The organism is Bacillus sp. CCB-MMP212, assembly GCF_022748145.1.
In the GTDB taxonomy this organism is placed as follows: domain Bacteria; phylum Bacillota; class Bacilli; order Bacillales; family Bacillaceae_G; genus Bacillus_A; species Bacillus_A cereus.
The window spans coordinates 461,130-518,800 of sequence record NZ_JALDQE010000001.1 but is presented as its reverse complement, the minus strand read 5'-3'; the positions used below and the strand labels follow the sequence as shown (position 1 = coordinate 518,800).

Sequence of the window (57,671 nt, the reverse complement as noted above, 5' to 3'; positions counted from 1 at the left end):
AGATTTATTAGAGTTAAATCGATTTAAAACAGTATTAGACAAAGATAGTAACAACTTATCAATTAAAGCCGATGAAGCAATAAAAACACTGCAAGGATCAAGTGGAGATATTGTGAAATTAAGAGAAGATATTAAAAGAATTCAAGGGGAAATTCAAGCTGAACTAACTACTATTTTGAATAGACCTCAAGAAATCATTAAAGGTTCTATTAATATCGGTAAACAAGTATTTACAATCACAAATCAAACTGCACAAACGAAAACAATCGATTTTGTTTCTATCGGTACTTTAAGTAATGAAATTGTAAATGCTGCAGATAGTCAAACGAGAGAAGCAGCTCTTCGCATTCAACAAAAGCAAAAAGAGTTATTACCACTTATTCAAAAGTTATCACAAACTGAAGCAGAGGCGACTCAAATTACATTCGTTGAAGATCAAGTAAATAGCTTTACAGAATTAATTGATCGTCAAATTACAACTTTAGAAACGTTATTAACGGATTGGAAAGTTTTAAATAATAATATGATTCAAATTCAAAAGAATGTTGAAGAAGGCACGTATACAGACAGTAGTTTACTTCAAAAACATTTCAATCAAATTAAAAAAGTAAGTGATGAAATGAATAAGCAAACAAATCAATTTGAAGATTACGTTACAAACGTTGAAGTACATTAAACAGAAAAATAATTAGCGATATAGGGAGAGAAGAAAAATGACAAAAAAACCTTATAAAGTAATGGCTCTATCAGCACTTATGGCAGTATTTGCAGCAGGAAACATTATGCCAGCCCATACGTATGCAGCTGAAAGCACAGTGAAACAAGCTCCAGTTCATGCGGTAGCAAAAGCTTATAATGACTATGAAGAATACTCATTAGGACCAGAAGGCTTAAAAGATGCAATGGAAAGAACAGGTTCAAATGCTTTAGTAATGGATCTGTACGCTTTAACAATTATTAAACAAGGTAATGTTAACTTTGGTAATGTATCATCTGTTGATGCGGCTTTAAAAGGAAAAGTCATTCAGCATCAAGATACAGCGAGAGGAAATGCGAAGCAATGGTTAGATGTATTAAAACCACAGCTTATTTCAACGAATCAAAATATCATTAACTACAATACGAAATTCCAAAACTATTATGATACTTTAGTTGCTGCAGTTGATGCAAAGGATAAAGCAACTCTTACGAAAGGCTTAACTAGATTATCAAGTAGTATTAATGAAAATAAAGCACAAGTGGATCAGTTAGTAGAAGACTTGAAGAAATTCCGAAATAAAATGACTTCGGATACGCAAAACTTCAAGGGTGATGCAAATCAAATTACATCTATATTAGCTAGTCAAGATGCAGGAATTCCGCTTCTGCAAAATCAAATTACAACGTACAATGAAGCAATTAGTAAATATAATGCAATTATTATCGGTTCATCTGTTGCGACAGCTCTAGGACCAATTGCAATTATCGGTGGTGCAGTAGTTATTGCTACGGGCGCAGGAACACCGCTAGGAGTAGCATTAATTGCAGGTGGCGCAGCAGCTGTAGGCGGTGGTACAGCTGGAATCGTATTAGCGAAGAAAGAGCTTGATAATGCACAAGCAGAAATTCAAAAGATAACAGGACAAGTTACAACTGCGCAATTAGAAGTAGCAGGATTAACGAACATTAAAACACAAACAGAGTATTTAACAAATACAATTGATACTGCAATTACAGCGTTACAAAATATTTCAAACCAATGGTACACAATGGGATCAAAATACAATTCTTTACTTCAAAATGTAGATTCTATTAGTCCAAACGACCTAGTTTTCATTAAAGAAGATTTAAACATTGCGAAAGATAGCTGGAAAAACATTAAAGACTATGCAGAAAAGATTTATGCTGAAGATATTAAAGTAGTAGATACGAAAAAAGCATAATTGAATACGAATCGTTAGAGCGTTAAGTGTTGATGAATGATTTGAAGCTCCTGTTCAGTTGTGAGCAGGAGCTTTTGATATCCTTATAAGGAGAATAGGTGAAAAATATGCAGAAAAGTTTTTATAAAAAATGTCTTTTAGCGGTAATGATTGCTGGGGTGGCAACGAGTAACGCATTTCCTTTACATCCTTTTGCAGCAGAACAAAATGTAAAGGTGCTACAAGAAAATGTGAAAAACTATTCTCTTGGACCAGCTGGATTCCAAGATGTAATGGCACAAACAACATCAAGTATATTTGCAATGGATTCATATGCAAAATTAATTCAAAATCAGCAAGAGACAGATTTAAGTAAAATAAGTTCGATTAATAGTGAATTTAAAGGGAATATGATTCAGCATCAAAGAGATGCAAAAGTTAATGCAGCATATTGGTTAAATAATATGAAGCCTCAAATTATGAAAACGGATCAAAATATTATAAATTACAATAATACTTTTCAATCGTATTATAACGACATGTTAATAGCGATTGATCAAAAGGATAGCGGAAAATTAAAAGCGGATTTAGAAAAGTTGTATGCGGATATTGTAAAGAATCAAAATGAGGTAGATGGATTATTAGGGAATTTGAAAGCTTTTCGCGATAGAATGGCGAAAGATACAAATAGTTTCAAAGAGGATACAAATCAGTTAACAGCGATATTGGCAAGTACGAATGCTGGTATTCCAGCTCTAGAGCAACAAATAAATACATATAACGATTCGATTAAAAAGAGTAATGATATGGTCATTGCTGGTGGCGTACTTTGCGTAGCTCTAATAACATGTCTTGCTGGTGGGCCGATGATTGCGGTTGCGAAAAAAGATATCGCAAATGCAGAAAGAGAAATCGCCAATTTAAAAGATAGAATTTCAGGAGCACAAGCAGAAGTCTTAATTTTGACTGATGTAAAAAATAAAACAACAAACATGACAGAAACAATTGATGCAGCAATTACAGCACTACAAAACATATCAAATCAATGGTATACAGTAGGTGCAAAATATAATAATTTACTACAAAACGTAAAAGGAATTTCTCCAGAAGAGTTTACGTTTATAAAAGAAGATTTACATACAGCGAAAGATAGCTGGAAAGATGTAAAGGATTATACAGAAAAATTACATGAAGGTGTGGCAAAGTAAACAGTGGACTAGTTCTGCTGTTTATTTTTTTATCCTGTTTTTTGTGAGAGTTGAACTTGCAATTATATATAAGTTTGTCATGTGTTTTATCCATGTGTGTATAAAAATCTTTCCGTTATCGCTCCCTTTGATAGAATCCATTTTCATATGAGTTTTTTACTGAATTTTTTAAAAATTAAATTTTACGGCTTGATAATTCATTCAAAATGATTTAATCTTATATCAAATGATATGTTTATCTATCAAAAATGCTTTTGTAAAGATAAAGGAGTGATTGAGAATGTTAAACGCCCCATTGATGGTAAGTCTTTAGGTATAGCAGCATTGAAAAGATTGGGAAGAACTGAGTGAGCTTTCACAATAAAGAACTCTATAACTTTATGTAGTGTTTGATATCCTTCGATTAGATTTTTTGAAAAACAAATCAATATTAATTGAATCAAAGTTTAGAAATTAAATATATGAGTAGTAGAAAAAATCCATTAGTTGTTATCATGTTCTAATAAAAAATGGGAAATGGAAATTCTGAGAAAACCTGTTCAGAAAGTAAGTTAGTGAGGGGAATTCAAAACCAATTTAATAAAAGCGAGGTAAATAATATGACTTTTGAAGAAAAATTACAAGCATATGCAGAACTTACGGTGAAAATCGGTGTCAATATTCAACCAGGGCAATACTTATTAGTCAATACATCAGTGGATGCATTGGATTTCGCCCGTATAATTGTGAAAGAGGCTTATAAGGCTGGGGCAGGGCGTGTTCATGTTAATTTTTCGGATGACGAAATGGAACGTGCTTACTTTGATTATGCCTCAGATGAAGAATTTAATCGCTTCCCAGAGTGGATAGTCAAAATGAATGATGAGCTGATCGAACGTAAAGGAGCACTATTAATGATAGATGCTACAGATCCTGATAAATTTACAGGTATTTCATCTGATCGTCTAGCTACCTATCAAAAGGTAGCAGGAGCTGCTCTGAGAAACAATCGCAACGCCGTAATGAAGGATTCAATAGCTTGGTCGATGGTAGCAGTTCCTTCACCAAAGTGGGCATCGAAGGTATTCCCAGATTTAGCAACTGAGGATCAAGTACCAGCATTATGGGAGGCTATTTTTAAAGCTGTTCGTATTGGTGACGGCAGTGCTATTGAAAAATGGCGTGAACATGTAACAAATTTAGAATCTCGTGCGGTCCTACTGAACGATAAAAAATATATGAAGCTTCACTATACAGCGCCAGGTACTGATTTAACAATTGCATTAGCACCACAGCATAAATGGGTTACTGGAGGTGGTAAAACTCCTGATGATACTATCTTTATGGCTAATATGCCGACAGAAGAGGTTTATACGTTACCGATGAAACAAGGTGTAAATGGCTATGTAAGCAATACAAAACCATTAGTTTATCAAGGGAATATTATCGATGGCTTTAAACTGACATTTGAAGAAGGAAAAATTGTTAAAGCTGAAGCACAGGTAGGACATGATTTATTACAGGAGCTTATTAATGTGGATGAAGGCTCTTGCTATTTAGGTGAAGTAGCACTTGTACCACATGAATCACCAATTTCAGCATCGGGAATTTTATATTTTAATACATTGTTTGATGAAAATGCATCGAACCATTTAGCGATTGGTAAAGCTTATCCAACTTGCTTAGAGGATGGAAGAGATTTAGAAAACGATCAGCTTGAAACGTTAGGGGCAAATATTTCAGTAACACATGAGGACTTTATGATTGGCAGCAGTGAGATGGACATTGACGGTATTCTACCAGATGGAACTGTAGAACCAATTTTTCGTAAAGGTAGCTGGGCATTTTAAGTTTTTAATTTGAATAAAGGAGTAGAGTGGATGAAACGGTTACTAAGCATAATTGGTGCAACTATATAGGTGTTTCATCTGCTTTTGCTTAGGCTGAAAACTACCTCTTTAATTAGAAGTAAAATGCATGCAAAGGAGATAGGCCAATGAATTTCTGGGAAGTTGTTTTGATAGTAGTGAATTTTAGTCTATTGAGTTGGATACTGTTAATAGGCAGAGAAACGAAAAAGTGGTCTAAATTAGCTACTTTGATTGCCGTTGTAATGGTTACAGTTCAGTTATTGGCAGAAGGTTTTAGGTGGCAGATGATTCCGGCATATGTATCCCCAGTTATCTTAATTTTATGCTATTTATTAACTGGGCAGAAAAAGGGCTTTAGAAGTTCGGGTATATTCATAGTTAAGACTTCGTTACTATGTATCTATTTGTTTGTAGCAGTTGCGCTACCCTTACTTATGCCAGTATTTTCATTTGAAGAACCAACTGGTCCACATAAGATCGGTACGAAGCTATATCATTGGGTTGATCATCAGAGAAATGAACCATATTCGAAAAATCCAAATAATCGGCGCGAACTGATGGTGCAAATTTGGTATCCTGCAGCTGAAAAAAGTAAGGGGGATCCAGAACCTTATATTCGTAACATAAATGAGCTCTCCAAGGGATTGGAAAAAACATTGTCTATTCCTGCATTTGCATTCAGCCACATGGAATTGGTAAAGTCTCATTCGTTTATGGATTTACAACTCTCAGACTCAGAGAATCACTATCCCATATTACTCTTCTCTCATGGTTTTAGTGGTTTTCGTAATCAAAACACGTTTCAAGTTGAGGAGTTGGCTAGTCAAGGATATATTGTTCTAAGTATCGATCATACCTTTGATGCTGCAGCTACCGTCTTTCCAGGTGGTCGAACTGCTTACGTACAGCCCATCAATTTAACTGATGAAGGAGATAGTCACATAAAATTATGGGAGGAAGATGTCAGCTTTGTCCTTAATCAGATAGAGAAACTTAACGAAAACGATGAGACCGGTTTCTTTACAGGAAGACTGGATACCTCGCGAATTGGAATGTTTGGCCACTCTTACGGTGGAGCTACCGCAGCACAAATACTTGCAAAAGATTCTCGTGTCAAAGCAGCTATCAATATGGATGGTACATTGTATGGTGAAATCTTGCCTGAAAGTGGCATTGGAAAACCATTTCTGCTCATGAATGCAGAAGAGCCTGATGAAGCAGATCCCTTTGAAGTGAGGGAGCGATACGGACGCGGGTTAGCTGGCGGTGGTATGTCAATGGTCATTCCTCATACGGATCATACAAGCTTTACCGATTTACATTTGTTCTCACCTCTGTTGCAGAGCCCAGGTGAAAATCCAAAGGAAGTTCATCGTATTATTAACGAATTCAGTCTGGCATTTTTTGACCAGTATGTAAAACAGAAGGATGACGGCTCAACCCTTAAAAGGCTGATAACCCAATACCCGGAAGTGAATTTTAAAATAAACCGATAACTTTATGTAGAAAGTAACTCGTACCATTTCCTTTGGCTCTTGTATTTATTACATTAAAGAATTTAATTTCTTCATCGTTATCTAAATAATGAAATACTAAAAATGAAATATTCAAAGTACTATCAGTTTCAGGAATATAATTCTTTTTGAAAAGCTACATTCAGCAGCTGGACACTTTATTTGAGATTGTTTATTATAATATCAAATGATATATTTATCTATCAAAAATGACGACTTTATACAGAAAAAGGGAGAGATTGACGATGAAGAAAGACTTGTCAGCATTGAAGGAAGCGAGATTTAATGCAATTCTTGATTCAGCTACTATATTGCTTGTTGAAAATCCTACTGCTTCGATGAATGAAATTGCGGAATATGCGGGAATTGGAATTGCTACACTCCATCGCTACGTCGAAAGCAGGGAGAAATTGATGCTGTTCTTGGGCCATCGGGCTATACAACTGGTAAGTGATACTGTAAACCAGATTCCACTGGATGAGGAAAGAAGCGAAAACTATATCCCGGAACTCATTGAAGCGTTAATCCCTTTAGGTGACAAAATCTATTTTCTAGGTCATGATGCATCTGTATTTAACAACAAAGAATTAGGTGAAGCAGAAGAGAAGCTGAGGGAACCCTTAAGACGCGTTATTGAATTGCTACAACAAAGAGGTTACTTTCAGCAAACAGTTAGCAGTGAATGGATTTTGAATACGCTTTATGCTCTGCTTTTCCATACCTGGGAACAGGTACATGAAGGAAATGTGGCTAAAAAATCTGCTGCAGAGCTTGTTTTAAATACATTTTATTATGGTTTCAAAGCTAAGGATGAATTGAGAGGGAAGTGAACTGATTCAAATCCATGATAATTAATATTAATAATATAGAAAGTGAAAAGGAGCAATAGGATAATGAATAAAATCTCTATTGTAAAGGCTGTTCATCAATCCATGGTCGGCGCCCAGCTAAATGTAATGGCATTGGAATACATGGCGTTTCCACTTGCAGGATCTGAGGAGAAGAACACAGTCGATTGGACATTTTGTAAGCTATGGCGGCAGGAGAACAACCGTTTTAGTCATCAATACGCCTATGAAGCTCAAATGGACGGGAAAACTTTAGGGATGATTACTTGCTATCCCATACCCGTTTTAAATCGTCTTGCCTGGCCCACTTTTAAACAGCTGCTTTCGTTCCGAAAGCTGGGTTTTGTTGTTTATAACATACTGAATATTAAAATGCTTTATTCCATGTTTACCTTGAAGGAGGGAGAAGATGACGAGTTTCACATCGGAACAATTGCCTTACTGCCCGAAAGTCGAGGACTAGGGATAGGTACCAGATTAATTGAGTTTGCTGAGGAACAAGCTTCGCTGCAAGGCTTTGCCAAATGCTCTCTGACGGTAAAGAAAGAGAACCAACTTGCCATTAAATTGTATCAGAGGATAGGCTACCAGATTACAGGTGAAATCAATAAACCAAAGTTATCGTTGTACAGAATGGTCAAAAACGTAGAACCTTACAACCATTTATAAAAAATTTGTACAGTATTAGAGGGTACCAGCACATGCCCATAAGCTTAAGGATTCAAAATTACCCCAAAGTAAAAAATGTACATTTTTTACAAGTTAACACAAAATTTTAGCTTGATAGTGATGGGATGAGGCTTCTATATAAAAAAACACAGTTTACACTCAAACTGTGTTTTTTCGACGTATAATGCTTTATCAACATCTCTTTTTATTCTTTAAAATCTGCAACAGAACCAGGCCTCTCCTCAAAGTATAAATTCCAAGGGAGGAACCGTTTTTTTATTTACTTATATACGTATAGCTGTACCACTGACAGCAACCATTAACATTCCATCACGTACAACTTCGTAATCTACGTCAATACCAACGATAGCGTTCGCACCTTTTTGTTTTGCAAGTTCTTTCATTTCGTCCATTGCAATATCACGAGCGTCTTTTAGCTTACTTTCATAAGCACCAGCACGGCCACCGACAACATCACGAACTGAAGCGAATAAATCGCGGACAATGTTTGCACCCATAATAGCTTCACCATTTACAATATCAATATACTCAATAATTTCTTTACCTTGAATTCCAGAAGTTGTTGTTACAATCATGACCGACACTCTCCTAATAAGTTGTAGTTTTGATAAGATTTCTTATGCCTTAGAAAAAGTGGTTCTGGTGCCAAAAATACTCGATAGAAACATAGAGTATTTTTGCATCAAAACCTGCAATTGTTTAACATATGTATCGCTATGACATATGCAATTGAATGAAAGTGATGCAATTGTTTAACATATGTATCGCCATAACATATGCAATGGATCTCTTAGAAATAAGATAAGCTACAGTAAGTATCACCGAGCCAGGTAAATAAATAGCAATATCCGAAAGCTGATTCGTATGAAGAACTGTAAAAATTATAATCGAGATGATAGATGCAATAGCAGTACCAATATAATGTGAAAAACGATTTAATATTATATGACGAAACACAATTTCTTCAAGCAATGGCCCTAGAATACCAAATACTAGCAATGTAAAAATAAGAGGTATCCCCGTACCTGTTTCAAGGAGCTGTTCTTGGTTCTCTGGCTGGGCAGTTGCTAGAAAACGCATAACAGATTGTTCTACAATTACCGTAAATAAAACCACCAGAGGAACACTTACTATTTTCAAAATTGTTTTCTCTTTAAAATAAGTAAAACTTTCAATAATTTCTTTCCTAAAGAAAATTATTCCTACAATAGCAGGTACAGTCAAACCGATGGCACTAAGAGCAAATTCTGATTCAACTAAATTGCTGTTAGTTAAAAGTGATAGGCCAAATAATATGAACAAGCCAATTTGAAGTAGTGCAAACATTGTATAAACTATTAGCATAATAATTTCTTTTTTATTCATTTTTATAAAGTTCACTTTATTGCCCCCGTAATTAAATTACCTATAATCTTTGATTTTTCTTTCTGCATAACGTTCTCCTTCTAAATATATTTATATTAAAAACCGGACGGTTCGGTCTGAATCGAAATCTAATGATACTACAAGTTTCTAGTTTTTTAAACCCTTTTAACGAAATCAAAATGGTAAAAAGCAAATATATTTATATCTCAGTTGCTTTGTTACAATTTAATTCCAATAATCATTAATGATTAATCTTTTATAGAATGAAGTGAGAGTGGGGTGGTTCAAACACTTTAGCTAAACATATTAATAAAAATTATATATAATAATCATAGTCTATACGTTAAAATTAACTATATATTTTTACACCTTCTACAATTGTAGGTGAAATTAGTTGTATAACAGGACTGAATTAAATAATTGGACATGTTAATTTTGACAGAAAATTTATTTGAATGATATAGATAATACAATTTGATTACCTCTTTTCAAACTGTATTGTTTGAGGTTCACATAATATAGGGATGGATAATATATTTTTGTTCCAAACTTATTTATACTTACAAAAAAATTCAAGAAAATAGATGGTAAATATCACCTGGAATATTAAGCTCGTTTTTATTAGGAGGATTACAAAGTATGACTAAAGTTGATAAGATTAAAGAAAAAATTATTGAAACATCTTTATATTTATTTAATACTAATGGGATAACTCGCACATCCATACAGGATATAATGACAGCTACTGAACTACCTAAAGGATCTATTTATCGTAGATTCAAAAGTAAAGAAGAAATTGTCCTTGCTGCCTATGACAAAAGTGGTGAGATTATGTGGAGTCATTTTCATAAAGCAATGGAAAATAAAAAGACAGCAATCGATAAAATCCTTGCAATTTTCCTTGTATATCAAGATGCAGCTAATAATCCTCCTATTGCTGGAGGCTGTCCATTACTTAATAGCGCAATTGAAAGTACTGGAGTATTTCCAGAATTACAAAAAGCAGCAGCAAAAGGTTATGATGATACAGTAATGTTAATGGCTTCTCTCATAAAAGAAGGAATAGAGAAACAAGAACTTAAAGAAGATATAGATATTATATCGCTCGCTTCTTTTCTTGCATCTTCAATGGAGGGAGCTATTATGGCAAGTCGCGTATCTAACGATAATATACACCATCATTATTTTATTGAACAAATAAAACATCATCTTTTCACTTATTCTAAATAAGTGAGAACTTGCAGTGTTTCCATCCGATTTTTATAAACTTAAATTGAATACATACCCCTTATGAACAGTATCTTTTGTTTATGAGGGGTATTTGAATAGCTTTTTAGACGATATTCATGTTTCTTATTGAACGGCTTTGTTATCGTTACTACAGAAAAAGCAATAAAGAATTACATATAAACCGATTTATATGTTGTAAGTGTTTCTATATTCAGTTTGTAAATCTACACAATAAGGTTTCATTGTATATAATAAGTGGAATAGAAGTTCAGTTAGATAAAATTCGGTAGTCGAATTTTTTTGCATAAAGCTGTATAATGCTTGTAACGAAAGGGAAATACAGGAAGGGATTTGTAATGAGTTACTATGGAAAAAGATAAACAACAATTAAGCGTTGAAGTTGCAAGATTATATTATCAATCAGATTATAGTCAGCAAGAAATTGCTAACAAATTAAATATTTCAAGACCGACGATTTCTAGATTGTTAAAGTACGCGAAAGAAAAAGGGTTTGTTCAAATTAGCATCGCCGATCCATTTGCGGATTTAGATAACGTTGGGAATTTACTGAAAGAAAAGTACAACTTGTTAGAGGCACATGTTGTATTTTCTCCAGTACCGGAATATGCAACGATTACAGAGTATATAAGTAAATATGCTGCTGAGTATATGGAAAAGACGGTTAAAAACGGTGATATTGTTGGTGTAAGCTGGGGAATGACGATGTATGAAATCGCTAGAAAAATCGTACCGCAACATGTAAAAGGGGTAGAGGTTGTCCAGCTAAAAGGTGGCATTAGTCATTCGAGTGTAAATACATATGCGAATGAGACGATAGCTTTATTTGCAGATGCTTTTCAAACGACGCCAAGAAACCTACCTCTTCCAGTTATATTTGATAATGCAGTGACAAAAGAATTAGTAGAGCAGGATCGACATATTCATCACATTATCGAAATGGGGAAACAAGCGAATATTGCAGTTTTCACTGTAGGAACAGTGCGAGACGAAGCGCTATTATTCCGATTAGGTTATTTCGATAAGGATGAAACAAGTTTACTCAAAAAACAATCGGTCGGTGACATTTGTTCACGTTTCTTTGATGGAGACGGAAATATTAGTAGCGAAGAGATTAATCAGCGTACAATTGGAATTGAGTTAGAGGAACTGAAATTAAAGAAACGCTCTATTTTAGTTGCAGGTGGTAATAGAAAAATAAAAGCAATTGATGGTGCGTTACGTGGCGGGTATGCAAATGTATTAATTATCGATCAGCATACAGCAAAAGAATTGTTACATTATGAAAAAGGTTAGAAATAAAAGGCGTTCTCAAGATGTTAATTTTGAGAACGCCTTTTATTTTGTTATGTATGAATGATAGGAGTCTTTTTTGAACACAAATTGCCTTTTTAAAAATAATTATGGATATGGAGATACATACTACCATTGTTAACATAGAAAATTTGATTATATAGGAAGTGTTCTTTGTTAGAATGCGCTTTATTTACTGCAAGAAAATTCCTTTTAAAAAAGAATGAACAAAATTTCAAAAGTGTATTTACATTTGTTCAACTAAGAGTTAGAATGAAGTTGTTAAAAGATATGAGGAGTGAAGATAATGAACATTGCAAAGTTAATTGACCATACAATTTTAAAAGCTAATACTACTAAAGAAGATGTTATGAAAGTAATCGAAGAAGCAAAGGAATATAAATTCGCTTCGGTTTGTATTAACCCAACATGGGTAAAATTAGCGGCTGATGAACTAGCTGGACATGATGTAGACGTTTGTACTGTAATCGGTTTCCCATTAGGAGCAAGCACTACTGAAACAAAAGCATTTGAAACAAAAGATGCTATCGCAAAAGGTGCAACTGAAGTTGATATGGTAATCAACGTAGGCGCTTTAAAAGATGGCGATAACGAACTTGTTGAAAAAGACATTTATGAAGTAGTACAAGCAGCAAAAGGAAAAGCTCTTGTAAAAGTAATCATTGAAACTTGCCTATTAACAGATGAAGAGAAAGTACGTGCTTGTGAATTATCAGTAAAAGCTGGTGCTGATTTCGTAAAAACTTCAACTGGATTCTCAACTGGCGGAGCAACTGCTGAAGATATCGCATTAATGCGTAAAACAGTAGGACCAAACGTTGGTGTAAAAGCATCTGGCGGTGTTCGTACACGTGAAGATGCAGACAAAATGGTAGCTGCTGGAGCTTCTCGCGTTGGAGCAAGTGCTAGTGTTGCAATCGTATTAAATGATGCAAAAGGTGCTACAGATAACTACTAATCGATAAAAGCTTAAAGCAATAGATATACGTTTAAAGTATATCTATTGCTTTAATAATTGAAAAAAATGTAAGCGGATACGAATGGGAGGAAACGGCTTATGAAATACTTAATCGGTGTTTTTGGCCTCGTATTGATTTTAGGTATCGCTTGGCTTGCTAGTAATGATAGAAAGAAAGTCAAATATCGTCCAATCATAACGATGGTTATATTACAATTCATTTTGGGGTTTCTATTATTAAATACAAGTGTAGGGAATATATTAATTAGCGGAATAGCAGATGGTTTTGGAGAGCTATTAAAATATGCCGCTGACGGTGTGAATTTCGTATTTGGTGGATTAGTAAATCAAAAAGAGTTTTCGTTCTTTTTAAGTGTATTAATGCCAATCGTATTTATATCAGCCTTAATAGGTATTTTGCAACATATTAAAGTATTACCTATTATTGTGAAATCTATCGGTCTAGCATTAAGTAAAGTAAATGGAATGGGGAAACTAGAATCATATAACGCTGTTGCATCTGCGATTTTAGGACAATCTGAAGTATTTATTTCAGTTAAGAAACAACTAGGGTTATTGCCAGAGAAAAGAATGTATACATTATGTGCATCAGCAATGTCTACAGTTTCTATGTCTATTGTTGGATCATATATGGTGTTATTAAAACCACAGTATGTTGTAACCGCTTTAGTACTTAACTTATTCGGTGGCTTCATCATTGCTTCTATCATTAACCCATATGAAGTTACTGAGGAAGAAGATATGTTAGAAGTACAAGAAGAAGAGAAGAAGACTTTCTTTGAAGTATTAGGGGAATACATTATTGATGGATTTAAAGTTGCGATTACAGTAGCAGCTATGTTAATTGGTTTCGTAGCTCTTATCGCATTCATTAATGCAGTATTTAAAGGTGTAATCGGTATTTCATTCCAAGAAATTCTTGGTTATGCATTTGCACCATTTGCATTTATTATGGGTGTTCCATGGCATGAAGCAGTTAATGCCGGAAATATTATGGCAACAAAATTAGTATCAAATGAATTTGTCGCAATGACAGATTTAGCACAAGGAAACTTTAATTTCTCAGATAGAACGACAGCGATTATATCTGTATTCTTAGTTTCATTTGCAAACTTCTCTTCAATTGGGATTATTGCAGGGGCAGTTAAGAGCTTAAATGAAAAGCAAGGGAATGTAGTCGCAAGATTTGGTTTGAAATTACTATTCGGTGCAACGTTAGTAAGTTTCTTATCAGCAACAATCGTTGGCTTATTATTTTAATAGATTCATATAATATAAAAAGGAATGGTGATTGTAATGAGAATGGTAGATATTATCGCAAAAAAACGTGACGGCAAAGAATTAACGACTGAAGAAATCAAATTCTTTATTAATGGATATACAGACGGAAGTATTCCTGATTATCAAGTGAGTGCACTTGCAATGGCAATCTTCTTTAAAGATATGACAGATCGCGAACGTGCAGATTTAACGATGGCGATGGTTGAGTCTGGAGAAACGATCGACTTATCAGCAATTGAAGGAATTAAAGTAGACAAACATTCAACTGGCGGTGTTGGTGATACAACAACTTTAGTATTAGGACCATTAGTTGCTGCTTTAGACGTACCAGTAGCAAAAATGTCTGGTCGTGGTTTAGGACATACTGGCGGAACAATTGATAAATTAGAGGCGGTAGAAGGATTCCACGTTGAAATTACGAAAGAGCAGTTCATCGATATTGTAAACCGTGACAAAGTAGCTGTTATTGGACAAACAGGAAACTTAACGCCTGCAGATAAAAAGATTTATGCATTACGTGACGTAACAGGAACTGTTAACTCAATTCCTTTAATCGCAAGTTCAATTATGAGTAAAAAAATTGCAGCTGGTGCTGACGCAATCGTACTTGATGTAAAAACAGGTGCTGGTGCATTTATGAAAACAGAAGAAGATGCAAAAGAATTAGCACATGCAATGGTACGTATCGGAAATAACGTAGGACGTCAAACAATGGCAGTTATTTCAGATATGTCACAACCTCTTGGATTTGCGATTGGTAATGCTCTAGAAGTGAAAGAAGCGATTGATACGTTAAAAGGTGAAGGTCCAGAAGATTTAACAGAATTAGTACTTGTATTAGGAAGTCAAATGGTCGTACTTGCGAAAAAAGCAAATACGTTAGAAGAAGCTCGTGAAATGCTAATTGAAGTGATGAAAAACGGAAAAGCAACTGCGAAATTTAAAGAGTTCTTAAGCAATCAAGGCGGAGATAGCTCAATTGTAGACAATCCAGAAAAAATGCCACAAGCGAAGTATGTAATTGATGTACCTGCAAAAACTTCAGGTGTTATTTCTAACATTGTTGCAGATGAGATTGGTATTGCAGCTATGTTACTTGGTGCAGGTCGTGCAACGAAGGAAGATGAAATCGATTTAGCAGTAGGATTAATGTTACGTAAAAAAGTTGGCGATGCAGTAAAAGAAGGCGAGCCGTTCGTAACAATCTACGCAAATCGTGAAAATGTAGAAGATGTAAAAGCAAAAATTTATGAGAACATCTCTATCGCTGAAACAGCAGTGGCTCCTAAATTAGTTCATACAGTTATTACTGACTAATCATCATTTCATTTACTTTGAGGGGGAAATAATATGGATAAGAAAAAATATATTGAAGAAGCAAACAAGATGTTATCGAAAGCGTATATTCCGTATTCTAAATTTCCTGTTGGCGCAGCGTTAGTTACGAAAGAAGGGAAAATCTATACTGGTTGTAATATAGAAAATGCTTCTTACGGTTTATGTAACTGTGCAGAAAGAACAGCAATATTTAAAGCGGTATCAGAAGGGGAGCGTGATTTTAGTTACTTAGTTATTACAGGAGAAACTGATGGACCGATTTCACCATGTGGTGCGTGTAGACAAGTAATTGCTGAATTCTGTGATCCGAAAATGACTGTATTACTAACGAATGTAAAAGGTGATGAAAAAGAAGTGACTGTTGAGCAATTACTTCCAGGTGCTTTCACAATTGACGATTTAAAATAAGTTAAAAAGCCATTTTGCAATTATTAATTGCAGAATGGCTTTTTTGTTCATATTCCGTTCATAAACTTTGCGTAAAATGATTGCAGCGAATATGGAAAGTTTACAGCAGGAGGAATATAATGAAGAAATTCTATAATGCGGCATGTAGTTACTTATGGTTTATGATTTTGCTAAAAAAGTCATTTAAATAGATAGGAGTGGAAAGTATGATAGCACTTTTATCAAGTGTCGTAGCAGTTTGTATGGCTGTTGGGGTAATGTTTCTACGTTTTAAAGCAGCGAAAAAGCCGGTAACGAAAAAGAAAATTATATTGCCGCCAATTTTTATGAGTACAGGCGCGATGATGTACTTTTTACCAGAGTTTCGATTAACATCGTTAGAAATAGTCGAGGCAATTAGTATAGGGCTTATTTTCTCTATTTTTCTTATTAAAACAACTAAGTTCGAAATAAAAGGCGAACATATATTTATGAAACCGTCAAAAGCATTCATATTCATTTTAGTAGGCTTATTAGCTGTACGCGTGGCATTAAAGTCATATTTAAGCCAATCAATTGATTTGGCAGAGTTAAGCGGCATGTTTTTCTTACTAGCATTTGCGATGATTGTGTCGTGGAGAATTGCGATGTATCGCTCGTTTACTAAATTAGAAAAGACAATAAACAGAGCTGGAATTTCTATATAGGAAATCCAGCTCTGTTTATGTTTTATTGAAATTCTTTAGCGCGGAACTCATTTGCTTAATTTTAAACGTATTTGAGCATCTTGTAATGCAACTGGTGTAACGTTAAGACCATTCGAATCAACAATTTTTGTATTTAATAAAATGGAATCTAAGCTTCCACGAAATGTTTGTGTATAGTTTTGACGCAACATTTGTTGTTCTTGTTTTTCATCAACTGTTAATCCAGTTGCTTTTTCTTTTTTTGACAATTCGTTAATACGGAATAAAATGTTTTTCATTTGATTCACCTCTAGTTAGAATTAATCACATTAGTTACTTACTAATGTATAGTTATTGTAACCTATCTTTCATTAAGTGTCAACGTCTATAAAAATTTCTTTTTTGTAAGGGTATGGAGTGAAAAAGGATGTGAATAACTTAATGATACTTGAAATAGAAAAGATGTTAATATACAATACCGTAGTAGGGTATGAAATTTGTTGTTTTACATTATGAAAGAAATGAGCACAAAGGAGTATGTAATAATGAATGCAGTAATTTCAAAGAAAGAAACAATCATCTCATATACGATTGCTATTTTATTTATTTTAGCCATGGTAAAAGCGGGTGTGTTATTAAATGATCCGGAAGTTATTCTACCGGAAATAGCAGCGATGGCAATTGCTTTATGGGCGTATCGTGAGCCAGGATGGTTAAGGCAACCAGAAAAAATCTTCATTGCACCTTCAATAACAGCTGTGATTGGTTTTATGGTGAATCAAATGGATATTGCTTATTTAGGGAAAGTAAGTTTAACGCTTGTATTCATGATGCTTTTTTTACGTGTAATTCAATCCAATTTAGCACCATCTATTGCGACAGGTTTATTACCATTAGTAACAAATGCGACGGAATGGTCATTTGTTATCGCGGTATTCGCTTTAACATTTATTTTAATGGTTGGTGTTCTTATATTTAAATTGAATAACGGTATTAAGCGAAAAGTGCAAATACAGTATAAATATATGACTGTATTTCTCATACTAAATTTCGTATGGATTAGTTTATGTTGGATAACTGGTTATGAACAATTAGCAGTTATTCCACCAATATTAGTTGTTGTATATGAATCACTTCAAAAGCCGATGTACAATGAAAAAATGGCTTTTAAACAAATAGTAGTATTAACTGCATCTGCAACTGTTGGAATGGTATTGTACTTTGCAATTGATTCATGGATTGTAGTCACTTTATTAAATATGATATTAATGCTTATTTTATTAAAAATTGTTGGTGTACGTATTCCGGCAGCGTATGCATTTCCATTATTGCCGCTCGTATTTCCAGATGGAATGATAAAGATGTTACCAGTAGCTTCATTTGTTGCGGGAGTATTTTTATTTGGTGCAGTACTACTGTATAAAAAGTGGGAGATGAAGCAAAAGGGCATGGCAATGTAGATAGAGTAAAGATAGCTTTTAATTAGTAAAATAAATAGACACCTGTGAGTGTCTATTTATTTTATGAAAAATTTAGTTTAATTCATTTAAGTAATGAACAAGTTCCGATGCTTTAGAGAAAAATGGAGAATGATCAGCTTCTAAAGTAATAATTTTCTTGCAAGGTGTTTCTGTATTCATTCGGCGCTGAAAATCAATTGGAATCGCTCTATCTAGAGTCGTTTCAATATAAATGCGATCTATGGCTCCAAAGTTTTCTTCAGATATTTTCAGCTCTTGTTGGAAGGGTCCTAGTGGTTGAGGACGCATTTGATTAAAAGATGCTTCTTTAATAGAACCGTCTTCTGTAGCATTTAAAAATGTTTGTTCAATTAGATTAGGTATAAGTTCAGCAGTCAAGTCATTTTCATTTATAGTGAATTGCGGGCCATCTTCTCCGTCTAATTTACTACCAAGACTTTCTCCATTTCGTGGTAAGAAAGCACAAAGATATACTAATTTATCGATTTTATTTGGTATAAGTTCAGCAGTTTGAGTGATAACGATTCCACCCATACTATGTCCAACAAGAATAACCTTTTCATTTTGTTGATTTATATTAGCTGTTACTGCATCAACATAGGAATCTAACGTTATATTTTGTGAAGGAGTTGTATCTTTCCCACTTCCAGGTAAGTCTAGTGTAATAACAGTGTGACCTAAAGCCTCTAGTTGAGGTTTTACTAATTCCCATGCCCATTCACCTTGCCATGCTCCATGTACTAAAATGTAAGTACTCATTTAATCAACACTCCTCTAGGGTATATAAGTTTCATCTATTTGTAATATTGATGATGTATACTCAGTGTAAATGAAGTGGTTTCATAAATATAATGAAGGTTATTTATAGATGATATAAATATATTTTATATAAGGAGAACAGAATGAATGTTTTTGATTTTAAAGTCTTTACATATGTGGCTCGTTTAAATAGTATTAGTCTGGCAGCAAAGGAATTACATATGACACAGCCAGCAATAACCCATATTATTAACAAATTAGAGAAACGATATGCTATAACGTTATTTGATCGCTCTAGACAAGGAACGATTCTAACTGAAAATGGCAAAGAATTTTTAGTTGGTGTGAATCGACTTCTAATGGAGTATGAAAAACTTGAGGAAACAGCTTTCCAGTTGAAGAATAAAAGCTTGTATAAAATTGTACTAGCTACGTATCCTTCCGTTACTGTATATTGTTTGGCGGAGTGTATTCAACTAGGGAATATTGATCATAGTCAATATGTACTTGCAGTTCGAGAAGGAAGCTATCAAGAAGTGTTAGATTGGCTATCATCAGGTAGTGCAGATTTTTCTATTTCTATAAAAGAAAATTTAATACAAGGATTTCATTATGATGTCATTGGTGAAGATCCGTATGTTATGGTTTCTTCAAAAAAAGTTCCGCCTAACCTTACTATTAATGATATAAAAAATTATCCTTTTATTATGCCACTTTCTGGTTGCAAAGAAGTGCTCGAACCGTATTTGATGAAAAATGAAATAACAGTTAATAAAGTGATGGAGTCAGAATCAATTAGTTCAGCATTAGCACTTACTATACAAGTTAATGGCATAACAATCGTTCCGTTATCAGGACTACATAAGCAAATTATTCATGACTTCATTGTACAGCCGATAGAAATTACAATTCCACGACAACTTATTATGCAATGGTCACCTAAAAAAGAGAATGACCCGCTGTTTCTCGCGTTTGTTAAGAATTTATTAGCTCAACTACAGCAAAAGAAAAAATGAATATAATATTACAAAAGATAAGCTCATTTCACTAGAGCTTATCTTTTGTATGTATTACCAATAAAGAGCAGTATCATAAAATCCGATTAAAATAAGGAGAAAACCAGCTATACGCTGAATGCTATTTCCTATTTTCCTGCTCTTCTTTAGTAATGCCCCGTTTAATCCCAGATAGGAGATGAAGGACATTAATACGACGATAGGAAGAGCAGTTCCTATCGAAAAGAACGTTGGAAACAAGTACCCGTAATTAAATGATAAAGATAAAGGGATTAACGTTCCAAAAAATAGAACGAACATAGTCGGACAAAAAGCTAAGGAAAAGAAGAATCCGAGTAAAAATGAACCAACTTCATTTTGATTTCGTATAAATTTAATCGAGAAGAAATATCTTCTTTTTATAATACCTGACAACAGTAGCCCCATTAAAATTAATAGGGGTCCCATCATTTTTCGTAACCATGGAAAATACAAAGTCAATATTTGCTGAATCTCTTTTCCTAAAAACCATACTAATAGTCCAAGCGTCGTAAAAGCCATTATTTTTCCTAAAATGAATAAAAGTATATGTTTCCATACATGTCCCTTTTGTAAAGATTGGTTGCTATAAAGTGTAATAGCACTAATGTTTCCTGTTAATTGGCAAGGAGCAAGGGTACCTACTATGCCTAATAAAAACGAAAATAAAAGAGGTACAGATTTCGTAGCATTCGCGGCATCCATTAAAGGAGACATGAGTTGATAGCTCCATTCACTTATTGTTGAAAACACGTTATATTCACCCTTCTACTTAAATTGGAATGTTCCTTCATTAGCAATCTGCTTCCACGTATTACCCTCATCTGTAGAGAGGAATACATTTGATTTCATTGTAGCAAATACGATTTCGGCTGAATTTTGAGGGTTTTGTGAAATATACATAATTGCATCTTTAGAATCTAAAGGTGGAATTTGTATGTTTGTTTCTTCATTTGTAGCAATTGATTTCTTCGTTACGATTTGCTTATTAATAGGGGCGTAAATAACATCTTCATTACTTAATGTAATTGCGGTCGATTCAAGTAATTTAGCGAATAGTTCAAATGTATTTCCGTAATCTGTAGATAAGTAAACACCGTCTTTAGCACTTACCGCGACTACACTAGATTGATTCGGATGTACTGAAAAGGAATGAATCGTACTTGAAAGACCTTTTAACTTACTATTTTTCCATTCTTGTCCGTTGTTCGTACTGAAATAAAAACCTTGTTGTAATTCAGAATTAGGGCGTTCGTTGTATAAATAAATTGCTTCCGTATTATATCCGACAGCAAGGTTATGAAAATCGGATTCTCCATAAAACGCTAGCTTTTCAAGGGTATTACCGCCATCAGAACTTTTCAATAATCCTAAAGGATTTTTTAAATTTGCACCTGGTTCAGGATGACCGCTGGCAAAGAACCCGTTCTTCGTTGCCTGAAAGCCCATATAATCATGTAGTCCAGTTTTAGTTTCAAGCCATTTTCCATTTTGATAAACTTTTATCCCGCTATGAGTGGCGATAGAAACCCCAGACATATTTCCTGCATAGCCAATTCCGTGAATGTGCTCGATTTTTCCAGATGTAATTTCTTTATAGAAGTTTTGCGGACTCGTATTTGCTGTTTCTATATTTTTTGGCTGAGATTGCACCGTTTCTTTTTTCACTGGTGCTGTTTCGACGTTGCTAGAACATCCTGAAATTATTAATAAAGAAGTAATTGCTAACCCTGTTGCTACATAATGTTTCAAAGTTATGGCCCCTTTCCTATATATGAGATTTTAAGTATATGGAATAAATATCAAGAAATTGTGGAGTGGTATGCATAATTTAGCGTGGAAGGGGCCCGAGTAATGAAAATTCTCCTTTCGCTATGAGTATAATTAATTGACGAAAAATTATAACAATAATAGAATGAATTGTATTGATGATTAGTTTCACAAGCATACATAGAACACTAGGGGGATTATTATGAAATCAACATTTTTTGCTCAAAATAGAGAAAGACTAACGAAAACATTACCTGATGAATCCGTTACGATTTTATTTGCGGGACAAGCACCGCATATGTCAGCTGATGCACATTATAAATTTGTACCGAATCGTAATTTTTACTACTTAACGGGAATCGATGAACCAAATGTTATTTTTATGCTGAAAAAGTTTGGGAATAGTGTAGAAGAGACACTTTTCATTGAAAAATCAGATCCAGTAATGGAAAAATGGGTTGGGAAGACAGTTTCTAGCGAAGAAGCAGAGGGAATTTCAGGTATAAAGAAAGTTTTATATTTAGATAGCTTTGAAAAAGCAGTATCAAATATACTCTTTACAGAAAATGCGAAGCATCTATATTTAGATATAGAACGTCGCGAGTGGAATGGTACGGAGACAAAAACATTAGCATTTGCTAAACATGTAAGAGAAAAATATCCACACGTAACAATTGGTAATGTATATCCGAACATTTGTGAATTACGAGTTTTTAAAACCGAGGAAGAAATTGAAATTATTAAAGAAGCGATTGCTATAACGAAAGACGGTATTTACAACGTACTTAAGCATGCAAAAGCAGACATGATGGAGTATGAATTAGAAGCTCAATTTGATTTTACACTGAAATCATCTGGCATTAAGCATCATGCGTTCAATACAATTTTGGCAAGTGGTAAAAATGCTACAGTTCTTCATTATGAAGATAATGATGCACAAATTCAAAATGGTGATTTAGTATTGCTAGATTTAGGTGCTCAAAAAGACTACTATAACGCTGATATTAGTTATACATTCCCGGCAAATGGAATATTCTCTAGTCGTCAAAAACAAATTTATAATATTGTATTAAAAGCATTAAAAGAAACAACAGAGATTATTAAGCCGGGATTAAAGTTCGCTGCATTAAATGAGCATACAAAAAAGGTACTGGCAGAAGAGTGTAAAGCAATTGGTTTAATTCAAGAAGATGAAGAGTTATCAAAATACTATTATCATGGTGTCAGCCATTTCCTTGGTTTAGATACACATGATGTAGGAACATATAAAGATAGAATGTTAGAAGAAGGTATGGTTATAACAATTGAACCTGGTCTTTATATTGAAGAAGAGTCAATTGGAATTCGTATTGAAGATGACATTCTTGTAACGAAAGACGGGTATGAAAACTTGTCAAAAGATATCATTAGAGAAGTTGAAGAAATTGAAGAATTTATGAGTGTAAATAATGAACATGTAAAAGGAAACCAAGCTGTAGTTAAATAATAAAAGAGTCATCACTAATTTATTTGAACTTTATCTCGAATCGTGGACAATTAAAAAATCCATGATTCGGGATAGGGTTCTTTTCTTCGAAATACTAATCTTTAATTATTAATCCTAATAAAGTAGCAAACTGAACAGCTTGATATGTTGATACTTTACATCCTCTTAAATCGTTCACTGAAACTGTAAGTGTATCAAAGGTAGAAGAACTAATATCTATCCCCTTCAGTGATGTCTGATCAAAATTAGCTTCATCAAGACTACATAATTGGAATTCAACTTTTTTAAGTTTACAGTCAAAAAAATCTGCATTATTTAATGAAGTTTCATTAAATATAATTTTTTCTAGTTTAGAATTTCCAAATGCCGCTAAATTCAAAATTGAATTCTCAAATTTAACATTTCCTAAGCTAGATTCTGCAAAATTAACCCCGATTAATTTACTGTTTTTAAATTCGACTCTATGAACAGAAGAATTGCTTAAATTAACATTTGATAAATCGCAGTTTTCAAAACAAACATCTGTAATATCAAGATTGCTAAAGTCTGTATTAGTGAATTTACAATTCTTTATCACTGCATCATACAATCGCACTCTATCTACAGATTCATTTTCGAAAGTGGAGTCTATAATTTCACACACTTCTAATGTTGGATCTTCTTCGTAAAAAATATCTTGAAAATTCTTTGAAGATAACTCTGGTGAAATTTTTGGTCTATCAATTTTCATCGTATATCAATCCTCTTCTATTTGATATATTTGTGTAATTTGAGTCTATTGTCTTCTTGTAAGGAACATTAGTTCTTATTATACAAAAATGTAAGTTCTTTTGTGAAGAGCATTTTAGCTACATTTTTCTTATTTAATAATACCAGTGTTATTGTTTCTTAAGAAATAACGTCAAAACAAATACGAGAACGGCTAATATAGTCGCTACAAGGAAAGCATTTTGTATTTCTAAAATATTCGCCTCTTGTAATGTCTCCGCTTTTAGTAATCTTCCAATTAGCTTACGTAAGATCTAATTACATCTCCTTATTTTCTTGAAAATCAACTTCTATAATGATTTTGAAAAAGAAAAAGGGGGGATTTTCCATGAAGAGATTTGTATTAGCAGCCGTTACAGTCTCTGTAATATTTTTAATTGCTGCCTGTTCTGTGACGACAAATACAACAAATGATCATAAAAATATGAATGATAAAAAAACACTACAGACTGAAACAGCTACAACACCATTGAAGGTTGAAAAAGGACCAGAAGTTACTTTAATAGCGAAAGAAGAAAAGCAAAAATTAAGTAACGGTGTTATTGTTCCAGTCTGGACATTTAATGGCTCATCTCCTGGTTCAGAAATTCGGGTGAAAAAAGGTGAAAAGGTGAAAGTGACATTAAAAAATGAATTATCTGCACCAGTATCTATTCATTGGCATGGATATCCTGTCCCAAATAACATGGATGGAATTCCAGGTGTGACACAAGATGCAGTTGAACCAGGAAAAAGTTTCACTTACGAATTTGAAGCAAACGTACCAGGAACGTACTGGTATCACTCGCATCAAGATTCTGTAAATCAATTAGATAGAGGTTTGTATGGAGCGCTCATTGTAGAAGATACAAAGGAAAAATATGATAAAGATTACACATTAATGTTGGATGAATGGGTTACAGATAAAGAAGAAATTAATAAGCAGTTAAAAGAAATGACAAAAGGGCAAATAGGTAATAAATCTAAAGGTAATGAAAATGGGGAAAAGAATGATGATAAGAACGGCATGGATCATTCTGATATGAACATGGGCAGTGATAAAAAAGGCTCTAGTAATATGGAAGGAATGGACCATGGAAATATGAAGATGGAAGGTCATGATATGAGTATGTACGATTTATTCACAATCAATGGAAAAAGCGGTGATTTAGTAGCGCCATTAAAAGTGAATAAGGGAGATAACGTTCGTCTTAGACTCGTCAATGCTGGTTATCTATCACATGATATACATGTTCATGGCCATGATATAAAAGTAATTGCGACAGATGGTCAACCAATAAACGATCCAAAAGTTATAAAGGATAAAGTAATTTCAATCGCACCGGGTGAACGTTATGATATTGAATTTACTGCTAATAATCCTGGGAAATGGTATGTTGAAGACCATTCAAAAAATAAAGGTGCAAAAGGAATGAAAGCTGTTATTGAGTATGATGGCAGCAAAGAGATGAAAGATAAAGCAGACGAAAAAGAAAAATTACCGAAAGTAGATATAATGAAATATGGTACTAAAAAATTAGGTAGTTTCACATTAAATCAAGAGTATACTGCCACATATAATATGGACTTAAATACGCAAATGAATGGAAATGAAATGGTATATACAATTAACGGAAAGGTATTTCCGGATATTGACCCAATTCAAGTGAAAAAGGGTGATTTAGTAAAAGTGAAGTTGGTAAATCGTTCTAAAATGGATGATCACCCAATGCATTTACACGGACACTTTTTCCAGGTGTTGAGTAAAGATGGAAAACCGATAGAAGGTTCTCCAATTGTAAAAGATACATTGAACTTAAAACCGGGTGAAGAATATGAAGTAGCCTTTGTAGCAGACAATCCGGGTAAGTGGATGTTCCATTGTCACGATTTACACCATGCTTCAGCAGGGATGGTAACGGAAGTGAACTATACAGATTATAAATCTGACTATGTTCCAAACCAAAACATTCCTAATAAGCCAGAATAATAGGAAGCAGTTATCCTTTGGATAGCTGCTTATTCATTTTTGTTGCAAGTACTAATGTATGTGTTGATCATGCCCGGATGAAGGTGAGGGAGTATGATCTGGGAATTTCGCGAATACGGCAACGATAATTACTACACTAATTGAAAGTAATAACAAAAAACGCTGTTGGATAAAAGTAGAAAAGTTCTCCGATAACAATTGAATCACACAGGACATAGTAATCGTTATAGTAAGTAAAAGGCTAATGAACAATATATTATGAGCTTGTTGAGCGTTTAACATTTCTGTAATCATTGCTCCCATCATACTTGCCATTAATCCAGAGAACATTCCTTCTAAAGCAGTATATAGGTGAAAACGTAGACCGATTAAGAAACCGATAAAACCACTAATTAAAATAGCAAGCAAAGTAGAATATAGTAATTCCCCCTTAAATAGAATGCCTAAGTAAAAACCAATACTTAAACCGATACTCATACTAAAAGACATAATAAATACCATATACTCCATTAGGGTACCCTTACGTTTAGAAATATAGGATGTAATAAGAATCGAGGTACAGCAAAGTGTTAAGGTAGTTAACGTATAAGCAAACATTATGATACCTCCTTGTCCTATCGTTCATTTCATCATATGTTTATATGGAGGGTACTTATGCTTATTAATATCTGCATATTATCTGCACAATTTCATAGATGTAAGCAAAGGAACGCTTGATTTTTTAGGGCGTCTTTTTTAATTATAAGCATGTGAAAGAAATTGTTATATTATGAGTTTCTATTGTGAAGCCATAAAGAATAAGCGTATAATATTATAGGTCTCCCATTTGCGAGACAAACCGCGAATGATAAATAAGATTGTTGTTTTATCATCGCTTCTAAACATATAGACAATGAAAGTAACACTGGAATACAGATAGGGAGTTATAAAATGAAATTAATTATTGCCGAGAAACCAGATCAAGGGTTGGCTCTTGTTTCACAGTTTAAATATCGCCGGAAAGATGGATATTTAGAGGTAGAAGCGAATGAGTTATTTCCAAATGGAGCGTACTGTACATGGGCAATTGGTCATTTGACGCAGTTATGTAATCCAGAGCATTATCACGCAGAGTGGAAAAAATGGTCACTTAATACATTACCGATGATTCCAGAACGTTTTCAATTTGAAGTAACAAAGTCAAAGTATAAGCAATTTAACGTTGTGAAACAGCTGTTACATAATCCACAGGTAACAGAAATCATTCACGCAGGAGATGCTGGGCGTGAAGGGGAACTGATCGTACGAAATATTATTAATCTTTGTAACGTGCAAAAGCCGATGAAACGTCTATGGATTTCATCTTTAACGAAGCAAGCTATTTACCAAGGATTTAAAAATCTACTTGATGAATCAGATACAATTAATACGTATTACGAAGCATACACAAGATCTTGCGCTGACTGGGTTGTTGGTATGAATGCATCACGTGTCTTTAGTATTTTGTTAAAGAAAAAAGGAATGAATGATGTATTTTCTGCTGGTCGTGTCCAAACACCAACGTTAGCATTGATTGTAAAGCGAGAGAAAGAAATTGAAAACTTTAAGTCAGAGCCTTTCTGGGAAGTGTTTGCAACCTTTAATATAGAAGGAAAGAAATATGATGGAAAATGGGAAAAGGATAATGAATCCCGCTTAAAAGATCCTGATATGGCGAATAAAATTGCGGCATTTTGCCAAGGGAAACCGGCTGTTGTGAAGGAAATGAAAACGGAGCGTAAAGAGTTTCAGCCGCCGCTTTTATTTAACTTATCATCACTGCAAGCAACGGCAAATAAAGCCTTTAAGTTTTCACCGAAAAAGACGCTTGATATAACGCAAGCACTATATCAAAAAGGGATTGTTTCTTATCCACGTTCAGATTCTAACTATGTTACACAAGGAGAAGCAGCGACGTTCCCTGATATTTTACAGAAGTTAAGTCAGTTTGATGAATATAAAGGCTTATTACCGGCTCCGGTTGAATCCATTATGAATAACAAGCGTTATGTAAATGAAAAGAAAGTAACAGATCACTACGCAATTATTCCGACAGAGCAAGTTACAAACCCAAGCAGACTATCAGGTGATGAAAAGAAAATATACGATATGATCGTAAGAAGGCTTATTGCAGCTCATTATGAAGTTGCAATCTTTGACTATACAACGATTGTAACGCTTGTAGATGAACGTGCTGAATTCATTTCAAAAGGAAAACAGCAAATTCAAGAAGGTTGGCGTAAAGTTATTTTCCAAGACGATAAAGATGACGAAACCATTCTTCCAATTGTAGCTGAAGGCGAAGAGGGAAAAGTTGTAAAGGTGAAAGTGAAAGAAGGAAAAACACAGCCACCGAAGCGCTATACAGAAGGACAACTTATTACGTTAATGAAAACAGCTGGTAAGTATTTAGAGAATGAAGAGCTGGAGAAAGTATTAAAGAAAACAGAAGGTTTAGGTACGGAAGCGACTCGCGCAGGTATTATTACGATGCTGAAAGACCGTAAGTATATAGATGTAAAGAAAAACCAAGTGTATGCGACTGATAAAGGAAAAGTATTAATTACCGCAATTGGTGATAAAATACTAGCTTCACCAGAAATGACTGCGAAATGGGAACAACGTCTTGCGGAAATTGGTGAAGGTACAGCTTCACCAGCTACATTTATGGAACAGACGAAAAAGCTATCAGCTAAAATTATTGAAGATGCAGTGGAAATGTCTGAGAAGTGGGATTTCACGGGACTACATGTTGAATCGATTGAACGAAAAGGATCGAAATTTACAACGGGTAAAAAGGTTGGTAGCTGTAAAAAATGTGATGGCGATGTAATTGATAAGTCAACGTTTTACGGTTGTTCTAACTATAATACAACGCAATGTGATTTCACCATTTCAAAGAAGATATTAAGTAAAACAATTTCGCAAAAGAATATGACAAAGCTCTTAAAAGGTGAAAAGACTGATTTAATTAAAGGCTTTAAAAAGGGCGAGAAAACGTTTGATGCGAAATTAGAGTGGAAAGATAATAAGATTAACTTTGTATTTGAGAATTAATTTGTTAAAAGAGCATGACATAAAACTGTCATGCTCTTTTGTTTTTTCTTTTATTTAAAATTTAACGATAAAAAAAATCCTTTAAATAATAATTTTTTATTGTAAAACGATAAATATTGTATTAAAATCAAAATCATAATAAATGAGTGAGGTGCTTTTGTTAAAAGGTAACAACCTTATTTTTAAAATTAGAGGAGGTATAACTATGAACATTAACAATTTGATTGTTAAAAATATGGATAACCCCCATGAGTTGGAGAAGATGTATAGAAAAGATCCGAAAGCTTTTAAAAAAGCATTCTCACAAGCATGGGACCAAAACCCTGATTCTCAGGTTCTAGGTGCTTGGTATGAAAGGTTGCATTTCAAGGAGAAAGTAAATAAAGAAAAAGCATCTTTGTTTCAAAAAGGTTTCTTATTCATGGGCCTTTTAGCTATTCTGGCCGGCATAAGCACCAGGATCATTTTCCACTTTGTTGAGCAGGAAGCAATTGCTCCAATTAACTTGGCTTTTGGTGTAATTCCCTTTATTGCTGCTTATTTTGTTTACAATAATACTCCCAAAAAAAGTATTATTTATTCCCTTGCAGCGTTGTTCCTAATTTCCGGGATGTATCTTAATACGTTGCCAGTAAATTATAAAGACAGTACCATCCTTGCTTATTTACATCTTCCTATATTTTTATGGGTCTTAGTAGGGCTTGCGTTTACAGGAAATGAATATTTAAAAGGCAGTACAAGATTAGCCTATATTAAATTTAATTTAGAATATTGTCTTCTCTACGGGAGCATGGCAGTGAGCGGAATGATACTAGCAGTATTCACCATGCGTTTATTTAGCTTTGTTGACTTAGATATAGGAGAATTCTATTTTAGTAATGTTGTTTTATTTGGAGCAGCGGCTCTCGCTATTGTGGCTGCATACTTAGTATCAATGAATCTTAAGTTTGCTAAAAATATTACACCATACATATCTAAAATTTTTAGTCCTCTCGTCCTGATCACGTTGCTTATCTATCTTATAACGGTAATTTGGGTCGGGAAAAATCCGTTCTTGGATCGCAATTTCCTAATGGCCTTCAACGGAATCCTCCTTGTTGTATTGGCTGTTACCATATTTTCTATCGTTGAAAGTGACTCGGACGAGAAAAAGAATATTTCAGATTATATAAATTTTTCCTTAATTGTTCTGGCGCTTATTATTGACACTGTCGCATTGTCAGCCATAGTATTTAGACTTTCTTCTTACGGGATTACGCCTAATAGACTTGCTGTTTTAGGAGTAAACATAGTGATTTGGGCAAATCTCATTTGGATTATGTTTGCCTATATGCGTTTCTTGCAAAATAAATCAGGACCAAAAGCTATCCAAGATGCCGTTACGAAGTTTTTGCCAATATACGGACTTTGGGCAGCTTTCGTTATATTTACGTTTCCTATCATTTTTAATTAGAAAGGATCTGTTAATGCGGGAGTGGTGAGGGCTAATAATCATTGGGGGATGAACAAAACCCCCAATGATTAAAGTTTCACTTTATTACAATTGGTATTATTACGTTTGTAGTTTCGGTAATTTCATTTGTATTGATAAATAAGAAATAAGTGTTGTATGTAATCTTTCCATAATAAAAACCGTCCCAAAATGGGACGGTTTTTTATTATGCGTATTGCCGTTTTTTCTTAATAAGCAACAAAACTTGTGAAACACAAGCTAGTACCGGTAACTCAATCAACGGTCCAATAACGAGTGCAAGTGCGATAAGAGGCTCGTCTGGAAAAGCTGTTACAGCGATAGCGAGTGCAACAGGTGAGTTTCTTGCTAACGTTGTTAAGCTTAGACTTACTGTATCTTTGTAAGATAAATGCATGATGCGCCCGATAAATTGTCCTAGTAAAAAATTAATGATGAAGAACAATAGAACAGGAACGAGTAATAATAAAACGACATTCATATTTTGCAGTAAATATTTACCTTGTGATGCAAACATCGCTACTATTGCTAAACTTAAAAATACAATTTGAGCAGAGCTGAAAAACGGAATGAGTTTATTCTCGAGAGTTTCAGCTTTTTTCATTTTATTCATAATGAATTTTGTAGCGTGTGCAAGTATAAATGGTAAGACGATTACGATAACAATACTTTCTACTAAAACAGAAACCGCTACAGTTTTCATGACACCAGCAAATAAAAATAAATAAATTGGAAGGAGTAGTACTTGCAAAATTAAATTTACAGGTAAAATTGCAGTAGAAAGTGCTACATTTCCTTTCGCTATTTCAGTAAAGATTAAGTACCAATCTGTGCATGGAGTAACCATTAACATTATAAATCCAACCCAAAGTGCTGGATGATCTGAAAGAAATAGTGCTCCTAATCCCCAAGCGAGTAAAGGTGTCCATAAGAAGTTAATAGTAAGACTTGTTCCAGCAAATTTTAAATTACGAAATCCGTTTTTTATTTCTTTTAATGGGATGCTGAGGAATAATCCATATAGCATGAAAAATAAGAAGGGGACAATAAACTGGTCTGAATACGTATGTATCATATTAAATTGTCCGAGTACGATGCCGCATGTAACAGCAAAAAGAATAATAAAAGTTTGAATCTTTTCTATAGTGCTCATGAATAAATCCTTTCTATATATGAATTTTCCTCTCTAAGTTTATTATACAAGTAATAAAGATGTATTTGGTGTTCAATTGTATTTTAGTTAATATTTTTAAATTGAGATTTTATTTTTTATTAAAAGTTACTTGACTAAAGTAAGTGACTATATTACAATCACTTACATAAGGTAATTAAATAACAAAAAGTTTCGGCGGCTTAACTTAAGGTATCTATTGGAACTTTTTCTTAGAATAAGAATTTTTATGATGATGAATAATGAATATGAAAAGAAAGATTAGGTGAAGAAAATGGGACTATTTAGCTCATTATTTGGTAAAAAAGAAGAAAATACGAATGTAGAGGGGAATAAAAAAATGTCAAAAGTATTATTTGTAAAAGCAAACGATCGTCCAGCGGAGCAAGCAGTTAGTTCAAAAATGTATGAAACATTTGTAAGTACTTATAAAGAAGCAAATCCAAATACAGAAATTACGGAATTAGATTTATTTGCATTAGATCTTCCTTATTACGGAAATATCGCGATTTCAGGTGGATATAAACGTAGCCAAGGCATGGAGTTAACAGCTGAAGAAGAGAAGGCAGTTGCTACAGTAGATCAATATTTAAATCAGTTTTTAGAAGCTGATAAGGTTGTATTTGCATTCCCATTATGGAACTTTACAGTACCAGCACCATTAATCACATATATTTCATACTTATCTCAAGCTGGAAAAACGTTTAAATATACAGCAAATGGCCCAGAAGGTTTAGTTGGTGGTAAGAAAGTAGTTGTGTTAGGTGCTCGTGGTTCAGATTACTCTTCAGAGCAAATGGCTCCTATGGAAATGGCAGTTAATTACGTAACAACTGTACTTGGATTCTGGGGAATTACAAATCCAGAGACAGTTGTAATTGAAGGACACAATCAATATCCAGATCGTTCACAACAAATTGTTGAAGAAGGTCTAGAAAACGTTAAAAAAGTAGCAGCGAAATTTTAATTTATGATAGTAAATGGAAAAACCAACATGGATGACCGTGTTGGTTTTTTAGTCTATTTTTCATGTTAAAAAATGTATATTTATAAAATAAAAGAAAAGTTCGAAAATAGTATTGCAAAATATTATATAGCAAACTATAATGAGTTCAAGAATAGTTGATACTTAAATTAAATATTCAGAAAATTCAATTAGTTAAAATTGGAAAATGAGATAAGGAAATTTGAATGGGGGTTATATTATGGCGAATAAAGTACCGTTTTCGTTCATAGTAGTTATTGGATTAATGTTATTTGCACTATTTTTTGGAGCAGGAAATTTAATTTTCCCAGCGATGCTTGGTCAATCAGCAGGAGAGAATGTATGGATTGCTAACGCTGGATTTTTAGTAACTGGTGTTGGATTACCATTACTAGGTGTACTAGCATTTGGTTTTTCAGGTAAAGATGATTTACAGTCATTAGCAAGTCGTGCTCACCCAGTGTTCGGGATTGTATTTACAACAGTTTTATACTTAGCGATCGGTCCGTTATTTGCAATACCGAGAACGGGAAATGTATCTTATGAAATTGGTCTTAAGCCGTTTATGCCAGAGGGAGTAGGTTCTACACCTTTAATTCTTTTCACAATTATATTCTTTAGCATCACTTGTTTTTTTTCGCTAAATCCCGCGAAAATTGTCGATATTGTTGGAAAAATTTTAACGCCAATTAAGTTGACTTTCATCGGTATTTTAGTAGTCGTTGCTTTTATACATCCGATTGGAGATATGCAAGCACCAGTGGAAGCTTATACATCACATGCATTCTTTAAAGGATTCCAAGAAGGATACTTAACGATGGATACGCTTGCATCATTCGTATTCGGGATTATCATCATCAATGCTATTAAAGAAAAAGGTGCGAAAACGAAAACACAAATTATGGTCGTTTGTGCAAAAGCGACAATAATTGCAGCATCTATTTTAGCAATTATCTATACAGCTCTTTCTTATATGGGTGCTTCAAGTGTTGCAAAGCTTGGACATTTAGAAAACGGCGGAGAAGTATTAGCGAAAGTTTCTAACTACTATTTCGGATCATATGGCGGAGTATTATTAGGATTAATGATTACAGTAGCTTGTTTAACAACTAGTGTGGGACTTGTATCAGCATGTTCTTCATTCTTCCATAAGTTATTCCCAAATGTTCCTTACAAAGCAATTGCAATCACGCTATGTGTATTTAGTGCAATTGTTGCAAACGTAGGATTAACACAGTTAATCGCAGTTTCTGTTCCAGTATTAACAGCAATTTATCCACTAGCAATCGTATTGATTTTCTTAACATTCTTCCATTCATTATTCAAAGGAAGAGCTGAAGTTTATCAAGTGAGCTTAATCGTAACATTTATCATCAGCTTATTCGATGGATTAAGTGCAGCTGGAGTTAACATTGAAGTAGTAAGCCAAGTGTTCACTAAATTCCTTCCGATGCAGGAAGTAGGATTAGGCTGGATCTTCCCAGCGATTATCGGTGGATTTATCGGATATGGCATTAGCGTTGTAAAAGCAAAAAATCAAGTTCAACCAGCTAGTGCGAATAAGAAAATAGGTTAAATAAAAAAGTTATAGAACTTGTTTCTATAACTTTTTTTGTTACTATTGATAAGGATAGAAAAAATAAAGTAGTAGGGGAAATAAAATGAAAAAAACAATTGATCATATCGGCATCGCAGTTCGAGATATAGATAGTACGATACGTTTTTATGAAAATGTGTTACTAGGAACTTTAATAGATCGTTACGTAAGTGAAGCTCCTGGTGTGGAAAGCGAAGTAGCCATTCTTGAAGTGGATGGAGATAGAATTGAATTACTTGCACCGACGAATAATACGACATCTCCAATTGCCCGTTTTATTAAACAAAAAGGTAAAGGTGTTCATCACGTTGCGTATCGTGTCGATGATTTAGATGTGGCTCTAGAAGAGTTAAAAGAACAAGGTATTCGGACATTAGAGCATACACTTCGGATTAATAAGCACGGTAGAAGGTTAATTTATCTTAACCCAGCGGATACTGAAGGAACGATTATCGAGTATTGTGATTATCCGGAAGAGAAATAGAAGAGGGATATTTTTTTAAAGGTGTTACGTAATAACGTAATACCTTTTTATTTATGTATTTCACATTTTCTTCACAAATGATTCACGATAACTTTTCTTCTTTGATAACTTACATAAATATATTTTATGATATAATAACAATCGACTTTAAAAATGTAAGTTGTATCTATCGTGATAGTTACTATCATATTAGAAGTTTAAAGATGGAAGAGAAATAAAGAGTTATACTTTCTAGAAGTTTATATTTAATCAGGTTAATATTTCGCCGGAGAATCAAACTTCGGAAGTTAAAGTAATGAAAATAGAGCGATGAGGAAGAAAGAAGTGAAATGAGTGTGAAAGTAATGAGAAGATTAGGGATATGGCTATTACTTGCGTGTGTGCTTATCATATTGATACCGAAAAGTGCATCTGCTCATGCGTATGTTGTGAAATCAAACCCTACGGAAAATGAAACGTTGAAGAGAGCACCATCTGTTGTGAAAATTGAATTCGATGAGGACATACAAGTTTCACGTTTTAATACATTGTATGTGAGAGATACATCAGGTAAAAGAGTCGATTTAAAAGATGCTCATATTGATAAAAAAAATAAAAAACTATTAGAAGCCGGATTAAAAGAAAATCTCAAAAATGGTCTCTACTCTATTCAGTGGAAAGCTATTTCAGCTGATGGGCATCCAATTCAAGGGGTTATTCCATTCCGTATTGGATTAGCGGAAGCGGGAACAGACGATGTACAAGTGGAAGAGATGGGGTATGTCCCGCAAATCGATATGATTATGGAACGTGGGATTCTATATACGAGTTTCTCGCTATTTTTAGGAGTTCTCTTCTTTAATCTTATTATGTATAAAGGGAATGCAACCTCGGTTCGATTAAGGAGTAAGAACATAATATGGATCTCTTTATTTGGGATATTGATTAGCTTGTTATTCAATCTACCACTGCAAGCGAAAATAAATGCTGATGTTTCATGGCTAGAAGCATTCAACCCTTTACTATTAAAAGAAACATTACAGCTTTCTGTTTTTGGTTATGTATGGATTACTCAAATGGTTCTCATTAGTACGCTTATAATTGTTACGTATTTTGCGGTGAAGCATGAGAAGTTTTCGTCGTTTAAAGTATGGAGTATTCCAATACTATTGTTTATAGGGTTACTTGTTATGAAGGCCTTTAATAGTCACGCATACGGTTTAAAGTTTAAAGACATTGCTGTCGTTATGGATTTTCTACATTTATTCGCAGCTTCATTATGGGTGGGTGGTTTATCATCTATTATTCTTCTTTTACGTAATGAGGATAACAAGTGGCATATGTATTGGGATATGATTAAGCGTTTTTCACCGTGGGCAACAGGTGCTGTCATCGTGATTTTAATAACAGGCCTTTTTAACAGTACATTTTTTATTCCAACAATCCACTCGTTATTTGATACGAAGTATGGATTGGCTTTATTAACAAAGATACTTTTATTCATTTTCATGGGGATATTGGGAATTATTCATTATGTGAAAGGGAGAATGCGAGCACAGCAAGGATTAGGAGCTACGGTGAAAGTAGAGTTTGTCATTGGAATTATCATTTTCGTAATCGTAGCTTTTATGACAAACGTACAAACACCACCGATGCCTCCTACTGGACCTTTTACAGAGAGTAAGCAATTAGATAATGGATATGAACTTACGCTAAATGTAAGTCCGAATAAGGTAGGACAAAATAAATTCCATATTACACTAAAGGATGAAAAGGGACAGCCTATTACTGATATGGAACAAATGATATTGACGACTCAATCATTAGATATGAACATGGGAAAAGGTTCATTTAAAGTTTCAGTAGTTTCACCGGGAGAATATGAAGCAGAAGGTATGTATATTAACATGACAGGAAACTGGAATATACATGTTCATGGATTAACAAAATCTCTTGATAGTTTCGATACAGATTTTAAATTTATTGTTGGTGGCAGATAAAAAGAAGCTATGTATGAAAAGGAGCTAATAGAAAATGAAACGTATAAAAAAATTAGGAACAACAATGATCGCAACAATTATTGCAATGGGAATTTTTTCGTTACCTGTTAGTGCGCACGTCACTGTAAAACCAGCAACTTCTGATATTGGTTCTTGGGAGACTTATACGATAAAAGTACCAGTTGAAAAAAATGAAGCAACGACGAAAGTTACACTGAAAATACCGTCTGGAGTAGAGTTCCAACAGTATGAACCAGTCCCAGGATGGAAAGTTGAGGAGCAAAAAGATACAGCCGGAAAAGTTAAAACTGTAGTATGGGAAGCGACAGGAGAAGGGATTTTAACTGGCCAGTTCCAGCGATTTACTTTCGTCGCTAAAAATCCGGATAAAGAGCAAAAAATAGCTTGGGACGCATATCAACAATATAAAGACGGAGAAATTGTTGAATGGACAGGTGATGAAAAAGCTGAAAAACCGCATTCACTTACTACAATTGCAAAAGGTACGTCATTAACAGGAGAACATGGTGAAGTGTCTAGTGTAGAAAAGAATGAAGGTACTAGTAATATGCAATTGATAGCAATTGTCTTATCTATTTTGGCGATAGTATCGTCGGTAAGTGCGTGTGTTCTTGTAGTACGTCGTAAAAAGTAAGACGTAAGAAAGAGCCTACAAACAGTAGGCTCTTTCTTACGTTTATTTCATTTCAACTTGCTGCCTTACAGCAAGTGTTTTCGGTTTCATATTTACAAAACAAATACTCACAACAATAAATAATAGTCCGATGAATAAGCTAATGGTAATAGCCTCATGTAAGAAAATTGAACTTACAATAATAGCTATTAGTGGAATGAGGAATGTATAAGCCCCAACTTTACTTGCTTCACCAGCTCCAACAAGTGTGAAGTATGCAAGCCACCCCATTGCAATAACAAAGAATGAAATAAAGAGAAGTACGCTAACAAATGGCATACTCCAAGCGATACTAGACCAGCTTTCAAACTCTGAACCAAATCCAATTAAGCAAAGGCCACCAATAATAAGCTGAAGTGTTACCATCCAAATGGCATTAACACGGTGACCAGTCTTCTTAATGAATACTGTGCCAAGTGCCCAGCCAATAGCGCATCCTAACGCGAGAAGGATTCCAATAACAGAAATATGTCCTGTTAAACTGCTAGAGCTAATAACGCCTACACCAATAAATCCGAGAACAAGCCCGAAAATTTTCAAGCCGTACATTGATTCTTCAAGCCATATCCACGAGAAAATACCGAGTAAAACTGGTTGTAGAAATACAATGGCGGAAAATAACCCAGCAGGCATATATTGAAGGCCGACAGTTTGTAATCCGTAAAATATAATGATGTTAAGTAAAGAAGAAATAACGTATAAATGCCACGTTTCTTTTAAATGTAACTCTTTGTATTTCGGTAATGCGAACAGGAGTAAAATGAATCCTCCAATTAAAGTTCGAACGCCTGCAAATAAAACAGGTGGTGTATAATGCAGGGCAAACTTTGATAAAGGCCAATTGATTCCCCACATGAAAACGAGAAAGGTAAGGATTATGGCCGTCTTAGTTCGAGAAAGCTGTGTCACTGAAAGACCTCCTTGTTGTTATTCATTTCACTATGATATGATATCGACTGTAATAAATAAAATGAATCTTTTTTATAAGGAGTATAAGTGATTAGTTATGACCATTACACAACTGCAAGTATTAATAAAAACTGTTGAGTTAGGTAGTTTTACGAAGGCCGCCAGGGTATTAAATATGACGCAGCCAGCTGTTAGTCATGCGATTTCAAGTATTGAGTCAGAGTTAGGCGTTACTATTCTTATACGTGATAAACGAAAAGGGCTCCTCGTTACGGATGTAGGAAACAGGATTCTTGTACATATTAGAGAGATTTTGAACGGTGTAGAGAAGATTGAACAAGAAGTTGCGATGGAGAAAGGACACGAAGTTGGGACGATTCGAATTGGTAGTTTTCCGAGTGCTTCTGCACATTTCTTACCCAAAATGATAAACCTTTTTAAGGAGAAGTATCCAAACTTAGAAGTAGTTCTTTGTGAAGGAACGATTAAAGAAGTTGAAGATTGGTTAGTATCGAGGGTTATTGATATAGGAATTGTTATTTTGCCTAATAAAGATATGGAGATTGTTCCATTAACGAAGGGGAAAATGGTTGCTATCTTAAGAGAGGATCATTCTCTCTGTAAGAAGGACTCTATTACAATTAGTGATTTAGAGAATGAACCAATCATATTATGTAAGGGCGGATACGAACCACCTATTATTGATATGTTTAAACAAGCAAATGTACCACTTCGGGCTGAGTATGTAATTTCGACAGTTACTACAGCTTTAAATATGATTCAAGAAGGATTAGGCATTGCAATATTAGCTGAATTATCTTTAACGAATTTACCAAAAAATGTGCAAACGAGAGAATTGGAACCACAAGTATGGAGAGAAATTGCTTTAGCTGTTCCTTCATTAAAGGATTCTTCAATCGCTGTGCAGCTATTTATTGAAGAATTTCAATCGCTATTTGCAGAATAAAAAGAGGTGTCTCATATATCATAATGGGACACTTTTTCATTTACTTATAAAAAATCTATGAAAAGGATTGACTTATTTTTTGGTTGTAACTATAATGATTACATCGAGGTGGTGATTACGATGAAAATTAGTAGCCGCTTTTCCATAGCTGTTCATATTTTATCTATTTTGAAAAACAATCCATCTTCACTTTGTACTTCAGACTATATGGCTGAGAGTGTCAATACAAATCCAGTAGTCATTCGTAAAATCATGTCGTACTTGAAACAAGCTGGCTTTGTTTACGTAAATCGTGGACCGGGTGGCGCGGGATTACTAAAGGATTTACATGAAATCACATTGTTAGATGTGTATCATGCAGTGAACGTAGTCGAAGAAGACAAGCTATTTCATATTCACGAGCAACCGAATCCAGATTGTCCAATTGGGGCGAATATTCAAGCGGTGTTAGAAATTATTTTAATTCAAGCACAATCCGCGATGGAAGAAGTTTTGAGAAATATTACGATGGGGCAGTTGTTTGAAACTTTGCAAGAAAAAATGAATGCTTAAATAATATTTATATTTTTTTATCATTAATGTAACTAATTTGATTATAACGATAAGGTAAGGTGTAAAAGTTATGACTGTAAAAATGAAAGTATACTCAGATTTTATATGTCCGTTTTGTTTTTTAGCAAAAGGTCCATTAGATGAGGTAGCGAAAGAGAAAGATGTAGAGATTGAATGGATGCCATTTGAATTACGTCCAAGTCCATATTCAAAAATAGATCCATGGAATGAACCAGAAAAATTAGGTTCATGGGATGCTTTCATTCTTCCGACAGCGAAGAAGTTAGGAATTGATATGCGCTTGCCACGTGTTTCACCACACCCATATACACATTTAGCTTTCGAAGGATGTCAATTTGCGAAAGAACGTGGACTAGGTAATGAGTATCATCATCGCGTATTCACAGCATTTTTCCAAGAAGAGCAAAACATTGAAGATATTGATGTGTTAACAAAATTAGCGGTAGAAGTAGGACTTCCTGAGGCGGAATTTAAAGATGCTTTAGTAACTCGTAAATATAAAGAAAAGCATCAAGAAGCAATTCAACACGCATATGATGAAGCGAATATTATGGCTGTTCCAACTGTCATGATTGGAGATGAAGTCATTCAAGGGCTTGCTAGTAAAGAAACACTAGAAAGGGTCATTGATAAAGAAATTGAAAAGGATAAAACAAATTCATTTGAAGGTATGCAATGTAATACCGATGGATATTGCTAATTCGCTTGTTATGAAATAACAAAATAAATTATAAAACAAACATTTGGAGGAATTAAAATGTCAGCAACTACAACAAACTTAAAAGAAGCAATCGTGAACCGCCGTTCAATTCGTAAAGTAACAAAAAACGATGCAATTACGAAAGAAAGAATTGAAGAAGTGTTAAAAACAGCTTTACACGCACCAACATCTTTCAATATGCAAAGTGGTCGTATGGTTGTATTAATGGATGGAGAGCATGAAAAGTTTTGGGATATCGTTAAAGAAACACTAAGAGCACGCGTACCAGCAGAAAACTTTGAAGCGACTGTAGAAAGACTAAAAGGCTTCCATGCAGGTGTAGGAACAGTTCTATTCTTTGAAGATCAAGCAACTGTAGAAAAAATGCAAGAAAATGCCCCATTATACAAAGATCAGTTCCCATTCTGGTCTCATCAAGGAAATGCGATGTTACAACATACTGTGTGGATGCTATTATCTGCTGAAGGAATTGGGGCGTCATTACAACATTACAACCCAATCGTAGATGCTGAAGTGAAAGAAACTTGGAACATTCCGGCAGAGTGGAGCTTAGTAGGTCAAATGCCATTTGGTGAACCAAACGAACAACCAGCAGAAAGAACGTTCTTGCCTACTGAAGATGTAGTGAAATTTTATTAAGAAATACAATATGTAACGAGAAGGAAGCTGTGTTTAAAAACAGCTTCCTTTTTTGTAGTGGTGTTAATTTATGCGCATTTAGGGAAGAAATATAAGAAATAATACGGTGAGAAGGGAATTAGAAAAATGAATGATGAGAAAAAATATACAGTGGTAGGTACTGATGTTGAGGAAGTAAAGCGTTTAAATAAAAATTCAGGATTAACGTATAATCAAGTGAAAGAAATGTTAGCAAAGCAAATGCAAAAAAAGAAGTAATTAGATTGAAATCTTTCATTTTTTTATTTAGCATTTTGATTGGAGAGAGTTAAGTAAAAGGTAACTCTCTTTTTTGTATAGCTAAGCATCTTATAGAGTGGAGGAAGCAACATGAAGAAATGGGTAAAGGTAACGCTGTCTATCACTGGAGGCATTTTCTTATTAGCGTGTGCCGGCGGATATCACGTATATAAAAACTATTTTTCAAAGAACCTGAGTGTATCTTATACTCTAAAAATAGAGTGTTAACGATTATCTTTCGCAGCAAAAAACGTACCGGTAAAATCGTTAGAAGAGATTATGGCGTTTAACGAATTTCCCGAAAGAATTCTCCTTCCTGGGGCGTGTGAAGGGCATAGCCCAACGATATGTGGGAGATGAATTTCGGTTTTGCGCAGCCAAAAGGCTTTGCCTTTTATTTTCACCCCCCGATATAATCAGTCTTATAGAGGGGAAGGTTGGTATATCAATGAAGTTAGATAGCAATAATCATTCAGTGTTCTTGTTGTATTATCACCTTGTATTGGTCGTGAAATACAGAAGAAATGTATTTGATGATGATATGTCAGACTATGCAAAAGACATGTTTGTCCGATTATCTGAAAACTATAACATCACATTAGTTGAATGGAATCATGATGTAGACCATGTGCATATCTTATTCAAGGCACATCCGAATACAGAAATGACAAAGTTCATTAATGCTTATAAAAGTGCAAGTTCTTGACTCATCAAGAGAGACTTTCCCCATGTGAGAAAGAAACTTTGGAAAGAAATGTTTTGGTCAAGAAGCTTTTGCTTGATTACTACGGGTGCTCCACCGATAGATGTAGTAAAGAAATATATTGAAAATCAAGGGAAAAGTGAGGTGTAGGAAATGTTAAAATCATACAAATATCGTATCTATCCAAATAAAGAACAACAAATGTTTTTCTCAAAAACATTTGGATGTGTTCGATTTGTATACAACAAGATGCTTGCAGATAGAATCAAATCTTATCAAGAATCACAGGATACACTTGATAGATCTGTTACATATCCTACGCCCGCACAATATAAGGCTGAATTTCCATTCCTAAAGGAAGTTGATAGTCTTGCGTTAGCGAATGCTCAAATGAATTTGAATAAAGCATACGCTAACTTTTTCCGGGATAAATCTATTGGATTCCCGAAATTCAAAAGTAAGAAAGATAACCACCGTAGTTATACAACAAATAACCAAAAAGGCACGGTTTACATTGAGAGTGGTTATATCAAGCTGCCCAAACTAAAGACCTTGGTAAAGATTAAACAGCACAGACAATTCTTTGGATTAATTAAGTCTACTACAGTGTCTCAAACACCTACTGGTAAATACTTTGTATCGATTTTAGTAGAAGAAAATGAGCAATTGTTTCCTAAAGTTGATGCAAAAGTTGGTATTGATGTTGGGCTAAAAGACTTTGCAATATTGTCTAATGGCAAGAAATATGAGAACCCTAAATGGTTGAGAAAAGCCGAAAGAAGATTAGCTCTTCTGCAGCGCTCTTTGTCGCGTAAAAAGAAAGGTTCAAACAATAGAAACAAGGCCAGGTTACAAGTTGCAAGACTTCATGAGAAGATTGCGAATCAACGCAATGATTTTCTTCACAAGATAAGCAATGAAATCACAAACGAAAACCAAGTAATTGTGATTGAGGACTTGAAAGTGAAGAACATGCAAAAGAATTACAAATTAGCAAAAGCAATCAGTGAAGTATCTTGGGCTACATTCAGAGAGCTCCTTGACTATAAAGCAATATGGAAAGGTCGCGATTTGATAGTCGCACCTAAGAATTATGCGAGTAGTCAATTGTGTTCTTGCTGTGGTTATAAAAATAAGGAAGTCAAGAATCTAAGCCTTAGAGAGTGGACTTGCCCTGAATGCAATAGCCATCATGATAGAGATGTAAACGCAAGTATAAACTTACTAAAATTAGCCACGTAATTGGTATTTTCTTTAGGGGTAGGTACTACCCTTATAGCTTGGTAAATATAGATAGCTAATAAAAGTATCTACTTCCCAAGAAGCTCCCACTTCAAACAGCCCGTAAGGACGTTAAGTGGTGAGTAGTTCACTAAAAAGGATAGTAAAAGACGAATAAAATACGGACAAACATTAATTGAGGGGTCTGAAAAATCTGCTATAACGAAAGAAGAGTTCGAAAACGTAGTGCAAACGAGTCGAGAAAACGCAAGAAAAGAGCTAGATAGGTATTTAGTAGAAAAAGGTTTGGATGCTCTAGTTATGATTAATAACGATGAAGTCCTTCTATCAGCTGTAGCTGGTTATCCGGAATTAGCGGTTCCTGCTGGATATGATAAAAATGGAGAACCAATCGGTGTAGTGTTTGTGGGGAAACAGTTTGGTGAAAAAGAGCTTTTCAATATTGGATATGCGTATGAACAGCAGTCTAAAAATAGAAAATCACCTAGTTTATAAAAAATTATATGAAAAATAACTGTAATCCACCGAAATATGTTGGTAGATCTCAGTTAAACGAATCTAACAATATGAAAAGAAAAAAAGGATTCTTCTTAATTAGTAAGAAAGATTGTCTATAGGAGTTCATAAAATGTAATATATTCAATTTCCATCCATTGAAGGGGGAGGTTAATTCTTAATGAATGAAGTAAAGAGTTTTTTTCGAAGTAGAGGGTTTCAACGGTTTCTCGTTTTAATAATAGTAGCGCTTGTATTATATGCATTAAAAAGTATGATCAATTTAATATTAATTACGTTTATACTGACGTTTTTAATGGATCGATTTCAACGTTTTATTTCAAGAAAATTGAAAGTAAACCGGAAAATTGTTATTGCATGTTTGTATATAATACTAGTTTCCTTTATTGGCACAACATTATATAAATATTTACCTGTGCTGACGATACAAATTTCACAATTAATTTATCAATTTAAAATATTTTTTCAAAATCCACCTGATAATGAAATCGTTAAATATGCACTTTCGACAATTAATGGGATGGAAGTATCAAAATATATAGAACAAGGTGTAGATGTCATATATCAATCAATAGCAAATATAGGGAAGGTAAGTTTACAAATATTATTATCTCTAATTTTAAGCTTATTTTTCTTATTAGAAAAAGAGCGTATTATTACATTTACATCTAAGTTTAAAGACAGTAAGCTAAAGATCTTTTATGAGGAAATTGCATATTTTGGTGAAAGATTTGCAAGATCGTTCGGTAAAGTAATTGAAGCTCAGTTTTTAATTGCCGTTGTAAATTGTATTCTTACTGTCATTGCATTAATCGTTTTAGGATTTCCACAGCTACTCGTATTAGCTGTTATGGTTTTCTTACTAGGGTTGATTCCTGTTGCAGGTGTGATTATTTCTTTGTTTCCACTTTGTATCATTGCTTACAACGTAGGCGGGGTTATGTACGTAGTATACATAATCGTGTTCATAACAGTAATCCACGCTCTTGAAAGTTATTTTTTAAATCCGAAGTTTATGTCTGCAAAAACAAATTTACCAATCTTTTATACATTTATGATTCTCATCTTCTCAGAGCATTTTCTCGGAATATGGGGGCTTATTATCGGGATACCAATCTTTATCTTTTTATTAGATGTACTTGATATAAATAATGAGGATGCGACTAAAAAATAAGAAATGATAGAAAATCATTAAAAGGTCATAGGGGATAAAGAAAATAAAAAAGCAATCCAAAATAAATTGGATTGCTTTTTATCTTAATTAAAGAACCGGAGCCATTGTTTCTTTTAATACTTGAACAGAATGATCGAATTTTAATTCTTCTTCTTCACTTAATTCAACCTCTAAAATTTCACGAACACCGCCGCGATTTAAAACAGCAGGCACCCCGATATAAACATCTTTTTGACCATATTGACCTTCTAAGTAAGCTGATACAGTTAATACACTATTTTCGTCGTTTAAAATTGCTTTTGTAACACGTAGAAGTGACATACCGATACCATAATAAGTTGCGCCTTTACGTTCAATAATATGGTAAGCTGCATCACGGACGTTTATGAAAATTTTGTCTAAATCTTCTTGATTATACGTGTTGTCTTTTTCAAGCAGTGTTTGTAGTTTTTGGATACCAACGGAAACATGACTCCAAACAGGAAGTTCAGTATCGCCGTGTTCGCCGATAATATAAGCGTGAATGTTGTGTGGACCAATATCGAAGTACTCACCTAACATATAGCGGAAACGAGCAGAATCAAGCGTTGTACCAGAACCGATTACACGTTCTTTCGGTAAACCAGATTCTTTCCAAGTTACGTAAGTTAAAATATCTACAGGGTTTGTTGCGATTAAGAAGATGCCATCAAATCCGCTATCCATAATACTGCGAACGATTTGTTTAAAGATTTTGGCGTTTTTCTCAACTAAATCTAAACGTGTTTCGCCTGGCTTTTGTGGTAATCCAGCTGTAATAACTACAAGGTCAGCATCTTTACAATCTTCGTAGCTGCCTTTCCATACTCTAGTTGGAGCTGGGGCGAATGGAACAGCATGACTTAAATCCATTGCTTCCCCTTCAGCTTTTGCTTCATTTACATCGACTAAAACAAATTCTTCAGCTACGGCTTGGTTAATCATGCAGTAAGCATAACTACATCCAACTGCTCCTGTTCCTACTAATACAACACGGTTAATACCTTTTTTCATTTCAAAATTCCTCGCAATTTCATTGATTTTATTATGTAAGATAATACGTCTTACTTCTATAGAGTCATATCTAGTTTATTACATTTTATAAAAGATATTCAAGTATTTGAAAATGTATCCGTGCAAATCCGCGAACAAAACATAGGAATTCAGTGAACCGAATATAATTCAGTAAAATCCTTTGTAAAAGGGGAAATGGCATGGGGAACCCATTAGCGATGGAAGAAATGCTTCATATTATTCATGCAGGGCTTGTCAAAAAGAATAACCCAAAACGGATTACGATTGCAGGTGCAGGGATTTCTGGATTAGTTGCAGGTTCTTTATTAAAAGAGGCTGGGCACGAAGTAACGATTATAGAAGCAAATAACAGAATAGGTGGCAGGGTGTATACGATTCGGGAACCATTTAGTGTGGGTTTATATTTTAATGCGGGACCGATGAGAATCCCTGACACCCATAAGTTAACCTTAGCGTATATTCATAAATTTAAACTACCTTTAAACCTTTTTATAAATAAAACTTTTGCAGATATCATTTATACGAATAACATTCAAACGAGATTGAATGTGTTTGAAAATGATCCAAGTGTACTTGAATATCCGGTTTTGGATAAAGAAAGAGGAAAAACGGCAGAAGAGCTAATGATTGAAGTATTAGAACCAATACTAAATTATATTAAGAAGGATCCTGATAAAAACTGGCTTATCGTTGAAAAAAAGTATAAAACGTATTCGCTTGGTTCATTTTTAATGGAGTATTATTCAGATGGTGCAATAGATATGATTGGGGTACTTCTTGATATGGAAGCTTATATGGGAATGTCCTTAATTGAAGTATTACGTGAAATGATTTTCTTTACTTCAACGACGAAATATTATGAAATAACTGGTGGAATGGATAAGTTATCGAATGCATTCTTACCACAATTAAGGGAACATATTTTAATGCCATATAAGGTTGATAAAATTATACAAGAAGATAATAAAGTAATGTTACAAGGAAATCATGAACAAACGTTAGAGCAATTTACAATAACAAGTGATTTTGCTATTATTACAATTCCATTTTCAGCGTTAAGATTTGTAGAAGTTCAGCCATACTATTTATTCTCTTATTTTAAAAAAAGAGCAATTCGTGAATTAAATTATATTGCTGCAACTAAAATTGCAATAGAGTTTAAAAGTAGATTTTGGGAGAAAGCGGGACAGTGTGGCGGTAAATCTATTACTGATTTACCGATACGGTTTACATACTATCCGAGTTATGGCATTCATACTCCAGGACCAGCTATCGTTATAGCAAGTTATACGTGGGCAGATGAGGCGTTAACATGGGATAGTCTCCCGCAAAGAGATCGTATTCGTTACGCATTAAAAAATTTAGCGGAAATATACGGTGACATCGTCTATAGTGAGTTTGTCACTGGAACATCTTTTAGCTGGAGTAAAAATCCGTATTCTTGCGGTGCATTTACAGCTTTCGAACCAGGCCAAGAGCTCGAGTTATTTCCGTATATTACACCACCATCTGGAAAAGTACATTTTGCAGGAGAGCATACGACATTAACACATGGATGGATGCAAGGGGCAATTGAGTCTGGAGTTAGAGTTGCATATGAAGTAAATGAACAGTGAATCTCTTATATTTACAAATGGTCATTCTTTTAATAAAATGATAAATATAAATCGTAATTATTACGCTTTGAATACATTTGAAGTAAAGAAATGGATGGTCGGTTGAATGAATAAAGTGGAGATTCATATATTAGGTGGTTTTTTAGGTAGTGGAAAATCAACATTATTACAAAATTTATTGTTAGCAGAGAAAAAGAAGAATAGAAAAGTTGCAGTATTAATGAATGAAATTGGTGAATACTCGGTAGATACAGATATTATTGGAAAAGAGAATGTTTTAAGAGAACTTCTTAAAGGATGTATTTGTTGTACATTAAAAGAAGAGCTTGAAATACAATTACATTCGTTATACCAACAAGAAAGACCAGATGTAATTTATATAGAAACGACAGGTGTTGCGCATCCAATTGAAGTGTTAGACGCGTGTGTCTCGCCAATTTTAGCTCCTTTTCTGGAAGTGAAATCAATTGTAGTCGTTTTAGATGCAGTAAGGTGGTTAAATCGAAGTATATTAAGTGCAAATGTACAACAGCTATTGCATGAGCAACTGAAATTTGGTAGTCACATTCTTGTTAATAAAGCAGATTTACTAACAGATGAAGATAAGAATACAGTATTTGAAGAAGTAAAGGCAATAAATGATCATGCGAAAATGTATGAGACAAAGTATTGTAATATATCTTTAAAAGATATAGAAGAAGCAGAATTTCCAAATGATGAGGAACACGAGACACTACATGTCAAACAGCATTTACATATACAAACAATGACGTATCAATTTACGAAACCGATTGATCAAGACAAATTATATGAATGGCTTTCGAATTTACCAGATAGTATTTATCGAGTAAAAGGTTTTGTGAAATTCCATGGAGATAAATACCCTCACCTATTCCAATATTCGTTCGGAGTACCAACTTTATTAGAACAAGACTTCGGTTTCCCGACAAACTTAGTAGTAATAGGAGAAGGACTAGATAAGAAACAATTGGCTGAAGGGTTAGAGAAAGTAGAACTTAACTCTAATTAAGGGGAAAAGACTAACTTAAAAATAAGTTAGTCTTTTTGTATGGTCATTACTGAAATGAAACAGTATTTTCAATTGGATTGCAGAATATATATTGATTGTATGTCCGTTTCCATTACATAGGAAGGTGATTATATATTTGTGCCGAATGTAGAGGGTACTACAAGAGTTTTCCATTATCTATCGAATTAGTTAGTCATGATTACGGACAGGGGATTTTGGCGTGTTTGATTCTATCAGAAAGTAAAGTATGGGGAGGATCACAATGTCGATGAAAAAACGTAAGTGGCTAAAAACAATGTTTACTGGTTGTGTTTTAGGTTCGTTATTAATAACGGCAGCTTGTTCAGGAAAGAAAACAAGTACAGAGGATGAAAAAACGATTAAGGTAGGAGTCCTTGCTTCTTTAACAGGACCGCTAGAATCGTATGGAAAACAAACAGTGAACGGATTTGAATTAGGGTTAGATTATGCAACTGGTGGAACTGGGAAAGTAGATGGGAAAAAGATTAAGTTTGTTGTAGAAGATACAGAAACGAAAGCGGATGTAGCAGTTAAAAAAGCTACGAAGTTATTAGAAGAAGAGAAAGTTGATTTTTTAGTTGGATCGTCTAGTTCAAGTGATACGTTAGCGGTTTTACCACTGGCCGGGGAATATGAAAAGATTATGGTTGTAGAACCGGCAGTTGCGGATAGTATTACCGGGAAGAACTGGAATAAATATATTTTTAGAACTGGAAGAAGTTCCTCACAAGATGCGATTGCAGGAGCAGCAGCAATTGCGAAAAAAGATGTAAAGATTGCGACATTTGCCCCAGATAACGCTTTTGGTCGTGAAGGGATTGCTGCATTTAAAGCGGGTGCGAAAAAATTAGGTGCGAACATTGTGAATGAGCAATACGCGGATACAAATTCAACAGATTTTACAGCGAATATTCAAAATATCATTAGTTCAAAACCAGATTATTTATTTATCGTTTGGGCAGGGGCAAATTCACCTTGGAAACAGTTGAAAGATATGAATGTGGAAGCGCAAGGTATTAAAATTTCTACAGGTGCGCCAGATATACCAGCATTAAAAACAATGGATGCATTAGTAGGTATGCGAGGTTTTTCTGTATATTATCACACACTTCCAAAAAATAAAGTGAATGATTGGCTAGTTGAAGAGCATAAAAAACGTTTTAATGGTGCAGTGCCAGATTTGTTTACAGCAGGAGGAATGTCAGCAGCAATTTCTATTGTAGAAGCCTTAAAGAAAACAAAAGGTGATACAGATGTAGATACCTTGATTAAGAAAATGGAAGGAATGGAATTTGATACACCGAAAGGAAAGATGAAGTTTAGAGAGAAGGACCACCAAGCGATGCAGACACTGTATTCTATCACATTGAAAAAGCAAGACGGTGTTGATTATCCGGTGCCAGTGTTAGAGCGAGAATTAACGATGAAAGAAACAGAACCACCAGTTCAAAATAAATAGACTGAATTTTCTGTTGCTTTTGTATAAAGAGGGGGGACCCTCTTTATACATATTTCTTTCATACTCACGGCTTTAAAGGGAGGAATTTCGTGACACATTTGCTAGAGACGAAAAATCTTAGTGTATCTTTTGGTGAACATCAAGTTATTAAAGATGTAAATTTAACTGTCCAAAAAGGAAAACTCATTTCTATTATTGGGCCAAATGGTGCGGGGAAGACAACGGTATTTAATTTACTAAGTGGACAGATTTCACCCACAACAGGTGAAGTGTATTTTAAAGGGCAAGATATTACAAAACTATCGATTTCAGATCGAACACGCTTAGGAATCGGTCGCTCTTTTCAGCTTACAAACATATTCCCAGAATTAACGGTACTTGAAAATGTCCGTTTAAGTGTTCAATCATTCGTACAAGATTACTATAGTTTTTTCCCGAGTTCAGCAAAATTAAAGCAACAAGTTGGAGAGGCGAGACGTTTCTTAAAAACAGTATTACTTCATGAAAAAGAGAACGTATTAGCGAAAGATTTGGCACATGGAGAGAAAAGGAAGCTAGAACTTGCGATGTTATTAGCTTTAAAAACGGATGTGTTATTACTTGATGAGCCGACGGCAGGTATTTCGGTTGAGGAAGTCCCTGCTATATTACAAGTGATTGAAAATATTAAGAAACATCCCGAGAGCACAATTGTACTTATCGAACACAAAATGGATATGATACTAGGTTTGTCAGATCATCTTATCGTTTTATTTCATGGAGAGTTATTGGCTGAAGGATTGCCAGAAGAAATTATGAAAGATGAGCGTGTACAAAGTGCTTATTTAGGGGGATTATATAGTGGCACTATTACAAGTGAATAATATAGAAACGTATTTAGATCAGTTTCATATTTTGCAAGGAGTATCTCTTGCTGTTGAGAAAGGGACGATTACTGTACTGTTTGGTAGAAATGGGGCAGGGAAAACAACGACATTACGTTCAGTGATGGGGTTTCACCGCATTGCAGATGGTGAAATTTATTATGATAGTGCAAAAGTGAGTGGATTACCTACACATTTAATTTCAAGGAAAGGAATAGGGTATGTACCAGAAAATCAAGGTATTTTTCATGATTTGACAGTAGAAGAAACTTTCGCTCTTGCTAGGGGAAAAGGTGAGGAAGTAGAAGGGAAAATAGAGTGGATGCTGGAACTATTTCCGGATTTAAAGCAGTTTTGGAATAAGAAAAGTGGGCTCTTGAGCGGAGGGCAAAAGCAAATGTTGGCTATTTCAAGAGCGTTTATTAATAGTGATGGATTATTACTTATTGATGAACCGAGCAAAGGGCTATCCCCGATAATGGTGGAGAAATTAATGGTAGCTATTTTGAAGATGAAAGAGAAAACAACAGTTTTACTTGTTGAGCAAAATTTTATGATGGCCAGTCAAATTGGCGATTATTTTTACATTATGGATAACGGACGAATTGTTCATAACGGTTTTATGAATGAATTAAAAAAGGATAAGGAAATGTGTCATAAATATTTAGGAATCTCTTAACATGAATCCGAGGTGAAAAGGATGGATGTGTTAATCAATTTATTTGTAAATGGGATTTCAACAGGGATGCTCATTTTTTTGTTAGCATCAGGTCTTTCACTTATTTTTGGTTTAATGAGCGTTTTAAACTTTGCACACGGTGGTTTATTTGCATGGGGAGCATTTACAGGTGTTTGGTTATTTAATATGACAGGAAGTTATATATTAGCTTTAGTTGGAGCAGTAGCCATGGGAATGTTCCTAGGATTTATTTTAGAAAGGTTTCTTATTAGGCCGGTATATGGAAATCATGTTCGACAGCTGCTCGTTACGCTTGGAGGAATGCTCGTTCTTAGTGAGTGTATTAAAATATTTTGGGGGCCAAACCCTATTAGTGCAAAATTACCGTTATGGTTACAAGGAAGTTTTACATCCGGAGGTATTATATTAATTAAATATCGTCTATTTGTTATTTTGATTGGGATAATTATTTACATTGCACTACTACTATTACTCAAAAAGACGAAGATAGGTCTTATGATTCGTGCAGGTGTAATGGATAAAGAAATGGTTCAAGCGCTTGGTATTAATGTAAAAGCGATATTTTCTTTCGTCTTTTTATTAGGAGCAGGGATGGCAGCTTTGGGAGGATTCTTATTAGCACCGTATTCGGGCGTTATTTTCGCCGAGATGGGCATGCAGTATGCAATTTTAGCATTTATAGTAGTAATTATCGGTGGATTAGGAAGCGTACAAGGTTCAGCTATTGCTTCTTTAATTGTCGGATTAGCTGGTGCTTTTACAGCGTATTTTATACCAGATTTATCACTTGCAATTAATATGTTAATGTTACTATTTTTCTTAATAGTGAAGCCAACTGGACTTGTTGGTGAAAAGGGGTGAAATGGTGAACAACACATCGGACCGAATTAAAGTATACTTCGGAGTATGTATGCTCATTTGTTTAAGTGTATTTCCGTTCGTAAATGATTCACGGAGCCTGTTAATTTTGTTCACTCAAATCTTCATCTTTGCTATTTTTGCAATGAGTTTTGATGTATTGCTTGGGTATACAGGAATTGTATCGTTCGGTCATTGTATGTTCTTTGGGATAGGAGCATATGGGGTAGCGCTTTTATTTGATCGACAAGGCGTATCAATAACGAACTTTTTAATTGGAATAGTAGCTGCAATTATCGTTTCAGCAATCGTTAGTTATATAATTGGTTTGCTTTCTTTACGATTGAAAAGTCATTTTTATGCAATGTTAACACTTGCTATTTCACAGTTGTTTTTCGTACTTGCTGAAAAATGGCGTGGGCTTACTCACGGAGGAGATGGTTTTACATTTGGGGTACCAGAAATATTCCGTGATCGTTTTACTTTTTATTATGTATCACTTGTATGTTTATGCTTCATTTTTATTCTATTACGTCTTTTTACAAAGTCTTCTATTGGGAAAGTATTAAAGGCAATTTCACAAAATGAACAACGTGTTGAAGCACTTGGATATAAAGTCCTCCATTATAAAATAATCGCAAGTGTAGTCGCAGGAATAGTAGCTGCAATTAGCGGTGGTTTATTTGTTATTACATTGCGCTTTGTCAATACGACTGTATTTTCAATTGAAATGACACTAAATGCACTCTTAATGACAATGATTGGAGGAGTGGGAACATTAATTGGAGCTATTGCTGGGTCTGGGATTATTGAATCACTAAAATATTATTTATCAGAACTAGCGACGGAATATCCGATTTTTGAAAGATGGACGATTATTCTAGGTTTATTGTATATTATCGTGCTACTCGTTTTTCCGAAAGGATTGGTTGGGACGGTTAAGAAATTGAAGAGTTTTAAAAGGAATAAAAAGGAGAAAAGTACAGAAGTGGAGCAAAACGTGTGAAAAATCAATTGTATACAAAATAAAAATCCCTCTTTTATATTCGTTAAAGAGGGATTTTTATTTTGAAAAAAGTTTGTAATCAAAGTCATTTTATTAATCAAATAGTTCATCAGGGATATGCTTTATAAAGGTTTGATTCGTAAAAAAATGAACAGCTAAATTCTCAAGGGGAACATCTTCAATTATTACTAATGTATCATTTTTAATCGGTAAAAAAGCTATTCCTTTTCCATCAGCAATAAACTCTTCCATAAGCGAATAAGAATCCAACTGTTGAAGTTGTCGCTGAGATAGATTGTTTTCTTTTAGAAATTGTATTGTCTTATTCCTAAAAGGGCACTTTTTGTCATTGCTAACGAAGAAAATTTCTTTTGAATAATCAATGGTACATTTTTCTTTCGCTTTTAATAAGCCTACAGAAATTGAGGTTGTGAACACTTTTTTAAACGATGCGTCAGGATAATCCTCATAAGTTATGACCATATCAACTTTTTGTTGCTGCAGTAATTTTTGCAAATGACTACTACTTTCTACATATATTTGATAATTTCTGAAATTTACTTTAATACGCTTACTTAAATAATTTGTCAAAATAGATTGTGACGTCGCTATTATATAAGAAGAACCACTCGTTTTAATTTCATCTTTTACTTCTTCTAATAGAGTTAATATTTTATTCGTGTAATCTAATAAAATGTCACCAGCAGGTAACAAGGAAACACCTTTGTTATCTCTATGTAGTAAAGGCGTTTCTAATTCTTGTTCTAATTTTTTGATTCGCTCAGTTACGTTCGGTTGAACATATCCTAACTCTTTAGCAGCTTTACTAATAGAACCCTCACTGGCCACAGTTTTGAATATAATAAGATCATTTATTTCCATGTATCTCAGCCCCTTATGCACTATCATTATAAATGATACCAAACATAATTTATACCTATTTTACGTTAGCCGCTTATCGAGTTATCATAATGTATATAAGATTGAAAGCGAGTGATAAACATGATTGGAATGCAATATAAGGTCATTCTTCCAAAGGATTATGACATGGAAATTATTAAGAAAAGGGTAAAGGATAATGGCTATAAAACTGATGGTTTCCAAGAACTAAATTTTAAAGCTTATTTAATTACGGAAACGGAGAAAGACGGGAATTTTTATAACTGCTATGCACCTTTATATATTTGGAATGGTCATGAAGGGATGAATAAATTTATCTTTGAAGGGTATTACGATAACATTTTACAATCTTTTGGATGGCAACAAATACATATAGGTGTTCCATTAGTGGTTAATCTAAGTGATGGATTTAAGAAAAGTAGATATGTTGTTGAATATGCAGGAAGTATTTCTCAAAGTAAAACACTGATTGGGACTCAATTAAGCACTATGAATGAAGATGTACAAAACAACGAAAAGTGTTTAGGGAATGTAATCGTTTATAATCCGGATAAATGGGGATATAGTAGGTTTGAGTTTTATGAAGAGAAGCCTGATATTGTAGTGACTAAGGGTGTTACAGTATATGAGATTTTACACATTTCACGATGAAATTTTGTTGCATATAAAAAAATAAGAAAAGGAATGAAAGTCTATGCCTTTTGTGAAGATTTATTATTCTGAAAACATATTAAATGAAGAAGAGTTGGAAAAAATGGGTGAATGTATCCATCTTTCATTAATTGAACATTTTAACATCCCTGAAAATGATTATTTTCAAATGTTCTTACCTTACCAACAAAACAAATTTTTATATAATCCATATTATTTGTTGGAAAGAGGAGAAAAGAGAACAGAGAATATGATTTATGTTTCTATTACATGTGGACCGGGAAGAACGGTGCAACAGAAAAAAGATTTGTATCAATCTGTATCCTTAAAAATCCCGCAATATTCCGACGTTAAAGTTTCGGATATTTTTATTACACTAAATGAGACAGCTGCTGAAAACTGGTCATTTGGTCAAGGAATAGCACAAATGGTGAAAATAAAGGGAGAAAAAAATGAAGAATGAACTTATTGAAGTACAGATTAAAAAGAAAATGAGAGAAATGGCACCTGCATTTGCTCATTATAGTGAAAAGATATTATTTGAGGAAGTGTGGCGGGATGCCACTTTAACATTAAGAGAAAGAAGTTTGTGTACTGTGTCAGCACTAATCAGTCTCGGTAATACAGAACAATTACAATTTCATCTGAAGCTAGCTAAACAAAATGGGGTTATGGAGAATGAATTGGTTGCATTAATAACACATATGGCTTTTTACGTTGGTTGGCCAAAAGCTATGGCAGCTTTAAATATAGTAATGCATGAAATGAAAAGTTAAGAATAATGATAAGTAAGAATTCATGTTTATATGAATTCTTACTTATCATTATTTATGCAATACTCTATCGCTATATTTATTACATTTTATCTTGCTTTTTTATCACTTGCGTAGTAAAGTGATAGTAAGATGAACGCTAGGAAGTGATGAAACATGCGTGATAATACGATAGGATCATTAATATGGTTACGTTTAATACGATTTACGAACCAAAGTAATCAAATGTCAAATGAGTTTTTAAAACGTTTTGATTTAACGACAGCTCAATTTGATGTGCTTTTGCAAATACGTACGTATCAACCACTCACACAAATGGAGTTAGCTGAAAAGGTAACTGTTACACAAGGTGGCATTTCTCGAATGTTAACTCGTCTTGAAAAAGAAGGATATATTGTACGAAAACAAGATTGGAAAACGAAAACAATTAGTCTTACAGAGCAAGGAGAAGCTGCTTTAGAGAGAGCATTGCCAGAGCAACTTGCATTTCAATCTTCGTTTTTTGATGATGTATTAAATGAAGAAGAGCAGAAAATATTATACGAGCTGATGACGAAAGTTCATAAGCATAGCGAAAAAAAAGAATTACCGCAAGAGTAATTTTTTTTACCTTATCAATTGACTAATCAAGTGATGAGGTAGGTAATACGGAGATATACTTGACTTACCAACGTTTTTAGAAGAAAAACTAATACTACATTATTAAAGGGGAGAGTAACTATGGAAAAATACCGTATAGATACAAGAAAAGGAATTGAGTTTGGGTTATATTCAATTGGCGATCATGTTTTAAATCCACATAATGGGGAGAAAATTACGCCAGAAAAAAGAATTCACGAACTAATTGAAACAGCTAAGTTAGCAGATGAGGCAGGGCTTGATGTGTTTGCTGTAGGCGAAAGTCATCAAACGCATTTTACAACGCAAGCTCATACAGTTATTTTAGGTGCGGTCGCGCAAGCTACGAAAAATATAAAAATTGCAAGTTCCGCAACGATATTAAGTACATCTGACCCAGTTCGAGTATATGAGGATTTCGCTACCATTGACTTGATTTCTAATGGTCGTGCTGAAATCGTAGCTGGTCGTGGATCTCGTATTGGAGGATATAGTTTACTTGGTTATGATGTGAATGATTATGAAGAGTTATTTGAAGAGAAGATGGATCTTTTATTAAAAATTAATAAAGAGGAACATGTAACATGGAATGGGCAGTTCAGAGCACCACTTGAGCATGCTTCAGTTATCCCTAGAGCTAAAAATAATAACCTGCCAATTTGGCGTGCGGTTGGTGGACCGCAAGCTAGTGCAATTAAAGCAGGACGTGCAGGTGTGCCAATGATGATAACAACACTTGGTGGTCCAGCAATTAACTTTAAAGTGTCAGTAGATGCTTACCGCGAGGCTGCTCAGCAAAGTGGATTTGATCCAGCTAGTTTACCAGTTGCGACAACGAGTTTATTTTATACGGCAAAAAATTCACAAGATGCACTTAGTGAATATTACCCTCACATTAATGCTGGTATGCTTACACTGCGCGGTGGTGGGTATCCGAAACAGCAATTTACAAATGCAATAGATTACCGCGATGCTTTAATGATTGGTAGCCCACAACAAATCATTGAGAAAATGCTTTACCAATATGAATTGTTTGGGCAACAACGCTTTATGGCACAAATTGATTTT

57 protein-coding genes and 2 pseudogenes (2 of these 59 cut by a window edge) are annotated in these 57,671 nt (G+C 34.2%); 47 read left to right on the top strand and 12 right to left on the bottom strand.

Going from position 1 to position 57,671, the window contains the following annotated elements:
• The 7 genes from nheA to MRP26_RS02615 all read left to right on the top strand — a co-directional run.
• On the top strand, positions 1 to 676 hold the 3' portion of the coding sequence (nheA, locus tag MRP26_RS02645; RefSeq protein WP_242805948.1) for a non-hemolytic enterotoxin NHE subunit A. The gene continues 485 nt to the left of window position 1, outside the view; the window shows 676 of its 1,161 coding nt (coding positions 486-1,161); its start codon lies beyond the left edge, outside the window; the stop codon is at positions 674 to 676.
• 37 nt (positions 677 to 713) lie between these two features.
• A complete protein-coding gene (nheB, locus tag MRP26_RS02640; RefSeq protein WP_000162968.1) occupies positions 714 to 1,922 on the top strand; it encodes a non-hemolytic enterotoxin NHE subunit B in 1,209 nt (402 codons plus the stop codon).
• Positions 1,923 to 2,029: 107 nt separating this feature from the next.
• On the top strand, positions 2,030 to 3,109 hold the full coding sequence (gene nheC, locus MRP26_RS02635) for a non-hemolytic enterotoxin NHE subunit C (protein WP_063246126.1): 1,080 nt from the start codon (positions 2,030 to 2,032) through the stop codon (positions 3,107 to 3,109).
• A 599-nt stretch (positions 3,110 to 3,708) separates the two neighbouring features.
• Complete coding sequence (locus MRP26_RS02630; RefSeq protein ID WP_242805947.1) at positions 3,709 to 4,938, top strand: aminopeptidase; 1,230 nt, start codon at positions 3,709 to 3,711, stop codon at positions 4,936 to 4,938.
• 146 nt (positions 4,939 to 5,084) lie between these two features.
• Positions 5,085 to 6,455: an alpha/beta hydrolase family protein gene (locus tag MRP26_RS02625; RefSeq protein WP_242805946.1), complete on the top strand. Its 1,371-nt coding sequence runs from the start codon at positions 5,085 to 5,087 to the stop codon at positions 6,453 to 6,455.
• Between the two features lie 263 nt (positions 6,456 to 6,718).
• On the top strand, positions 6,719 to 7,303 hold the full coding sequence (locus MRP26_RS02620; protein ID WP_000710981.1) for a TetR/AcrR family transcriptional regulator: 585 nt from the start codon (positions 6,719 to 6,721) through the stop codon (positions 7,301 to 7,303).
• Between the two features lie 63 nt (positions 7,304 to 7,366).
• A complete protein-coding gene (locus tag MRP26_RS02615; RefSeq protein WP_001033856.1) occupies positions 7,367 to 7,990 on the top strand; it encodes a GNAT family N-acetyltransferase in 624 nt (207 codons plus the stop codon).
• Positions 7,991 to 8,274: 284 nt separating this feature from the next.
• On the opposite strand, the gene MRP26_RS02610 is transcribed toward MRP26_RS02615, so the two are convergent.
• Both MRP26_RS02610 and MRP26_RS02605 read right to left on the bottom strand, forming a co-directional pair.
• On the bottom strand, positions 8,275 to 8,586 hold the full coding sequence (locus tag MRP26_RS02610; protein ID WP_078401672.1) for a heavy metal-binding domain-containing protein: 312 nt from the start codon (positions 8,584 to 8,586) through the stop codon (positions 8,275 to 8,277).
• A 139-nt stretch (positions 8,587 to 8,725) separates the two neighbouring features.
• Positions 8,726 to 9,391, bottom strand: coding sequence for a CPBP family intramembrane glutamic endopeptidase (locus MRP26_RS02605; RefSeq protein ID WP_016082056.1), 666 nt, complete (start codon positions 9,389 to 9,391; stop codon positions 8,726 to 8,728).
• A gap of 624 nt (positions 9,392 to 10,015) precedes the next feature.
• On the opposite strand from MRP26_RS02605, the gene MRP26_RS02600 reads away from it, so the two are divergent.
• The 7 genes from MRP26_RS02600 to MRP26_RS02570 all read left to right on the top strand — a co-directional run bounded on the left by MRP26_RS02600 (position 10,016) and on the right by MRP26_RS02570 (position 16,630).
• A complete protein-coding gene (locus tag MRP26_RS02600) occupies positions 10,016 to 10,606 on the top strand; it encodes a TetR/AcrR family transcriptional regulator (protein WP_025687223.1) in 591 nt (196 codons plus the stop codon).
• 366 nt (positions 10,607 to 10,972) lie between these two features.
• Positions 10,973 to 11,920, top strand: a complete 948-nt coding sequence (locus tag MRP26_RS02595; protein ID WP_016082054.1) for a sugar-binding transcriptional regulator — start codon at positions 10,973 to 10,975, stop codon at positions 11,918 to 11,920.
• Between the two features lie 304 nt (positions 11,921 to 12,224).
• A complete protein-coding gene (gene deoC, locus MRP26_RS02590; RefSeq protein WP_001017441.1) occupies positions 12,225 to 12,896 on the top strand; it encodes a deoxyribose-phosphate aldolase in 672 nt (223 codons plus the stop codon).
• A gap of 99 nt (positions 12,897 to 12,995) precedes the next feature.
• Positions 12,996 to 14,177 carry a NupC/NupG family nucleoside CNT transporter gene (locus MRP26_RS02585; RefSeq protein ID WP_016082053.1) on the top strand — a complete coding sequence of 394 codons (1,182 nt, stop codon included), beginning with the start codon at positions 12,996 to 12,998 and terminating at the stop codon, positions 14,175 to 14,177.
• 36 nt (positions 14,178 to 14,213) lie between these two features.
• A complete protein-coding gene (locus MRP26_RS02580) occupies positions 14,214 to 15,515 on the top strand; it encodes a pyrimidine-nucleoside phosphorylase (protein WP_002093946.1) in 1,302 nt (433 codons plus the stop codon).
• Between the two features lie 33 nt (positions 15,516 to 15,548).
• Entirely contained in the window at positions 15,549 to 15,944 is a 396-nt protein-coding gene (locus tag MRP26_RS02575) for a cytidine deaminase (protein ID WP_069355408.1), read from the top strand.
• 206 nt (positions 15,945 to 16,150) lie between these two features.
• A complete protein-coding gene (locus MRP26_RS02570) occupies positions 16,151 to 16,630 on the top strand; it encodes a CcdC family protein (protein ID WP_000561074.1) in 480 nt (159 codons plus the stop codon).
• A gap of 47 nt (positions 16,631 to 16,677) precedes the next feature.
• On the opposite strand, the gene MRP26_RS02565 is transcribed toward MRP26_RS02570, so the two are convergent.
• Entirely contained in the window at positions 16,678 to 16,908 is a 231-nt protein-coding gene (locus MRP26_RS02565) for a DUF896 domain-containing protein (RefSeq protein WP_197241807.1), read from the bottom strand.
• A gap of 246 nt (positions 16,909 to 17,154) precedes the next feature.
• On the opposite strand from MRP26_RS02565, the gene MRP26_RS02560 reads away from it, so the two are divergent.
• The gene (locus MRP26_RS02560) at positions 17,155 to 18,069 is read left to right on the top strand and encodes a hypothetical protein (protein WP_197241805.1); all 915 of its coding nucleotides are present in this window, start codon (positions 17,155 to 17,157) and stop codon (positions 18,067 to 18,069) included.
• A gap of 72 nt (positions 18,070 to 18,141) precedes the next feature.
• Here MRP26_RS02560 and MRP26_RS02555 read toward each other — a convergent pair whose 3' ends face one another.
• Positions 18,142 to 18,849, bottom strand: coding sequence for an alpha/beta fold hydrolase (locus tag MRP26_RS02555; protein ID WP_000109165.1), 708 nt, complete (start codon positions 18,847 to 18,849; stop codon positions 18,142 to 18,144).
• A 143-nt stretch (positions 18,850 to 18,992) separates the two neighbouring features.
• On the opposite strand from MRP26_RS02555, the gene MRP26_RS02550 reads away from it, so the two are divergent.
• Positions 18,993 to 19,865, top strand: coding sequence for a LysR family transcriptional regulator (locus tag MRP26_RS02550; protein WP_001100328.1), 873 nt, complete (start codon positions 18,993 to 18,995; stop codon positions 19,863 to 19,865).
• 54 nt (positions 19,866 to 19,919) lie between these two features.
• Here MRP26_RS02550 and MRP26_RS02545 read toward each other — a convergent pair whose 3' ends face one another.
• Both MRP26_RS02545 and MRP26_RS02540 read right to left on the bottom strand, forming a co-directional pair.
• Positions 19,920 to 20,636 carry an urease accessory protein UreH domain-containing protein gene (locus MRP26_RS02545; RefSeq protein ID WP_219993459.1) on the bottom strand — a complete coding sequence of 239 codons (717 nt, stop codon included), beginning with the start codon at positions 20,634 to 20,636 and terminating at the stop codon, positions 19,920 to 19,922.
• 15 nt (positions 20,637 to 20,651) lie between these two features.
• On the bottom strand, positions 20,652 to 21,635 hold the full coding sequence (locus tag MRP26_RS02540; RefSeq protein ID WP_197241804.1) for a F510_1955 family glycosylhydrolase: 984 nt from the start codon (positions 21,633 to 21,635) through the stop codon (positions 20,652 to 20,654).
• A 220-nt stretch (positions 21,636 to 21,855) separates the two neighbouring features.
• Here MRP26_RS02540 and MRP26_RS02535 point away from each other — a divergent pair, with 220 nt between their 5' ends.
• Positions 21,856 to 23,139 (top strand): aminopeptidase P family protein, encoded by a 1,284-nt coding sequence (locus tag MRP26_RS02535; RefSeq protein ID WP_000842977.1) that lies wholly within the window; start codon positions 21,856 to 21,858, stop codon positions 23,137 to 23,139.
• 94 nt (positions 23,140 to 23,233) lie between these two features.
• On the opposite strand, the gene MRP26_RS02530 is transcribed toward MRP26_RS02535, so the two are convergent.
• Complete coding sequence (locus tag MRP26_RS02530) at positions 23,234 to 23,869, bottom strand: pentapeptide repeat-containing protein (RefSeq protein WP_197241803.1); 636 nt, start codon at positions 23,867 to 23,869, stop codon at positions 23,234 to 23,236.
• A gap of 366 nt (positions 23,870 to 24,235) precedes the next feature.
• Here MRP26_RS02530 and MRP26_RS02525 point away from each other — a divergent pair, with 366 nt between their 5' ends.
• On the top strand, positions 24,236 to 25,876 hold the full coding sequence (locus MRP26_RS02525; protein ID WP_097853467.1) for a multicopper oxidase family protein: 1,641 nt from the start codon (positions 24,236 to 24,238) through the stop codon (positions 25,874 to 25,876).
• A 51-nt stretch (positions 25,877 to 25,927) separates the two neighbouring features.
• Here MRP26_RS02525 and MRP26_RS02520 read toward each other — a convergent pair whose 3' ends face one another.
• Positions 25,928 to 26,473 carry a hypothetical protein gene (locus MRP26_RS02520; protein ID WP_242805944.1) on the bottom strand — a complete coding sequence of 182 codons (546 nt, stop codon included), beginning with the start codon at positions 26,471 to 26,473 and terminating at the stop codon, positions 25,928 to 25,930.
• Between the two features lie 333 nt (positions 26,474 to 26,806).
• Here MRP26_RS02520 and topB point away from each other — a divergent pair, with 333 nt between their 5' ends.
• Together topB and MRP26_RS02510 are read left to right on the top strand one after the other, a co-directional pair.
• A complete protein-coding gene (gene topB, locus MRP26_RS02515) occupies positions 26,807 to 28,951 on the top strand; it encodes a DNA topoisomerase III (RefSeq protein ID WP_000766771.1) in 2,145 nt (714 codons plus the stop codon).
• Between the two features lie 205 nt (positions 28,952 to 29,156).
• The gene (locus MRP26_RS02510) at positions 29,157 to 30,404 is read left to right on the top strand and encodes a DUF4153 domain-containing protein (protein ID WP_197241802.1); all 1,248 of its coding nucleotides are present in this window, start codon (positions 29,157 to 29,159) and stop codon (positions 30,402 to 30,404) included.
• A gap of 205 nt (positions 30,405 to 30,609) precedes the next feature.
• Here MRP26_RS02510 and MRP26_RS02505 read toward each other — a convergent pair whose 3' ends face one another.
• Complete coding sequence (locus MRP26_RS02505; RefSeq protein ID WP_061660355.1) at positions 30,610 to 31,575, bottom strand: arsenic resistance protein; 966 nt, start codon at positions 31,573 to 31,575, stop codon at positions 30,610 to 30,612.
• Positions 31,576 to 31,867: 292 nt separating this feature from the next.
• Between MRP26_RS02505 and MRP26_RS02500 the strand changes: the two genes are divergently transcribed.
• The 5 genes from MRP26_RS02500 (at position 31,868) to MRP26_RS02480 (ending at position 37,293) form a co-directional block, all read left to right on the top strand.
• Positions 31,868 to 32,560 (top strand): FMN-dependent NADH-azoreductase, encoded by a 693-nt coding sequence (locus MRP26_RS02500; RefSeq protein ID WP_000522528.1) that lies wholly within the window; start codon positions 31,868 to 31,870, stop codon positions 32,558 to 32,560.
• A gap of 238 nt (positions 32,561 to 32,798) precedes the next feature.
• A complete protein-coding gene (gene brnQ, locus MRP26_RS02495) occupies positions 32,799 to 34,154 on the top strand; it encodes a branched-chain amino acid transport system II carrier protein (protein ID WP_197241801.1) in 1,356 nt (451 codons plus the stop codon).
• A gap of 85 nt (positions 34,155 to 34,239) precedes the next feature.
• Positions 34,240 to 34,659: a VOC family protein gene (locus tag MRP26_RS02490; protein WP_000750850.1), complete on the top strand. Its 420-nt coding sequence runs from the start codon at positions 34,240 to 34,242 to the stop codon at positions 34,657 to 34,659.
• Between the two features lie 329 nt (positions 34,660 to 34,988).
• Positions 34,989 to 36,638 carry a copper resistance CopC/CopD family protein gene (locus MRP26_RS02485; RefSeq protein WP_141544858.1) on the top strand — a complete coding sequence of 550 codons (1,650 nt, stop codon included), beginning with the start codon at positions 34,989 to 34,991 and terminating at the stop codon, positions 36,636 to 36,638.
• 34 nt (positions 36,639 to 36,672) lie between these two features.
• Positions 36,673 to 37,293 carry a YcnI family copper-binding membrane protein gene (locus MRP26_RS02480; RefSeq protein ID WP_065228652.1) on the top strand — a complete coding sequence of 207 codons (621 nt, stop codon included), beginning with the start codon at positions 36,673 to 36,675 and terminating at the stop codon, positions 37,291 to 37,293.
• Positions 37,294 to 37,335: 42 nt separating this feature from the next.
• Here MRP26_RS02480 and MRP26_RS02475 read toward each other — a convergent pair whose 3' ends face one another.
• Complete coding sequence (locus MRP26_RS02475; protein WP_023521703.1) at positions 37,336 to 38,241, bottom strand: DMT family transporter; 906 nt, start codon at positions 38,239 to 38,241, stop codon at positions 37,336 to 37,338.
• 97 nt (positions 38,242 to 38,338) lie between these two features.
• Here MRP26_RS02475 and MRP26_RS02470 point away from each other — a divergent pair, with 97 nt between their 5' ends.
• From MRP26_RS02470 to MRP26_RS02430, 10 genes and pseudogenes are all read left to right on the top strand, one after another.
• A complete protein-coding gene (locus tag MRP26_RS02470; protein ID WP_000156774.1) occupies positions 38,339 to 39,208 on the top strand; it encodes a LysR family transcriptional regulator in 870 nt (289 codons plus the stop codon).
• Between the two features lie 120 nt (positions 39,209 to 39,328).
• Positions 39,329 to 39,760: an Rrf2 family transcriptional regulator gene (locus tag MRP26_RS02465; protein ID WP_000704073.1), complete on the top strand. Its 432-nt coding sequence runs from the start codon at positions 39,329 to 39,331 to the stop codon at positions 39,758 to 39,760.
• A 70-nt stretch (positions 39,761 to 39,830) separates the two neighbouring features.
• Complete coding sequence (locus tag MRP26_RS02460) at positions 39,831 to 40,481, top strand: DsbA family oxidoreductase (RefSeq protein WP_000216673.1); 651 nt, start codon at positions 39,831 to 39,833, stop codon at positions 40,479 to 40,481.
• Positions 40,482 to 40,538: 57 nt separating this feature from the next.
• On the top strand, positions 40,539 to 41,141 hold the full coding sequence (locus tag MRP26_RS02455; protein WP_001277021.1) for a nitroreductase family protein: 603 nt from the start codon (positions 40,539 to 40,541) through the stop codon (positions 41,139 to 41,141).
• Between the two features lie 126 nt (positions 41,142 to 41,267).
• Positions 41,268 to 41,399, top strand: a complete 132-nt coding sequence (locus MRP26_RS30740; RefSeq protein WP_000997344.1) for a hypothetical protein — start codon at positions 41,268 to 41,270, stop codon at positions 41,397 to 41,399.
• A gap of 111 nt (positions 41,400 to 41,510) precedes the next feature.
• Positions 41,511 to 41,648, top strand: coding sequence for a hypothetical protein (locus MRP26_RS02450; protein ID WP_197241899.1), 138 nt, complete (start codon positions 41,511 to 41,513; stop codon positions 41,646 to 41,648).
• Between the two features lie 220 nt (positions 41,649 to 41,868).
• Positions 41,869 to 42,273 (top strand): annotated as a pseudogene (gene tnpA, locus MRP26_RS02445) (IS200/IS605 family transposase).
• Between the two features lie 3 nt (positions 42,274 to 42,276).
• Positions 42,277 to 43,365 (top strand): IS200/IS605 family element RNA-guided endonuclease TnpB, encoded by a 1,089-nt coding sequence (gene tnpB / locus MRP26_RS02440; RefSeq protein WP_069355419.1) that lies wholly within the window; start codon positions 42,277 to 42,279, stop codon positions 43,363 to 43,365.
• Between the two features lie 126 nt (positions 43,366 to 43,491).
• Positions 43,492 to 43,860 (top strand): annotated as a pseudogene (locus tag MRP26_RS02435) (amidase family protein); the annotation flags it as partial.
• 181 nt (positions 43,861 to 44,041) lie between these two features.
• Positions 44,042 to 45,055 (top strand): AI-2E family transporter, encoded by a 1,014-nt coding sequence (locus MRP26_RS02430; RefSeq protein ID WP_197241799.1) that lies wholly within the window; start codon positions 44,042 to 44,044, stop codon positions 45,053 to 45,055.
• An 87-nt stretch (positions 45,056 to 45,142) separates the two neighbouring features.
• Here the strand turns inward: MRP26_RS02430 and MRP26_RS02425 are convergent, their stop codons facing one another.
• The gene (locus tag MRP26_RS02425) at positions 45,143 to 46,087 is read right to left on the bottom strand and encodes an L-lactate dehydrogenase (protein ID WP_000715322.1); all 945 of its coding nucleotides are present in this window, start codon (positions 46,085 to 46,087) and stop codon (positions 45,143 to 45,145) included.
• Positions 46,088 to 46,287: 200 nt separating this feature from the next.
• Between MRP26_RS02425 and MRP26_RS02420 the strand changes: the two genes are divergently transcribed.
• The 7 genes from MRP26_RS02420 to MRP26_RS02390 all read left to right on the top strand — a co-directional run bounded on the left by MRP26_RS02420 (position 46,288) and on the right by MRP26_RS02390 (position 53,661).
• On the top strand, positions 46,288 to 47,724 hold the full coding sequence (locus tag MRP26_RS02420) for a flavin monoamine oxidase family protein (RefSeq protein WP_000528002.1): 1,437 nt from the start codon (positions 46,288 to 46,290) through the stop codon (positions 47,722 to 47,724).
• Between the two features lie 106 nt (positions 47,725 to 47,830).
• Positions 47,831 to 48,754: a CobW family GTP-binding protein gene (locus MRP26_RS02415; RefSeq protein WP_001044939.1), complete on the top strand. Its 924-nt coding sequence runs from the start codon at positions 47,831 to 47,833 to the stop codon at positions 48,752 to 48,754.
• 262 nt (positions 48,755 to 49,016) lie between these two features.
• Positions 49,017 to 50,234 carry a substrate-binding domain-containing protein gene (locus tag MRP26_RS02410; RefSeq protein ID WP_197241798.1) on the top strand — a complete coding sequence of 406 codons (1,218 nt, stop codon included), beginning with the start codon at positions 49,017 to 49,019 and terminating at the stop codon, positions 50,232 to 50,234.
• An 89-nt stretch (positions 50,235 to 50,323) separates the two neighbouring features.
• Complete coding sequence (locus tag MRP26_RS02405) at positions 50,324 to 51,097, top strand: ABC transporter ATP-binding protein (protein ID WP_242805942.1); 774 nt, start codon at positions 50,324 to 50,326, stop codon at positions 51,095 to 51,097.
• A complete protein-coding gene (locus tag MRP26_RS02400; protein ID WP_001196696.1) occupies positions 51,075 to 51,776 on the top strand; it encodes an ABC transporter ATP-binding protein in 702 nt (233 codons plus the stop codon). Before MRP26_RS02405 ends, MRP26_RS02400 begins: the two co-directional genes overlap by 23 nt.
• Positions 51,777 to 51,797: 21 nt before the next feature.
• Positions 51,798 to 52,658, top strand: coding sequence for a branched-chain amino acid ABC transporter permease (locus MRP26_RS02395; RefSeq protein WP_000382788.1), 861 nt, complete (start codon positions 51,798 to 51,800; stop codon positions 52,656 to 52,658).
• Positions 52,659 to 52,707: 49 nt separating this feature from the next.
• Positions 52,708 to 53,661, top strand: coding sequence for a branched-chain amino acid ABC transporter permease (locus MRP26_RS02390; RefSeq protein WP_002083259.1), 954 nt, complete (start codon positions 52,708 to 52,710; stop codon positions 53,659 to 53,661).
• Positions 53,662 to 53,754: 93 nt separating this feature from the next.
• Here MRP26_RS02390 and MRP26_RS02385 read toward each other — a convergent pair whose 3' ends face one another.
• A complete protein-coding gene (locus MRP26_RS02385; RefSeq protein WP_000404994.1) occupies positions 53,755 to 54,543 on the bottom strand; it encodes a LysR family transcriptional regulator in 789 nt (262 codons plus the stop codon).
• A gap of 120 nt (positions 54,544 to 54,663) precedes the next feature.
• Between MRP26_RS02385 and MRP26_RS02380 the strand changes: the two genes are divergently transcribed.
• The 5 genes from MRP26_RS02380 to MRP26_RS02360 form a co-directional block, all read left to right on the top strand.
• Positions 54,664 to 55,212 (top strand): DUF4865 family protein, encoded by a 549-nt coding sequence (locus MRP26_RS02380; protein WP_053564740.1) that lies wholly within the window; start codon positions 54,664 to 54,666, stop codon positions 55,210 to 55,212.
• 43 nt (positions 55,213 to 55,255) lie between these two features.
• Positions 55,256 to 55,675: a tautomerase family protein gene (locus MRP26_RS02375; protein WP_078400347.1), complete on the top strand. Its 420-nt coding sequence runs from the start codon at positions 55,256 to 55,258 to the stop codon at positions 55,673 to 55,675.
• Positions 55,665 to 55,988: a carboxymuconolactone decarboxylase family protein gene (locus MRP26_RS02370; RefSeq protein ID WP_053564738.1), complete on the top strand. Its 324-nt coding sequence runs from the start codon at positions 55,665 to 55,667 to the stop codon at positions 55,986 to 55,988. The genes MRP26_RS02375 and MRP26_RS02370 overlap by 11 nt, the downstream gene beginning before the upstream one ends.
• Before the next feature lie 153 nt (positions 55,989 to 56,141).
• Entirely contained in the window at positions 56,142 to 56,585 is a 444-nt protein-coding gene (locus tag MRP26_RS02365) for a MarR family winged helix-turn-helix transcriptional regulator (RefSeq protein WP_001205523.1), read from the top strand.
• Between the two features lie 120 nt (positions 56,586 to 56,705).
• Positions 56,706 to 57,671: the 5' portion of an LLM class flavin-dependent oxidoreductase gene (locus MRP26_RS02360; protein ID WP_242805941.1), read on the top strand. It continues 90 nt past the right edge of the window; only the first 966 of its 1,056 coding nucleotides appear in the window; the start codon lies at positions 56,706 to 56,708; the stop codon falls past the right edge of the window.

Excerpts from the sequence above, each read along its gene's own strand:
- MRP26_RS02620 (WP_000710981.1), top strand. The coding sequence starts at position 6,719 with ATGAAGAAAGACTTGTCAGCATTGAAGGAAGCGAGATTTAATGCAATT.
- tnpB (WP_069355419.1), top strand. The coding sequence starts at position 42,277 with ATGTTAAAATCATACAAATATCGTATCTATCCAAATAAAGAACAACAA.
- MRP26_RS02600 (WP_025687223.1), top strand. The coding sequence starts at position 10,016 with ATGACTAAAGTTGATAAGATTAAAGAAAAAATTATTGAAACATCTTTA.
- MRP26_RS02510 (WP_197241802.1), top strand. The coding sequence starts at position 29,157 with ATGAACATTAACAATTTGATTGTTAAAAATATGGATAACCCCCATGAG.
- MRP26_RS02375 (WP_078400347.1), top strand. The coding sequence starts at position 55,256 with ATGCCTTTTGTGAAGATTTATTATTCTGAAAACATATTAAATGAAGAA.
- MRP26_RS02365 (WP_001205523.1), top strand. The coding sequence starts at position 56,142 with ATGCGTGATAATACGATAGGATCATTAATATGGTTACGTTTAATACGA.
- MRP26_RS02470 (WP_000156774.1), top strand. The coding sequence starts at position 38,339 with ATGACCATTACACAACTGCAAGTATTAATAAAAACTGTTGAGTTAGGT.
- MRP26_RS02525 (WP_097853467.1), top strand. The coding sequence starts at position 24,236 with ATGAAGAGATTTGTATTAGCAGCCGTTACAGTCTCTGTAATATTTTTA.
- MRP26_RS30740 (WP_000997344.1), top strand. The coding sequence starts at position 41,268 with ATGAATGATGAGAAAAAATATACAGTGGTAGGTACTGATGTTGAGGAA.
- MRP26_RS02385 (WP_000404994.1), bottom strand. The coding sequence starts at position 54,543 with ATGGAAATAAATGATCTTATTATATTCAAAACTGTGGCCAGTGAGGGT.
- MRP26_RS02450 (WP_197241899.1), top strand. The coding sequence starts at position 41,511 with ATGAAGAAATGGGTAAAGGTAACGCTGTCTATCACTGGAGGCATTTTC.
- MRP26_RS02430 (WP_197241799.1), top strand. The coding sequence starts at position 44,042 with ATGAATGAAGTAAAGAGTTTTTTTCGAAGTAGAGGGTTTCAACGGTTT.
- MRP26_RS02615 (WP_001033856.1), top strand. The coding sequence starts at position 7,367 with ATGAATAAAATCTCTATTGTAAAGGCTGTTCATCAATCCATGGTCGGC.
- MRP26_RS02560 (WP_197241805.1), top strand. The coding sequence starts at position 17,155 with ATGAATGCAGTAATTTCAAAGAAAGAAACAATCATCTCATATACGATT.
- brnQ (WP_197241801.1), top strand. The coding sequence starts at position 32,799 with ATGGCGAATAAAGTACCGTTTTCGTTCATAGTAGTTATTGGATTAATG.
- MRP26_RS02575 (WP_069355408.1), top strand. The coding sequence starts at position 15,549 with ATGGATAAGAAAAAATATATTGAAGAAGCAAACAAGATGTTATCGAAA.
- MRP26_RS02455 (WP_001277021.1), top strand. The coding sequence starts at position 40,539 with ATGTCAGCAACTACAACAAACTTAAAAGAAGCAATCGTGAACCGCCGT.
- MRP26_RS02460 (WP_000216673.1), top strand. The coding sequence starts at position 39,831 with ATGACTGTAAAAATGAAAGTATACTCAGATTTTATATGTCCGTTTTGT.
- MRP26_RS02395 (WP_000382788.1), top strand. The coding sequence starts at position 51,798 with ATGGATGTGTTAATCAATTTATTTGTAAATGGGATTTCAACAGGGATG.
- MRP26_RS02490 (WP_000750850.1), top strand. The coding sequence starts at position 34,240 with ATGAAAAAAACAATTGATCATATCGGCATCGCAGTTCGAGATATAGAT.
- deoC (WP_001017441.1), top strand. The coding sequence starts at position 12,225 with ATGAACATTGCAAAGTTAATTGACCATACAATTTTAAAAGCTAATACT.
- MRP26_RS02415 (WP_001044939.1), top strand. The coding sequence starts at position 47,831 with ATGAATAAAGTGGAGATTCATATATTAGGTGGTTTTTTAGGTAGTGGA.
- MRP26_RS02585 (WP_016082053.1), top strand. The coding sequence starts at position 12,996 with ATGAAATACTTAATCGGTGTTTTTGGCCTCGTATTGATTTTAGGTATC.
- MRP26_RS02555 (WP_000109165.1), bottom strand. The coding sequence starts at position 18,849 with ATGAGTACTTACATTTTAGTACATGGAGCATGGCAAGGTGAATGGGCA.
- MRP26_RS02425 (WP_000715322.1), bottom strand. The coding sequence starts at position 46,087 with ATGAAAAAAGGTATTAACCGTGTTGTATTAGTAGGAACAGGAGCAGTT.
- MRP26_RS02505 (WP_061660355.1), bottom strand. The coding sequence starts at position 31,575 with ATGAGCACTATAGAAAAGATTCAAACTTTTATTATTCTTTTTGCTGTT.
- MRP26_RS02380 (WP_053564740.1), top strand. The coding sequence starts at position 54,664 with ATGATTGGAATGCAATATAAGGTCATTCTTCCAAAGGATTATGACATG.
- MRP26_RS02520 (WP_242805944.1), bottom strand. The coding sequence starts at position 26,473 with ATGTTTGCTTATACGTTAACTACCTTAACACTTTGCTGTACCTCGATT.
- MRP26_RS02370 (WP_053564738.1), top strand. The coding sequence starts at position 55,665 with ATGAAGAATGAACTTATTGAAGTACAGATTAAAAAGAAAATGAGAGAA.
- topB (WP_000766771.1), top strand. The coding sequence starts at position 26,807 with ATGAAATTAATTATTGCCGAGAAACCAGATCAAGGGTTGGCTCTTGTT.
- MRP26_RS02550 (WP_001100328.1), top strand. The coding sequence starts at position 18,993 with ATGAATGTTTTTGATTTTAAAGTCTTTACATATGTGGCTCGTTTAAAT.
- MRP26_RS02580 (WP_002093946.1), top strand. The coding sequence starts at position 14,214 with ATGAGAATGGTAGATATTATCGCAAAAAAACGTGACGGCAAAGAATTA.
- MRP26_RS02570 (WP_000561074.1), top strand. The coding sequence starts at position 16,151 with ATGATAGCACTTTTATCAAGTGTCGTAGCAGTTTGTATGGCTGTTGGG.
- MRP26_RS02485 (WP_141544858.1), top strand. The coding sequence starts at position 34,989 with ATGAGTGTGAAAGTAATGAGAAGATTAGGGATATGGCTATTACTTGCG.
- MRP26_RS02480 (WP_065228652.1), top strand. The coding sequence starts at position 36,673 with ATGAAACGTATAAAAAAATTAGGAACAACAATGATCGCAACAATTATT.
- nheB (WP_000162968.1), top strand. The coding sequence starts at position 714 with ATGACAAAAAAACCTTATAAAGTAATGGCTCTATCAGCACTTATGGCA.
- MRP26_RS02595 (WP_016082054.1), top strand. The coding sequence starts at position 10,973 with ATGGAAAAAGATAAACAACAATTAAGCGTTGAAGTTGCAAGATTATAT.
- MRP26_RS02410 (WP_197241798.1), top strand. The coding sequence starts at position 49,017 with ATGTCGATGAAAAAACGTAAGTGGCTAAAAACAATGTTTACTGGTTGT.
- MRP26_RS02390 (WP_002083259.1), top strand. The coding sequence starts at position 52,708 with ATGCTCATTTGTTTAAGTGTATTTCCGTTCGTAAATGATTCACGGAGC.
- MRP26_RS02500 (WP_000522528.1), top strand. The coding sequence starts at position 31,868 with ATGGGACTATTTAGCTCATTATTTGGTAAAAAAGAAGAAAATACGAAT.
- MRP26_RS02420 (WP_000528002.1), top strand. The coding sequence starts at position 46,288 with ATGGGGAACCCATTAGCGATGGAAGAAATGCTTCATATTATTCATGCA.
- nheC (WP_063246126.1), top strand. The coding sequence starts at position 2,030 with ATGCAGAAAAGTTTTTATAAAAAATGTCTTTTAGCGGTAATGATTGCT.
- MRP26_RS02630 (WP_242805947.1), top strand. The coding sequence starts at position 3,709 with ATGACTTTTGAAGAAAAATTACAAGCATATGCAGAACTTACGGTGAAA.
- MRP26_RS02565 (WP_197241807.1), bottom strand. The coding sequence starts at position 16,908 with ATGAAAAACATTTTATTCCGTATTAACGAATTGTCAAAAAAAGAAAAA.
- MRP26_RS02465 (WP_000704073.1), top strand. The coding sequence starts at position 39,329 with ATGAAAATTAGTAGCCGCTTTTCCATAGCTGTTCATATTTTATCTATT.
- MRP26_RS02610 (WP_078401672.1), bottom strand. The coding sequence starts at position 8,586 with ATGATTGTAACAACAACTTCTGGAATTCAAGGTAAAGAAATTATTGAG.
- MRP26_RS02535 (WP_000842977.1), top strand. The coding sequence starts at position 21,856 with ATGAAATCAACATTTTTTGCTCAAAATAGAGAAAGACTAACGAAAACA.
- MRP26_RS02625 (WP_242805946.1), top strand. The coding sequence starts at position 5,085 with ATGAATTTCTGGGAAGTTGTTTTGATAGTAGTGAATTTTAGTCTATTG.
- MRP26_RS02530 (WP_197241803.1), bottom strand. The coding sequence starts at position 23,869 with ATGAAAATTGATAGACCAAAAATTTCACCAGAGTTATCTTCAAAGAAT.